The 54,113-nt window shown below is 69.6% G+C and carries 62 protein-coding genes (1 of these 62 running past the window's edge); 24 read left to right on the top strand and 38 right to left on the bottom strand.

The annotated features are described in order from the left end of the window. The 6 genes from IQ210_RS45875 to IQ210_RS45850 all read right to left on the bottom strand — a co-directional run. A protein-coding gene (locus IQ210_RS45875) for a DoxX family protein (protein ID WP_194085192.1) crosses the window boundary here: on the bottom strand, positions 1-769 show its start. The gene continues 842 nt to the left of window position 1, outside the view; the window shows 769 of its 1,611 coding nt (coding positions 1-769); its start codon is at positions 767-769; the stop codon falls past the left edge of the window. Between the two features lie 117 nt (positions 770-886). After that, positions 887-1,828 (bottom strand): 23S rRNA (guanosine(2251)-2'-O)-methyltransferase RlmB, encoded by a 942-nt coding sequence (gene rlmB / locus IQ210_RS45870; protein ID WP_126272841.1) that lies wholly within the window; start codon positions 1,826-1,828, stop codon positions 887-889. A 99-nt stretch (positions 1,829-1,927) separates the two neighbouring features. Beyond that, positions 1,928-3,325 carry a cysteine--tRNA ligase gene (gene cysS / locus IQ210_RS45865; RefSeq protein WP_194085191.1) on the bottom strand — a complete coding sequence of 466 codons (1,398 nt, stop codon included), beginning with the start codon at positions 3,323-3,325 and terminating at the stop codon, positions 1,928-1,930. A gap of 64 nt (positions 3,326-3,389) precedes the next feature. Beyond that, positions 3,390-3,884, bottom strand: a complete 495-nt coding sequence (gene ispF, locus IQ210_RS45860; RefSeq protein ID WP_194085190.1) for a 2-C-methyl-D-erythritol 2,4-cyclodiphosphate synthase — start codon at positions 3,882-3,884, stop codon at positions 3,390-3,392. After that, positions 3,874-4,638: a 2-C-methyl-D-erythritol 4-phosphate cytidylyltransferase gene (gene ispD, locus IQ210_RS45855; RefSeq protein WP_194085189.1), complete on the bottom strand. Its 765-nt coding sequence runs from the start codon at positions 4,636-4,638 to the stop codon at positions 3,874-3,876. The genes ispF and ispD overlap by 11 nt, the downstream gene beginning before the upstream one ends. A 315-nt stretch (positions 4,639-4,953) precedes the next feature. Continuing rightward, positions 4,954-5,436: a CarD family transcriptional regulator gene (locus IQ210_RS45850; RefSeq protein ID WP_003953493.1), complete on the bottom strand. Its 483-nt coding sequence runs from the start codon at positions 5,434-5,436 to the stop codon at positions 4,954-4,956. A gap of 651 nt (positions 5,437-6,087) precedes the next feature. On the opposite strand from IQ210_RS45850, the gene IQ210_RS45845 reads away from it, so the two are divergent. Next, the gene (locus IQ210_RS45845; protein ID WP_194085188.1) at positions 6,088-6,720 is read left to right on the top strand and encodes a copper chaperone PCu(A)C; all 633 of its coding nucleotides are present in this window, start codon (positions 6,088-6,090) and stop codon (positions 6,718-6,720) included. Positions 6,721-6,784: 64 nt separating this feature from the next. Here the strand turns inward: IQ210_RS45845 and IQ210_RS45840 are convergent, their stop codons facing one another. Together IQ210_RS45840 and IQ210_RS45835 are read right to left on the bottom strand one after the other, a co-directional pair. Next, positions 6,785-7,465, bottom strand: a complete 681-nt coding sequence (locus tag IQ210_RS45840; protein WP_015659563.1) for a response regulator transcription factor — start codon at positions 7,463-7,465, stop codon at positions 6,785-6,787. After that, the gene (locus IQ210_RS45835; RefSeq protein ID WP_194085187.1) at positions 7,462-8,715 is read right to left on the bottom strand and encodes a sensor histidine kinase; all 1,254 of its coding nucleotides are present in this window, start codon (positions 8,713-8,715) and stop codon (positions 7,462-7,464) included. Before IQ210_RS45835 ends, IQ210_RS45840 begins: the two co-directional genes overlap by 4 nt. A 246-nt stretch (positions 8,716-8,961) precedes the next feature. On the opposite strand from IQ210_RS45835, the gene phoU reads away from it, so the two are divergent. The 6 genes from phoU (at position 8,962) to IQ210_RS45805 (ending at position 11,524) form a co-directional block, all read left to right on the top strand. Beyond that, a complete protein-coding gene (phoU, locus tag IQ210_RS45830; RefSeq protein WP_097265766.1) occupies positions 8,962-9,651 on the top strand; it encodes a phosphate signaling complex protein PhoU in 690 nt (229 codons plus the stop codon). 138 nt (positions 9,652-9,789) lie between these two features. Next, on the top strand, positions 9,790-9,945 hold the full coding sequence (locus tag IQ210_RS45825; protein ID WP_194085186.1) for a hypothetical protein: 156 nt from the start codon (positions 9,790-9,792) through the stop codon (positions 9,943-9,945). Between the two features lie 201 nt (positions 9,946-10,146). Then, entirely contained in the window at positions 10,147-10,395 is a 249-nt protein-coding gene (locus IQ210_RS45820) for an SCO4226 family nickel-binding protein (RefSeq protein WP_194085185.1), read from the top strand. 22 nt (positions 10,396-10,417) lie between these two features. Further along, positions 10,418-10,627, top strand: a complete 210-nt coding sequence (locus IQ210_RS45815; protein ID WP_194085184.1) for a hypothetical protein — start codon at positions 10,418-10,420, stop codon at positions 10,625-10,627. Positions 10,628-10,633: 6 nt separating this feature from the next. Then, positions 10,634-11,086: a hypothetical protein gene (locus IQ210_RS45810; RefSeq protein ID WP_194085183.1), complete on the top strand. Its 453-nt coding sequence runs from the start codon at positions 10,634-10,636 to the stop codon at positions 11,084-11,086. A gap of 150 nt (positions 11,087-11,236) precedes the next feature. After that, on the top strand, positions 11,237-11,524 hold the full coding sequence (locus IQ210_RS45805; protein ID WP_194085182.1) for a DUF6355 family natural product biosynthesis protein: 288 nt from the start codon (positions 11,237-11,239) through the stop codon (positions 11,522-11,524). A 1,157-nt stretch (positions 11,525-12,681) separates the two neighbouring features. On the opposite strand, the gene IQ210_RS45800 is transcribed toward IQ210_RS45805, so the two are convergent. Then, entirely contained in the window at positions 12,682-13,233 is a 552-nt protein-coding gene (locus IQ210_RS45800) for a GNAT family N-acetyltransferase (RefSeq protein WP_194085181.1), read from the bottom strand. Then, complete coding sequence (locus tag IQ210_RS45795; RefSeq protein WP_194085180.1) at positions 13,230-14,003, bottom strand: GntR family transcriptional regulator; 774 nt, start codon at positions 14,001-14,003, stop codon at positions 13,230-13,232. The genes IQ210_RS45800 and IQ210_RS45795 overlap by 4 nt, the downstream gene beginning before the upstream one ends. Positions 14,004-14,261: 258 nt before the next feature. Between IQ210_RS45795 and IQ210_RS45790 the strand changes: the two genes are divergently transcribed. The 5 genes from IQ210_RS45790 to IQ210_RS45770 all read left to right on the top strand — a co-directional run bounded on the left by IQ210_RS45790 (position 14,262) and on the right by IQ210_RS45770 (position 19,750). After that, positions 14,262-15,170, top strand: coding sequence for a sigma factor-like helix-turn-helix DNA-binding protein (locus IQ210_RS45790; protein WP_194085179.1), 909 nt, complete (start codon positions 14,262-14,264; stop codon positions 15,168-15,170). Then, positions 15,167-15,700: an HNH endonuclease gene (locus IQ210_RS45785; protein ID WP_194085178.1), complete on the top strand. Its 534-nt coding sequence runs from the start codon at positions 15,167-15,169 to the stop codon at positions 15,698-15,700. The genes IQ210_RS45790 and IQ210_RS45785 overlap by 4 nt, the downstream gene beginning before the upstream one ends. Next, entirely contained in the window at positions 15,697-17,319 is a 1,623-nt protein-coding gene (locus IQ210_RS45780; protein ID WP_194085177.1) for an ATP-binding protein, read from the top strand. The genes IQ210_RS45785 and IQ210_RS45780 overlap by 4 nt, the downstream gene beginning before the upstream one ends. A gap of 250 nt (positions 17,320-17,569) precedes the next feature. Further along, entirely contained in the window at positions 17,570-17,809 is a 240-nt protein-coding gene (locus IQ210_RS45775) for a helix-turn-helix transcriptional regulator (protein WP_194085176.1), read from the top strand. A 705-nt stretch (positions 17,810-18,514) separates the two neighbouring features. Beyond that, the gene (locus IQ210_RS45770) at positions 18,515-19,750 is read left to right on the top strand and encodes a tyrosine-type recombinase/integrase (RefSeq protein ID WP_194085175.1); all 1,236 of its coding nucleotides are present in this window, start codon (positions 18,515-18,517) and stop codon (positions 19,748-19,750) included. Between the two features lie 78 nt (positions 19,751-19,828). On the opposite strand, the gene IQ210_RS45765 is transcribed toward IQ210_RS45770, so the two are convergent. Continuing rightward, entirely contained in the window at positions 19,829-20,590 is a 762-nt protein-coding gene (locus IQ210_RS45765) for a phosphoglyceromutase (protein ID WP_190075328.1), read from the bottom strand. A 152-nt stretch (positions 20,591-20,742) separates the two neighbouring features. On the opposite strand from IQ210_RS45765, the gene IQ210_RS45760 reads away from it, so the two are divergent. Then, entirely contained in the window at positions 20,743-22,002 is a 1,260-nt protein-coding gene (locus IQ210_RS45760) for an MDR family MFS transporter (RefSeq protein WP_194085174.1), read from the top strand. Positions 22,003-22,092: 90 nt separating this feature from the next. Here the strand turns inward: IQ210_RS45760 and IQ210_RS45755 are convergent, their stop codons facing one another. Both IQ210_RS45755 and IQ210_RS45750 read right to left on the bottom strand, forming a co-directional pair. Further along, a complete protein-coding gene (locus IQ210_RS45755; RefSeq protein WP_228049621.1) occupies positions 22,093-22,317 on the bottom strand; it encodes a hypothetical protein in 225 nt (74 codons plus the stop codon). 307 nt (positions 22,318-22,624) lie between these two features. After that, positions 22,625-23,050, bottom strand: a complete 426-nt coding sequence (locus IQ210_RS45750; RefSeq protein ID WP_097265774.1) for a DUF2000 domain-containing protein — start codon at positions 23,048-23,050, stop codon at positions 22,625-22,627. Positions 23,051-23,099: 49 nt separating this feature from the next. Here IQ210_RS45750 and IQ210_RS45745 point away from each other — a divergent pair, with 49 nt between their 5' ends. Further along, a complete protein-coding gene (locus IQ210_RS45745) occupies positions 23,100-23,894 on the top strand; it encodes an AraC family transcriptional regulator (protein ID WP_194085172.1) in 795 nt (264 codons plus the stop codon). Between the two features lie 161 nt (positions 23,895-24,055). Next, positions 24,056-24,706, top strand: a complete 651-nt coding sequence (locus IQ210_RS45740; RefSeq protein WP_194085171.1) for an SAM-dependent methyltransferase — start codon at positions 24,056-24,058, stop codon at positions 24,704-24,706. Between the two features lie 16 nt (positions 24,707-24,722). Here the strand turns inward: IQ210_RS45740 and IQ210_RS45735 are convergent, their stop codons facing one another. Continuing rightward, the gene (locus IQ210_RS45735; RefSeq protein ID WP_194085170.1) at positions 24,723-25,223 is read right to left on the bottom strand and encodes a type III secretion system chaperone family protein; all 501 of its coding nucleotides are present in this window, start codon (positions 25,221-25,223) and stop codon (positions 24,723-24,725) included. Beyond that, complete coding sequence (gene mshA / locus IQ210_RS45730; RefSeq protein WP_194085169.1) at positions 25,216-26,553, bottom strand: D-inositol-3-phosphate glycosyltransferase; 1,338 nt, start codon at positions 26,551-26,553, stop codon at positions 25,216-25,218. The genes IQ210_RS45735 and mshA overlap by 8 nt, the downstream gene beginning before the upstream one ends. 362 nt (positions 26,554-26,915) lie before the next feature. On the opposite strand from mshA, the gene IQ210_RS47730 reads away from it, so the two are divergent. From IQ210_RS47730 to IQ210_RS45720, 3 genes are all read left to right on the top strand, one after another. After that, positions 26,916-27,713 carry a class I SAM-dependent methyltransferase gene (locus IQ210_RS47730; RefSeq protein ID WP_228049619.1) on the top strand — a complete coding sequence of 266 codons (798 nt, stop codon included), beginning with the start codon at positions 26,916-26,918 and terminating at the stop codon, positions 27,711-27,713. A 189-nt stretch (positions 27,714-27,902) separates the two neighbouring features. Further along, positions 27,903-28,982 carry a C40 family peptidase gene (locus IQ210_RS45725; RefSeq protein ID WP_194085168.1) on the top strand — a complete coding sequence of 360 codons (1,080 nt, stop codon included), beginning with the start codon at positions 27,903-27,905 and terminating at the stop codon, positions 28,980-28,982. Positions 28,983-29,242: 260 nt separating this feature from the next. Further along, the gene (locus IQ210_RS45720) at positions 29,243-30,559 is read left to right on the top strand and encodes a PP2C family protein-serine/threonine phosphatase (RefSeq protein ID WP_194085167.1); all 1,317 of its coding nucleotides are present in this window, start codon (positions 29,243-29,245) and stop codon (positions 30,557-30,559) included. A 123-nt stretch (positions 30,560-30,682) separates the two neighbouring features. Here the strand turns inward: IQ210_RS45720 and IQ210_RS45715 are convergent, their stop codons facing one another. The 5 genes from IQ210_RS45715 to IQ210_RS45695 form a co-directional block, all read right to left on the bottom strand. After that, on the bottom strand, positions 30,683-31,015 hold the full coding sequence (locus tag IQ210_RS45715; protein WP_228049618.1) for a DUF2516 family protein: 333 nt from the start codon (positions 31,013-31,015) through the stop codon (positions 30,683-30,685). Between the two features lie 110 nt (positions 31,016-31,125). Further along, positions 31,126-31,767, bottom strand: a complete 642-nt coding sequence (locus IQ210_RS45710) for a hypothetical protein (RefSeq protein ID WP_194085166.1) — start codon at positions 31,765-31,767, stop codon at positions 31,126-31,128. An 83-nt stretch (positions 31,768-31,850) separates the two neighbouring features. Beyond that, a complete protein-coding gene (locus IQ210_RS45705; RefSeq protein WP_194085165.1) occupies positions 31,851-32,408 on the bottom strand; it encodes a helix-turn-helix domain-containing protein in 558 nt (185 codons plus the stop codon). Between the two features lie 80 nt (positions 32,409-32,488). Continuing rightward, a complete protein-coding gene (locus IQ210_RS45700; RefSeq protein WP_322658545.1) occupies positions 32,489-32,983 on the bottom strand; it encodes a nucleotidyltransferase domain-containing protein in 495 nt (164 codons plus the stop codon). Between the two features lie 13 nt (positions 32,984-32,996). Further along, complete coding sequence (locus IQ210_RS45695; protein WP_194085164.1) at positions 32,997-33,725, bottom strand: class I SAM-dependent methyltransferase; 729 nt, start codon at positions 33,723-33,725, stop codon at positions 32,997-32,999. A gap of 209 nt (positions 33,726-33,934) precedes the next feature. Between IQ210_RS45695 and IQ210_RS45690 the strand changes: the two genes are divergently transcribed. Beyond that, positions 33,935-34,777 (top strand): nitroreductase/quinone reductase family protein, encoded by an 843-nt coding sequence (locus IQ210_RS45690; RefSeq protein WP_194085163.1) that lies wholly within the window; start codon positions 33,935-33,937, stop codon positions 34,775-34,777. A 1-nt stretch (position 34,778) separates the two neighbouring features. Here IQ210_RS45690 and IQ210_RS45685 read toward each other — a convergent pair whose 3' ends face one another. The 6 genes from IQ210_RS45685 to IQ210_RS45660 form a co-directional block, all read right to left on the bottom strand. Continuing rightward, entirely contained in the window at positions 34,779-36,824 is a 2,046-nt protein-coding gene (locus IQ210_RS45685) for a HelD family protein (protein WP_194085162.1), read from the bottom strand. Between the two features lie 58 nt (positions 36,825-36,882). Further along, the gene (locus tag IQ210_RS45680) at positions 36,883-37,491 is read right to left on the bottom strand and encodes a TetR/AcrR family transcriptional regulator (RefSeq protein WP_194085161.1); all 609 of its coding nucleotides are present in this window, start codon (positions 37,489-37,491) and stop codon (positions 36,883-36,885) included. Continuing rightward, complete coding sequence (locus IQ210_RS45675; protein WP_194085160.1) at positions 37,488-39,677, bottom strand: phosphotransferase family protein; 2,190 nt, start codon at positions 39,675-39,677, stop codon at positions 37,488-37,490. The genes IQ210_RS45680 and IQ210_RS45675 overlap by 4 nt, the downstream gene beginning before the upstream one ends. Before the next feature lie 241 nt (positions 39,678-39,918). Beyond that, positions 39,919-40,791: a GntR family transcriptional regulator gene (locus IQ210_RS45670; RefSeq protein ID WP_194085159.1), complete on the bottom strand. Its 873-nt coding sequence runs from the start codon at positions 40,789-40,791 to the stop codon at positions 39,919-39,921. A gap of 202 nt (positions 40,792-40,993) precedes the next feature. Next, positions 40,994-41,719 (bottom strand): HAD family hydrolase, encoded by a 726-nt coding sequence (locus tag IQ210_RS45665; RefSeq protein ID WP_322658539.1) that lies wholly within the window; start codon positions 41,717-41,719, stop codon positions 40,994-40,996. A gap of 29 nt (positions 41,720-41,748) precedes the next feature. Next, positions 41,749-42,627 carry a GntR family transcriptional regulator gene (locus tag IQ210_RS45660; protein WP_194085157.1) on the bottom strand — a complete coding sequence of 293 codons (879 nt, stop codon included), beginning with the start codon at positions 42,625-42,627 and terminating at the stop codon, positions 41,749-41,751. Positions 42,628-42,841: 214 nt separating this feature from the next. Between IQ210_RS45660 and IQ210_RS45655 the strand changes: the two genes are divergently transcribed. Continuing rightward, positions 42,842-43,030 (top strand): hypothetical protein, encoded by a 189-nt coding sequence (locus tag IQ210_RS45655; RefSeq protein ID WP_194085156.1) that lies wholly within the window; start codon positions 42,842-42,844, stop codon positions 43,028-43,030. Positions 43,031-43,065: 35 nt separating this feature from the next. Here IQ210_RS45655 and IQ210_RS45650 read toward each other — a convergent pair whose 3' ends face one another. Continuing rightward, a complete protein-coding gene (locus IQ210_RS45650; RefSeq protein ID WP_194085203.1) occupies positions 43,066-43,932 on the bottom strand; it encodes a winged helix-turn-helix domain-containing protein in 867 nt (288 codons plus the stop codon). A gap of 230 nt (positions 43,933-44,162) precedes the next feature. Here IQ210_RS45650 and IQ210_RS45645 point away from each other — a divergent pair, with 230 nt between their 5' ends. Further along, the gene (locus tag IQ210_RS45645) at positions 44,163-44,345 is read left to right on the top strand and encodes a hypothetical protein (RefSeq protein ID WP_194085202.1); all 183 of its coding nucleotides are present in this window, start codon (positions 44,163-44,165) and stop codon (positions 44,343-44,345) included. A 192-nt stretch (positions 44,346-44,537) separates the two neighbouring features. Here the strand turns inward: IQ210_RS45645 and IQ210_RS45640 are convergent, their stop codons facing one another. Together IQ210_RS45640 and IQ210_RS45635 are read right to left on the bottom strand one after the other, a co-directional pair. Further along, the gene (locus IQ210_RS45640; protein ID WP_194085155.1) at positions 44,538-45,794 is read right to left on the bottom strand and encodes a GNAT family N-acetyltransferase; all 1,257 of its coding nucleotides are present in this window, start codon (positions 45,792-45,794) and stop codon (positions 44,538-44,540) included. 76 nt (positions 45,795-45,870) lie between these two features. Beyond that, positions 45,871-46,473: an RsiG family protein gene (locus IQ210_RS45635; RefSeq protein WP_194085154.1), complete on the bottom strand. Its 603-nt coding sequence runs from the start codon at positions 46,471-46,473 to the stop codon at positions 45,871-45,873. A gap of 158 nt (positions 46,474-46,631) precedes the next feature. On the opposite strand from IQ210_RS45635, the gene dtd reads away from it, so the two are divergent. Both dtd and IQ210_RS45625 read left to right on the top strand, forming a co-directional pair. Then, positions 46,632-47,057 carry a D-aminoacyl-tRNA deacylase gene (dtd, locus tag IQ210_RS45630; protein ID WP_194085153.1) on the top strand — a complete coding sequence of 142 codons (426 nt, stop codon included), beginning with the start codon at positions 46,632-46,634 and terminating at the stop codon, positions 47,055-47,057. Positions 47,058-47,544: 487 nt separating this feature from the next. Continuing rightward, the gene (locus IQ210_RS45625) at positions 47,545-47,766 is read left to right on the top strand and encodes a hypothetical protein (protein WP_194085152.1); all 222 of its coding nucleotides are present in this window, start codon (positions 47,545-47,547) and stop codon (positions 47,764-47,766) included. Positions 47,767-47,776: 10 nt separating this feature from the next. Here the strand turns inward: IQ210_RS45625 and ygfZ are convergent, their stop codons facing one another. The 6 genes from ygfZ to IQ210_RS45595 all read right to left on the bottom strand — a co-directional run bounded on the left by ygfZ (position 47,777) and on the right by IQ210_RS45595 (position 52,466). Continuing rightward, positions 47,777-48,742: a CAF17-like 4Fe-4S cluster assembly/insertion protein YgfZ gene (ygfZ, locus tag IQ210_RS45620; protein ID WP_194085151.1), complete on the bottom strand. Its 966-nt coding sequence runs from the start codon at positions 48,740-48,742 to the stop codon at positions 47,777-47,779. Between the two features lie 10 nt (positions 48,743-48,752). Continuing rightward, positions 48,753-49,190 carry a Fur family transcriptional regulator gene (locus IQ210_RS45615; RefSeq protein ID WP_194085150.1) on the bottom strand — a complete coding sequence of 146 codons (438 nt, stop codon included), beginning with the start codon at positions 49,188-49,190 and terminating at the stop codon, positions 48,753-48,755. Between the two features lie 32 nt (positions 49,191-49,222). Next, positions 49,223-49,798 (bottom strand): FABP family protein, encoded by a 576-nt coding sequence (locus IQ210_RS45610; RefSeq protein ID WP_059195780.1) that lies wholly within the window; start codon positions 49,796-49,798, stop codon positions 49,223-49,225. Positions 49,799-50,038: 240 nt separating this feature from the next. Next, a complete protein-coding gene (locus IQ210_RS45605) occupies positions 50,039-50,917 on the bottom strand; it encodes a hypothetical protein (RefSeq protein WP_228049616.1) in 879 nt (292 codons plus the stop codon). Beyond that, the gene (locus IQ210_RS45600) at positions 50,914-51,759 is read right to left on the bottom strand and encodes a hypothetical protein (protein ID WP_322658533.1); all 846 of its coding nucleotides are present in this window, start codon (positions 51,757-51,759) and stop codon (positions 50,914-50,916) included. Before IQ210_RS45600 ends, IQ210_RS45605 begins: the two co-directional genes overlap by 4 nt. Next, on the bottom strand, positions 51,756-52,466 hold the full coding sequence (locus tag IQ210_RS45595) for a hypothetical protein (protein WP_194085149.1): 711 nt from the start codon (positions 52,464-52,466) through the stop codon (positions 51,756-51,758). The genes IQ210_RS45600 and IQ210_RS45595 overlap by 4 nt, the downstream gene beginning before the upstream one ends. Positions 52,467-52,644: 178 nt before the next feature. Here IQ210_RS45595 and IQ210_RS45590 point away from each other — a divergent pair, with 178 nt between their 5' ends. Beyond that, positions 52,645-53,007 (top strand): DsrE family protein, encoded by a 363-nt coding sequence (locus IQ210_RS45590; RefSeq protein ID WP_194085148.1) that lies wholly within the window; start codon positions 52,645-52,647, stop codon positions 53,005-53,007. Positions 53,008-53,011: 4 nt separating this feature from the next. Here the strand turns inward: IQ210_RS45590 and IQ210_RS45585 are convergent, their stop codons facing one another. The 3 genes from IQ210_RS45585 to IQ210_RS45575 form a co-directional block, all read right to left on the bottom strand. After that, positions 53,012-53,389, bottom strand: a complete 378-nt coding sequence (locus tag IQ210_RS45585; RefSeq protein ID WP_194085147.1) for a VOC family protein — start codon at positions 53,387-53,389, stop codon at positions 53,012-53,014. A gap of 10 nt (positions 53,390-53,399) precedes the next feature. Further along, the gene (locus tag IQ210_RS45580) at positions 53,400-53,660 is read right to left on the bottom strand and encodes a DUF3099 domain-containing protein (protein ID WP_059195775.1); all 261 of its coding nucleotides are present in this window, start codon (positions 53,658-53,660) and stop codon (positions 53,400-53,402) included. Between the two features lie 73 nt (positions 53,661-53,733). Continuing rightward, on the bottom strand, positions 53,734-54,021 hold the full coding sequence (locus IQ210_RS45575) for a DUF1416 domain-containing protein (RefSeq protein WP_007382995.1): 288 nt from the start codon (positions 54,019-54,021) through the stop codon (positions 53,734-53,736). Positions 54,022-54,113: the final 92 nt, after the last annotated feature.

Below are 54,113 nucleotides of genomic sequence, written 5' to 3'. Positions count from 1 at the left end.
CGCGCTTGCCGCCGTCGAAGTAGACGGGGTCGCACAGCTTGCCCATGCCGGCGTAGATGGAGATGAAGCCGAGGAAGATGCGCAGCGGCAGGAGGACGACGCCGAGGTTCATCCGGCGGCCCGGGTAGTAGGCGTGCCGGGCGGGGTCGTCGCCGTGGCGCCTGCCGGGGGTGCCGGTCTCCTCGTCGACCGCTTCGGCGAACTGCTCGTCCGCGTAGGCGAGTTCCTCGTCGTAGGCGCTGCCCACGGTGCGCATGCCGGGCAGCAGCGGCTCGTGGGTCCGCTGGGCGCCGACGACGGGCGTCTCGACGGTCTGGGTCAACGCGTCGTCGTAGCCGGGGTCGTAGCCGCCGTCGACGTCGATGCGGGGGATGACCTGGGTGGCTCCGGCGTCGGCGGCCGGCTCCTCGACGGGGCGGACGCCGCCTCGCACGGCCTGGAGCAGGCGGTGGGCGCCGGTGTCGTCGGGGGCGGACTTGCCGCTCCAGACGACCGGTCGGCGGCGCGCCGCACCGACGGCGGGCATCCGGGCGGTGTCCTCGGTGGCGCTCAAGTGCCGGGCGATCCGCGGGGATTGGGCCGCGCGTCTCGTCGTCGCGCCCAACTGCACGCGGAAGCTGGCGTGATTGACGATGATCTGCGCCGGATCGCTCGGCACCTTCACCATGCTCAGCGCGGGAGCGTCGTCGAGTCCGGAGGCGAATCCGGAGTTGAAGCCCGACGAGCGGTCCCCCGTGGGTGTGCGGGGTGTTCTGGTGTCCACACTCATCTAACCGAGTGACGTGTGTTTAGGACACTGCTTTGACTGCCCGGATCTGTCCGGACCCCGTCAAGCTTGTGCAGAACACCCCGATTACCCCGTACGGGTGAGGATGGGTACGGGTGTTCAGCCCCGCCGACGCGCCGCCTCGTACAGCACGATCCCCGCCGCCACACCGGCGTTGAGCGACTCGGCGCCGCCCGGCATCGGGATGCGGACGCGGAAGTCGCAGGTCTCGCCGACGAGTCGGGACAGGCCCTTGCCCTCGCTGCCGACCACGATGACGACCGGGCCGTCGAGCGCGTCCAGTTCGCCTACCTCGTGCTCGCCGTCGGCGGCGAGGCCGACGACGACGATGCCGGCCTTCTTGTAGCCCTCCAGCGCGCGCGTGAGGTTGGTGGCGCGGGCGACCGGCGTCCGGGCGGCCGTACCGGCGGACGTCTTCCAGGCACCGGCGGTCATGCCGGCCGCGCGCCGCTCGGGCACGACGACCCCGTGACCGCCGAAGGCGGAGACGGAGCGGACGACGGCGCCGAGGTTGCGCGGGTCGGTGACGCCGTCCAGCGCGACGATCAGCGGGTCCTCACCGTCGTCGTAGGCGGCGCTGGCGAGGTCCTCGGGGTGCGCGTACTCGTACGGCGGGACCTGGAGCACGAGCCCCTGGTGGTTGAGGCCGTTGGTCATGCGGTCGAGCTCGGGGCGGGGGGCCTCCATGAGGTTGATCCCGCCGCGCTCGGCCGCGAGCTGGAGCGCCTCGCGCACCCGCTCGTCGTTGTCGATGAACTGCTGGACGTAGAGCGTCGTCGCGGGCACGCCCTCGCGCAGCGCCTCGACGACGGGGTTACGGCCGACGACCATCTCGGACGTGCCCTTGCCGCCCCGGCCGCGCGGCACGGGCCGACGCGCCGCCTGCTTCGCCTTGGCGGTCGCGATGCGGTTCTTCTTGTGCTTCTTGCGCATCTCGGCGGGCGGGGTCGGCCCCTTGCCCTCAAGACCCTTGCGCCGCTGGCCGCCACTGCCGACCTGCGCGCCCTTCTTGCCGGACATGCGGCGGTTGTTGGCTGCCATGACCTACCTGTCCTACGTCGTCGAAATGTTCGTACGTCTATGAAGTGTGCCGCCCGGAGAGCCGGACGGCACAATCGATCTTCGTGACCGGAAGGGACCTCAGCGGGGGCCGAGGCTCCAGCGCGGTCCCTGCGGGCTGTCCTCGATGGCCAGTCCGGACTGGTTGAGCTGGTCGCGGATGGCGTCCGCGGTGGCCCAGTCCTTGCGTCCGCGGGCGGCCTCGCGCTGGTCGAGGACGAGGCGTACGAGACTGTCGACCACGCCGTGCAGATCCTCGCCGCGGTCGGTCTCGCCGGCCCAGTGCGGGTCGAGCGGGTCCAGGCCGAGGACGCCGAGCATGGCGCGGACCTCGGCGAGGCGGGCCACGGCGGCTTCCTTGTCGTCGGCGGCCAGGGCGGAGTTGCCCTGGCGGACCGTGGTGTGGACGATGGCGAGCGCCTGCGGGACGCCCAGGTCGTCGTCCATGGCCTCGGCGAACGCCGGCGGCACCTCGGCGGACGGCTCGACATGGCCGGCCTTCTCGACGACGCGCTGCACGAAGCCCTCGATGCGGGCGAACGCCGACTCGGCCTCGCGCAGCGACTCCTCGCTGTACTCGATCATCGAGCGGTAGTGCGGGGTGCCGAGGTAGTAGCGCAGCACGATCGGGCGCCAGGCCTTGACCATCTCGCTGACCAGCACGCTGTTGCCCAGCGACTTGGACATCTTGTCGCCCGCCATGGTGACCCAGGCGTTGTGGACCCAGTACTGGGCGAAGTCGTCGCCGAAGGCCTTGGCCTGGGCGATCTCGTTCTCGTGGTGCGGGAAGATCAGGTCGAGGCCGCCGCCGTGGATGTCGAAGGCGGTGCCGAGGTATTTGTGCGCCATGGCCGAGCACTCCAGGTGCCAGCCGGGACGCCCGCGGCCCCACGGCGTGCCCCAGGTGGGCTCGCCGGGCTTGGCGGACTTCCACATCGCGAAGTCGCGCGGGTCCCGCTTGCCGGTCTCGCCGTCGCTCGCGGGCTGGAGCAGGTTGTCCAGCTCCTGCCGCGAGAGCTCGAGGTAGCCCGGGAACGAGCGCACGTCGAAGTAGACGTTGCCGTCCGCCTCGTAGGCGTGACCGCGCTCGATGAGGCCCTGCATCATCTCGACCATCTCGGTCACATGGCCGGTGGCCCGCGGCTCGTAGGTGGGCGGGAGGCAGCCGAGGGCGGAGTAGCCCTCGTTGAAGGCGCGTTCGTTCTCGTACCCGATCGACCACCAGGGGCGGCCCTGTTCGGCCGCCTTGGTGATGATCTTGTCGTCGATGTCCGTGACGTTCCTGATGAACGTCACGTCATAGCCGCGGTACTCGAACCACCGGCGCATGATGTCGAAGTTGAGCCCCGACCGGATGTGCCCGATGTGCGGTGCGGCCTGCACGGTGGCACCACAGAGGTAGATCGAGACGCAGCCCGGCGTGAGCGGGGTGAAGTCACGGATCTGCCGGGCGCTGGTGTCGTACAGGCGAATAGTCACGAGACCAGGGTAGTAGGCGATGCCTAGTGCATCGGACGGATGTGGATAACAGTCATCCTCGGGTTCATCCTCGGGTTCGTACGACCAGTGCGGTCGCCACCGCCATCAGTCCTTCGCCCCTGCCGGGGAAGCCGAGTCCGTCCGTGGTCGCGCCCGACACCGACACCGGTGCCCCGGCCGCCTCGGACAGGATCTTCTGCGCCTCGCCCCGCCGCTTGCCGATCTTCGGACGCGGTCCTACGACCTGTACGGCGATGTTCCCGATCCGGAAACCGGCGTCCCGCACGATCCGCGCGGCCTCCGTCAACAAGGTGGTCCCGGAGGCACCCGACCACTCGGGCCGACCGGTGCCGAAGTGCTGGCCGAGGTCGCCGAGGCCCGCCGCGGAGAACAGCGCGTTGCAGGCGGCGTGCGCGACGACATCAGCGTCGGAGTGACCGGCGAGGCCGGGCCCCTCGCCCTCCCACTTCAGCCCGGCGCACCACAGCTCGCGGCCCTCTTCGAAGGCGTGGATATCGGTACCGATGCCGACCTGCGGCAACACAAACTCAGAAGCCATCGTTGAGCCTCCTGCGGGCCAGGACCGCCTCGGCGAGGACGAGGTCGAGGGGGCGGGTCACCTTGAAGGCCTCCTCATGGCCGGGCACGACCACGACGGTCAGACCGAGCTGCTCGACCATGCTGGCGTCGTCGGTGACGTTGTCGATGATCGTCTCGTGGGCGCGGACCAGGGTGGCCCGGTCGAAGCCCTGCGGGGTCTGCACGGCACGCAGTCGGGCCCGCTCGGGGGTGGCGACGACCGGCTCCGGGTCGCCCGCGGCCGAGGCGGGCTCGACCTCCTTGACGGTGTCGGCGAGAGGCAGCGCGGGCACGACGGCCGGCGCGCCGTCCCGTACGGCCTCGATGACGGCGTCGACGGTGTCCACCGGGACCAGCGGGCGGGCGGCGTCATGGACGAGGACGATGTCGTAGTCCGGCGGCAGGGCGTCCAGGCCGAGCTTCACGGAGTCCTGGCGTTCGGCGCCGCCGGGGACGACCAGGAAGTCGGTGCGCTCGGGCAGCGCGTGCGCGTCGAGGAGGCTCTTGACCTCGGCGGCGCCGTCGGGCGGGGCCACGACGACGACCAGGGAGACCGCGCGGGAGGCGGCCATCGCGCGGACCGCGTGGATCAGCATCGGGGTGCCGTTCAGCGCGCGGAGTGCTTTGGGGGCGCCCGGACCGAGGCGTACGCCCCGGCCGGCGGCCGGGATCACGACCGCCGTGCGGGCTTCGGCACGGGCTGTCGCGGGCGAAGGGCGCGAATCGTCAGACATCGGTTCCTGTCAGGTTTGTGTGCTCGGCCAACGTGGGTACGACAGACAGCGTGCCGGGCGCGACGCCTTGACCGGACCCTTCCGTGACGCGCCGGTCGAGCCAGCTGCCCGGGCCCGGCACGCCAAGTATCGGGGGCGCCGGGTAGCGGGGGCCCCATTCCAGTGGTCGCACCGTACGGTCGCGTGCGAACGTACGGCGTACAACGTACGGCGAACGGTGTCCGGGCATGGACATGCCGCAGCGCCCGGCGACAGAAATGTGTCATCGGGCACCGCGGCATTTTCAGAGTGCTGACCTGGCGGCAGCGGGCGTCGTCAGGACGCGAGAACCTCGTCGAGCAGGGCCTCGGCCTTGTCCTCGTTCGTGTTCTCCGCGAGGGCGAGCTCGCTCACCAGGATCTGGCGGGCCTTGGCGAGCATGCGCTTCTCACCGGCGGAGAGTCCACGCTCGCGCTCACGACGCCACAGGTCACGCACTACTTCCGCGACCTTGATGACATCGCCGGAGGCGAGCTTCTCCAGATTTGCCTTGTAGCGACGGGACCAGTTCGTGGGCTCCTCGGCGTACGGCGCGCGCAGCACCTCGAAGACCCGGTCCAGCCCGTCCTGACCGACCACATCACGCACGCCGACGAACTCCGCATTGTCCGCTGGCACACGTACCGTCAGGTCACCCTGGGCGACCTTCAGCACCAAGTAGGTCTTGTCCACGCCTTTGATCTGGCGAGTTTCGATGGCCTCGATCAGCGCGGCCCCGTGATGGGGATAGACCACGGTGTCGCCAACCTTGAACGTCATGTGACAGGTACCCCTTCCGTGGCTATCCAGGGTAACACGGAAACTGCGCGTTCTGAATGGCGTTTTCGCAGGTCAGGGCATATCTCGGGGCTTGACAACAGCAACAGGAACGTGCTGCGGAGGCCGAGCGGAAGAAGGTATTCGCAGGTCGGAGCGGCTCTCCGGGGGAGGTGAAACGCGTACGTTACACGCATCCGGAGGGCTTCCAGGAAGGACGAACGTCCCCATATGTCTGGTTCCACGTGTGCGACTTCCGCTACTCCGTTCGGTACCCGGAGTCGCTTCCGCGCCGAATCCGGAATTGATCACACGCAATCACGCGCAATCACGAGCGCCCACCGGATCACCCGGTGATCAATTCCGTGGGCGATCACGGAATCCTTCACTGAAGATTTGCGAGCGGTGGCGCGGAGCTCTTATGTGAATGCCGGACGAGAACGGTGCCAAAGTGACTCGGGAGTCACTTGTGAAGGCAGTGACTCGGCGTCCTCCTTCTCGCGCCGGCTACCCCCTGCTGAGGGAAGCCGAGAGCTCAAGGGGAGGGTCGGGTGCGGTGACGCGGGAACGGCTCGGTAACCTAAGGCCGCTGACAGACACTTAGGGCGGCTTTATGCAGTGCCCGCCCGTTCGAGTCAAGGAGTTGCCGCCGCCGTGAGCAGCAGCCTTCGACGCGGCGCCCTCGCCGCCGCCGCCATCGCGTTCTCGATCGCCTCGCTCGCCGCGTGCGGCGCCGGCAACAACGCCCAGACGCTGGAGATCAAGCCGGACAACGCGGCCACCACCGTCGGCGACATCAAGGTGCAGAACGCCGTCGTCATCACCCAGCCCGACCTGGAGTCCACCGGCCCGGCCGTGATCTCCGCGACCCTGTTCAACAGCGGCACCAGCGCGCAGACGCTGGACGCGATCACCGTGGACGGGGCCGGCGCCGCCGAGCTGTCCGCCGCCAAGGGCAAGGGGAAGCTGACCATCCCGGCCGGCGGCTCCCTCGTCCTCGGTGGCAAGGACAACGCCACCGCGGTCCTGTCCAGCGGCCGTGAGTCCCTGAAGGACGGCGACGCGCAGAAGGTCACCTTCTCCTTCAGCAAGACCGGTGACGTGAGCCTCCAGGCCTTCGTCGTCCCGGCCAAGACCTACTTCGAGAAGTGGGGCCCGACCGAGAAGCCGTCGACCCCCGCGGAGACCTCCCCGTCCCCGACGGAGTCCGCCACGGGCTCGGCGACCCCGTCCGGCGAGGCGTCCGCATCGGCCTCGGCCTCGGCGAGCGAGAGCGCGGCCGAGTAAACAGTCGTACGAGAAAGGGCGGGACCTCTCCGGAGGCCCCGCCCTTCGTTCGTCGTACGACGGTTTACGGCTCGAACTTGTATCCGAGCCCCCGGACCGTCACCAGGTACCGCGGCGCCCCGGGGTCGGGCTCGATCTTTGCGCGCAGGCGCTTGACGTGGACGTCGAGGGTCTTGGTGTCGCCCACGTAGTCGGCGCCCCAGACGCGGTCGATGAGCTGCATGCGGGTCAGGACCCGGCCCGCGTTGCGCAGGAGCATCTCGAGGAGGTCGAACTCCTTGAGAGGGAGATCGACCTTCGAGCCGGAGACCGTGACCACGTGACGGTCCACGTCCATGCGGACCGGGCCCGCCTCCAGGGCGGCCGGGGTGACCTCCTCGGGCTCGCCGCGGCGGCGCAGTACGGCGCGGATACGGGCGACCAGCTCGCGTGAGGAGAACGGCTTGGTGACATAGTCGTCGGCTCCTATCTCCAGGCCGACAACCTTGTCGATCTCGCTGTCCTTGGCGGTCACCATGATGACCGGGACGTTGGAACGGCCGCGCAGCTGGCGGCAGACCTCGGTGCCCGGCAGACCGGGCAGCATCAGGTCGAGGAGGACGAGGTCGGCGCCGTTGCGCTCGAACTCGTCGAGTCCGTCGGGGCCCGTGGTCGCCACTGCGACCTCGAAGCCCTCCTTGCGGAGCATGTACGACAGGGCGTCGGAGAAGGACTCCTCGTCCTCGACGACAAGCACTCGGGTCACGGAAGGACCTCCGGGGCGGGAAGCGGTTCGTACGGGGATGAGTCGGTGGGCCCGCCGGTCTCGTCGTCGAGGCCGGACTGGTGTGGTGCGCGGTCGCGGGCGGCCCCCGCCTCCGGCAGTCGCAGGGTGAAGGTGGAGCCCTGACCCTCGGAGCTCCACACCGTGACCTCCCCGCCGTGCGAGGCGGCCACGTGTTTGACGATCGCGAGACCCAGGCCGGTGCCGCCCGTCTGGCGGGAGCGGGCCGGGTCGACGCGGTAGAAGCGCTCGAAGATGCGCTCCTTGTCCTTGTCGGAGATGCCGATGCCCTGGTCGGTCACGGCGATCTCGATGAGTTCTCCGCCGGGCGCGGTCACCCGGCGGGCGGCTATGCCGACGCGGGTGCGGGCCGGGGAGTAGTTCACGGCGTTCTCGACGAGGTTGCCGAGGGCGGCGGCGAGCTGGCCGCGGTTGCCCCAGATCCTCAGGTCGGCCGTACCGCCGGAGGCCATCGTGATCTGCTTGGTGCCGGCCTGGTGGCGGCAGCGGTCGATGGCCTCGGCGACGAGTTCGTCCACGCGGACGGGCTCGGCGTCCTCGAGGGGGTCGTCGTTCTGGACCCTCGACAGATCGATGAGCTCCTGCACCAGGTTGGTGAGCCGGGTCGCCTCTATCTGCATCCGCCCGGCGAAGCGGGTCACCGCCTCCGGGTCGTCGGACGCGTCCATGACGGCCTCGGAGAGCAGGGACAGCGCGCCGACCGGCGTCTTGAGCTCATGGCTGACGTTCGCGACGAAGTCGCGCCGTACCGCCTCGATGCGCCGGGCCTCGGTGAGGTCCTCCACGAGAAGCAGCACCAGACGCGATCCCAGGGGCGCGACGCGGGCCGAGACGGCGAGGGCCTCCCCGCGCCCGGTGCCACGCCTGGGGAGGTCCAGTTCGACCTGTCGTATCTCCCCGTCCCGTCTGGTGTCCCGGGCCATCAGGAGCATCGGCTCCACGGCCAGCTTCCCGCCCCGGACCAGGCCGAGCGCGTACGCGGCCGAGCTGGCCTTGACGACGGAGTCGGCCTCGTCGAGGACGACCGCGGAGGAACGGAGCACGGACAGGACGGTGTCCACGCCCGGCGGAAGCACCGGGTCGGTGTGCAGGGAGGTACGTGTGGGGCGTTTCTGCTCCCGCTCGCTGAAGCGGAACGCCAGCATGGCGATCACGCCGGTGAGCACTCCGGCGATCGCTGCCGCTGCGGCGACCGCCGCGTTCACGTCCATGCATCCAGGTTAGGCACGGGATCGGTCCTGGCCACAGCCATCGGGGTGCGAGCTCGAACACTCGTCGCCCAGAGTTCACCTTGGAGCCAGGGATGGTTCATTTGGGGTGGCGGAAAACGACGCGTACAGGGCCGAACGTGGGAGCGTGGGGTTCACAGCGCCGGTCGTCCGGAGCCTTCCCGGGCTTCCCGGAGGCTGGTTCTGGCCCCCGGAACCCCCGAGGCAGACGTAAGAGAGGGACCCCTGATGCGGGACGCGTACCACGAGGAACTGGACTCGATCGGCGACGGTCTGGTGGAGATGGCCCGGCTGGTGGGGTCGGCGATCGGGCGCGCCACGACGGCCATCCTCGACTCCGACCTGAAGCTGGCCGAGAGCGTGATCGAGGCCGACCAGAAGGTGGACGACCTTCAGCACGACCTGGAGGCACGGGCCATAGCCCTGCTGGCGAGGCAGCAGCCGGTGGCGACGGATCTGCGGATCGTCGTCACGTCGCTGCGGATGTCGGCGGACCTGGAGCGCTCGGGCGACCTGGCGCAGCACGTCGCGAAGCTCGCCCGCCTGCGCTTCCCCGAGCGCGCGATCCCCCACGACCTGCACGCGACCATCCTGGAGATGGGCCAGCTCGCGCAGCGCCTGATGGCGAAGGCGGCGGAGGTCATCATCACCAAGGACGTCGACCTGGCGCTCCAGCTGGAGCAGGACGACGACGAGATGGACCTGCTGCACCGCACGCTCTTCCAGCACCTGCTGGACGACAAGTGGAAGCACGGCATCGAGACGGCCGTCGACGTGACCCTGCTGGGCCGCTACTACGAGCGGTTCGCCGACCACGCGGTGTCGGTGGCGAAGCGGGTGGTGTACCTGGTGACGGGTGAGCACGCGGACGAGCTGACGGCGGACATCCAGCCGGTGACGGGGGTGGAGGGGGCCTGACGTCAGGCGCGCGGGTGCCTGTTCGGGGCGTGCGCAAGCCTCTGTGCGCCGTTGATGCGACCTGCGGGGCGGGCATGCAATGGGCACAGGGTCTGATCCGAGGGCCGAGAGTTCAGACCCCTGCCTCGAGGAGGACCCATGGCCGAAACCCCGAGCAAGACACCCGACCCCACCCAGGAACGCGAGACCGAGCAGCCCGCCGAGATCAGGAACCTGATGCTGATCGGCGCGTGCGGCTGCGGCTCGGGCTGCGGGTGCGGGTGCCAGTCGGGCAATCCCTGCCAGTGCGGCTGACTGACGTAGGGCGACTGTCTCCCGTACGACGGGATCTCGTACGACGGGATCTCGTACGACGGGATCTCGTACGACGGGATCTCGTACGACGTGAAGGGCCCCGGTGCGTGTGTGCGCCGGGGCCCTCGCTGTGCGGTCGCACGGGCGGGATGCCGGGCGCAGCATGGAGGGGAGGACGGAACGGGAAGGAGGTGTCGGACCATGACCCGGTTCATGGACGTACACCACGGCATGGAAGGCATCACCGCCGACCAGCTGCGCGAGGCCCACCAGGCCGACCTCGCCATAGAGAAGGACGAGAACGTCCACTTCGAACAAGCCTGGGCGGACCCGGAGTCCGGCACGGTCTACTGCCTCTCGGAGGCCCCCTCGGCCGAAGCGGTCCAACGCATCCACGAACGCGCGGGCCACAAGGCGGACGAGATCCACGCGGTGCCACTGACTGTCTGAGGCCGCCCCTACGATGCGGGCCATGGGCACCGCTGATTCCTTCATACGCGCCTGCTGGCTGTCGTGGCTCGCGGTTCAAACGGCCGACCGGGCGGAGGTGGTGACGGCCCTCGGTCTGACGGACGTACGGGAGACGAGCTGGGCCGAGGGCGTGGCCCTCATCGACGAGTTGGCGCACGACGAGGAGGAGCCGTTCTCCACCGTCGTCGTCGCGCCGCCGCTGCAGGGCTGAACGTTGGTGACCGGACAGTACTTCGCGTTGCCCTACCCCGAGCAGATGTCCCAAGTCACCGAACTGTGCAGGGATCTGAGCGCGCGTTTCGGCAAGGCCCAGCTCTTCTTCCACAGCGAGCAGAACACTGGGGAGTCGTGGCTGATCGCGGAACGCGGGCGGGTCCTCAGGCGCTGGATCACGGAATATCCGGAACTCGCCCTGGGCGAACCCTTCGGAGTGGAACGCCGACTCCTCGATGCCTACGGGATCACGGGCCGGCCCGAGGATCTCGACCCCGACAGCGATCTGGCCCGCGACTGGTCGGCGACCTGGGGTGACTGCTGGGCCACGACGGTCGCAGCGGAATCAAGCATCGACCCCACGGCCACGGCCCCGGACACGGGCGCGCCGCTGAGCATGCTGGTGGCTCGGGCTCCTGCGTGGGCGGCTCACGTGGAAGCGGCGAAGATCAACTGATCGGCGCAGCAGGGAATCGATTTGCCGGGTGAACGGGGGCGTCGGGGATCAGGAACCGCTGCTCGAAGCTGCGAGCGTGAGGGCATCGCCAACGGATCGGCGGGCCACGGCCGTTCGGCTGCCGATTCCTCTACCGTTCTGGAGTTCTCCTTGCGTGTTCGTCGTTTCGTGACCAGCGCCCTCGGTTCCGCCGCCCTCGTCCTCACCTCCGTCGGTGCGGTCACCGCCGGCGCCGGTCCGGCCGCGGCCGATCCCTGCGGCTTCTACGAGACCGGCTCCGACGCCTACTACAACCACTGCACCTCGGACGGCTCCCGCATCGTCATCGAGATCGACGACTGGGGGCCGAACAGCGAACGGTGTGTGGGCCCGGGCGTGACCTGGATCGGGGCCGCTTCCGGCATCGACGGCGCGTGGTACGCCGGCCGCACCTGCTGAGCCGAAGGAACATCGCGGGACCATGAAAATGCCCCCCATCCGCGCCGTCCGCGCAGATGAGGGGCATGATCAGTTGGCTTACTTCTTCTTGCCCTGGGTTTCGACCGCCCGGTTTTTGGGGCTGGTCAGCGGGGTCCTCACCTCAACTGACCTGCGGTCGGGCGGTCGTTGGTGGTCGTTGTCGGTCGTTGGTGGTTGACCTCGGAGGTTCCACAGAGGTTCCAGGATTCGGCCCGGCTCGGGGCCTCGGAGAGCCTCTAGCGCTAGCGGCAGGGGCCGCTAACGTTAGCGACCCCGCTAGCGACCAAAATCGCTGGTGACCAGTACGTTAGCGGTTAGCGAGCCATCTGGGCAGACCCCGGAATCCGGCCGTACGACACCTCCGAGAGGGGCACGGCCGGATCGCTAGCGGGCCCGGCCGGACCACGCGGGCCGTCGGGCCTCTGTCGGGAAGAGCAAGAATGAGCGGCCAACGGCCGCACGACCCTTGGCAGCTCGCTGCGCTCGCGCGGGGGCCCACGGTCGGGGTTGGCACCGCCCCCCCTTGGAAGGCCGTCCTGTACGCCTTCCAAGGGGCAGGCGGCAGGCTTGGGTGAGTGCCGCCGGGCCGCTCCCGTCCTGCGTGGCTCACCACGGCATTTCAGGAGGGGGCAGGCGGCCGTTCGTACCGCGATCCTGCCCCCGCCTGAAATGCCGTCCTTACTCTCTTACTAGAGAGTTGAGGGAGGATAGCGTCCGCAGCGTCCGCCGGGCATCGCTCACCCTCTCTGACCTGCACTGTTACTGCGGACGCTAAACAAAATGTTTAGCGTCCGCTAGCGTCCGCAGCGTCCGGGCACGCTGCGTTACCAAGAGCGTGTTTTCGCAGGTCAGGGCGGCTCTTAGTGGGGGGTGGGTTGCGGACGCTGCGGACGCTGAACGCCTGTGCGAGCAAGAGGAGCACCACGGGCGCGGCGTGCTCCTCTTGCTTGCACGGGATGCGGAACGTTCCGGAACGACGAAGAGACCACCCGGCTCGGCAGCGCGCGGTGGTCTCTTCGGTTGCGGCGCCACGATTCCGCCGAAAGCGCGCGACGCTCGGGAGCTCCGACGACCGTCGTCGCGCGCGAGCGCAGCGAGCCGCCAAGGGTCGCGCGGCCAAGGGCCGCACCTCTTACTCACACTGGGGGAGGCGCTTCGTCCACGAACCCATGGTCGGCAGGGCGAGCCGCGCGCTGAGCAAGCCATCCCGAGACGCGCGGCCCGCCGTTCACGGCTACGCCTTCACGGACCGTTCGCACATACTCAAAGCCCTGATCGAGGTAGTAGCGCTGTAGCGCCTCGTTCGTCGTCCAGGCATCGAGCCTGAGCCACTTCGCGGACGCCCTGAACGCCCGGTCGCCTGCCCAATCGAGCAGGCGACCACCGAGATTCTGCCCGGCATGGGTGCGAGCGACCGTGAGCTTGTTGATGAAGAATGACGGCTCGCTCAATTCCTGCTCAGTCCACAGCCCCTCTTCCGGGTCCGGAGTGAGGGTGATCGTGCCCACGGTCGCGTCACCATCGCGCAGCATGAACACGGTGCCGGACTCGATCGTCGCCAAGAGGTGGTCCGCCGGATAGGGGCGGCTCCACTGGTCAGAGCCCAACTTGCTGAGCCAACCAGCCGCCTCCTGCCGGAAGGCAAGCAGCTTGGGCAAGTCCTCCGGCACGGCAAGAGTGATCTTCACTGAGGCTCGCTCTCACTTCTGGCGGACAGGTCGCCAATCTCGTAGTTCATCCGGTTCAGGTCGCCCCTGAAGGTCGTGATCGTGCATCGGATGGGCCGTTCCTCCGAGTAGCCCGTCCGTGTCCACAGCAACACCGGTACCCCTGCGCCGATCTCCAGCAAACGGGCTTCATCCGGCGTTGGCATACGTGTCGCAATCTCGTCGTGGTAACCGACTTGTTCGATCCCCAATCCCGCCATGTAGCGCGTCGTGCCCTCCGCGATGTCGCCGGGTTCAGTGAGCCTCGGAGCCTTCGAGATGAGCCACTCCGGATAGTGCGTCGCCTGAGTCGACCACGGCACGTCATCCACGAACCGGTGGCAGAAGCGCAGCACTGAGGTAGACCCCGCTTCCACCTTCAGCCGCTCAGCGATGTATTCCGGCGTGGGTGTCATCTCAACCCGGAAGGTCTGACTCGGCCGGCGCCCCGCGTTCGTCACGTCGGTCGTGTACGAGTCGCCGTTCTGCGGGAAGGTCAGGTTCTCGAAGCGCGAGGCGTTCAGCTCGAACACCTCGTACTTCCGCACCTCGTATCCGAGCCCCTGACTGGACGAGATCAGCCCTTCACTGGCCAGCAGTTTCAGCCCAGCCCGAACGGTGTTCCGCGACGCCTCGAACCGCTCCTGTAGCTCGCTCTCTGAGGGCAGACGCGCCCCTGGCGGGTACGCGCCGCCGACGATGTCGCGGCGCAGGACATCGGCCACCTGGTGGTACTTCGGCTGCTTGCTCATGACTCCATCATGACGCACTCGGTCAACTTGTTGGTACATGCCGTCTCCAACCCCTTGACGTCTCACGCTCCGTCGGTGCAGCATCACTACATCAGCTTGTACCAACAAGTTGAGCAGGTGGACCAACACGCCTAGGTGTGCCCACCTGCGCCGACAGAAAAGCCCCGGCAGCAAGGCGTACCGGGGCTCCGAAACAGGGAGCGGCTCCCTACCGCCAAGCAGATAGCCGCTCCCCGACCCGAAAGGGGCATCTCCATCATGCCTGGAACTGCCACTAAGCGGAGCGGCAAGCAGACGGACTCTCGGGGCAACGGGCCGGGTGGGCGGAAGCTGGAGCGGGGCGAGATCGTCCCCCTCACGACGAAGCAGTCGGAGCGGCTGGCCGACCTGTACGCGGAGTTCGGCGAGGGCCGTCTGAAGGCGTACGCGGTCCGCAAGCTGTTGAACCGTGGTGTCCGGCGTAGCCGCGCTACCGACCTGGCTGAGGACATCGTCCAGGACGTGTGGGTGCACGTCGCCAGGGAGACCACCAAGCCGCTGATGGCCGCCGACTCGCTGAGCGAGGACGAGCGCCGGATCTTCCTGTTCGGCCGGGTCAAGGACGAGATCCAGCAGTACTTCCGGCGCCAGTCCTCCGGGGAGGCCCCGGTGGACTGGACCGACCCGCAGACCTGCAACTGGCTGTGCCCGGCGCTGCCCGGTGGCTGCGCGCGCACGACGCTGCCCGCCTACCTCGACGCCATGGTGTCCAAGCTGCCGGAGCGCGAGCGGATGGCCCTGCTGCTGCGGCTGGAGGGCATGAACATGCGGCTCGTGGCCGAACACGTCGGGGTCAGCTACCCGACCGCCAACCGGCTCGTGGAAACCGCGCTGCTGCTGATCCAGATCGACAACCCCGAGCTGTCGGCAGAGCCCGTGCCGCTGGAGTCGCTCCCGAAGTGGGAGCGCGAGGAGCTGGCGCGCGTGAGCGCGGCGCAGCGTGCCGCCCTGCTGCGCATGGATGAGGTCTCCCGCCGGGCCCTGCTGCTGCACGTGGGCCAGGGGCTGAACATCACCGAAGTGGCCCGGCGGCTGGACGTTCCGCGCTACCAGGTGCTTCCGGTGCTGGGTGCCTGCGCGACCGCGCTGCGGGCCCTGACCGCCGACGACATGGAGCAGGCGGCATGAGGCACGGTCACCCGCTCAACTCCGCACGGCGGCGCGTGCGCAAGGAACAGCTCGCGCGCCGCCACGGGCAGCACTGCGCCTACTGCCGCCGCCCCTTCGCCGACCTCAGTGAGGCCACCCTCGACCACATCGCGCCCAAGTCGCTGTGGCGCTCATGGTCGGTCACCTCCCTGTTGCTGGCCTGCGCCGACTGCAACCAGGCCAAGGCCAACCGACTCCCGCTCTCCCTCGCGCTGATCCTGCTCGCGTGGGCCGACCCGACTCAGCCGACCGTCCGCCCGATCGACTGGCCCCTGTTGGCCCGACTCGCCCACACCAACCAGTCGGCCTACGAGGCCGTGTGGACGCCCAACCCGATCGTCCAACGGTCTACCCCTGACCTGCGTGACGAGTCGCGTCACACCCGACGTCACGCCCGACCGACGTGCCATCCGGCCGTGCGGCGGCCGTCGATCCGACCCGACTGCCTGCGTGCGCCCCGACCGGTGCGAGCGTGCACGGGCCCGACTCCCGAGGCGGTGTTCGCGTGACGACCACCCGATCCGACCGACCCGTCAACGGCCACGCCCACCCCGGCAAGAGTCGGGCGACGGTCGACCCGACCCGATCGACCACGCGTCGACCCGACCACGGCGACGACGGGGGCAAGAAGCCTCCCGCCGCCGCCCGGATCGTGACCATGGCACGCGAGCAGTACCGGTTCGTGATGTCCCCCGACGGCCGCCCCTACGCGGTCGCCCTGGACGGTCCGAACATCGCGCTGCCGCTGCGGAACAAGGGCGGGCTACGTCAGCGTCTGGCCCGCCAGTTCGCGGACGCCTACCCCGGCGAGGTGGCCTCACAGTCCGCGCTCGCGGACGCCATGACCGTGCTGGAAGGCATCGCCGACTCCGGCGACCCCGAACCGGTGCACTTGCGGGTGGGGCGCGAGCCCGCCGGCGCGGTCGTGGTCGACCTCGGCAGCGCCGACGGCCGCGCGGTCGTGGTCACCGCAACCGGCTGGAACGTCGTCGGCCGCGCTCCGGTGCTCTTCCGCCGCTCCGGGGCCATGGCGCCCATGCCCGAACCGGTCCTGGACGGTGACGGGTTGGCCAAGCTGCATGCGCTGTTGAACATGGACACGGCCGCGTTCCGGCAACTCGTGGCGTGGCTCGTCGCCGCCTGGATCCCGGACATCCCGCACCCGGCGCTGGTGTGCAAGGGCGAGCAGGGCACGGGCAAGTCCAAGGCTGCGCAGATGTTCATCAACCTCATCGACCCGTCCCCGGCCGCCAAGCGCAGTCAGCCGCGCGACGAAAAGGCGTGGTCGCGCCAGGCGTTCAGCTCATGGGCGCTGTGCCTGGACAACGTCTCCACGATTCCGCCGTGGCTGTCGGACACCCTGTGCAAGGCGGTGACCGGTGACGGCGTGGTTGACCGCGCCCTCTACACCGATGACGACGTCGTGGTGCTCACCTTCCGGCGGGTGCTGGCGATGACCACGATCGACGCCGGAGCTCTCGCCGGAGACCTGGCCGAACGCGTGCTCATGCTCGACTTGCAGCTCATCGACTCCGAACGGCGCCGCTCCGAAGAGGAGTTGGACGCCACCTTCGAGGCGGTACGGCCTGCCGTGCTCGGGGCCCTGTTCGACGTGCTGGCCTGCGTGCTCGCGGTGCTGCCCGGCGTGCGGCTGGAGTCCATGCCGCGCATGGCCGACTTCGCCCGCGTGCTGGCGGCCGTCGACCAGACGCAGGGCTGGAACACCCTTGGGGACTACCTGGCCACGTCGGCGAACGTCGCCACGGACGCGTTGGAGGGCGACCCGTTCGCCATGGCCATCGCCGCCCTGGTCGACAAGGTGGGCACGTGGCAGGGCACGGCCGGGCAGTTGCTCGAAGCACTGCCCACGCCGCCTGTCCGGCCGAAGAACTGGCCCGTGGACCCCACCCGCGCGGGCGGCAGGGTCAAGCGGCTCGCCCCGCTGCTGCGGTCCATCGGGATCGCGGTGGACGACACGCAGCGTAGCCGCGACCGGACCCGGCACAAGCTCCTCACCCTCTCCCGCGCACCCGACTGGGACGAGTCAGCGTCCGCACCCGAACAGGGCCCTCTCTGGCCGGAGGTGGCCCCCACGGGGCACGGCAGAACCCCGCCTGACCAGCCATGACGTAGCCGGAACACCCGCCGGGCCGGGCCGCACACCAGCGGCCCGGACACGTCAAGACTGCGGACGCTACAGCCGTCCAGCGCCCGCAGCGTCCGCACTAGCGTCCGCACCCCTCACCCCCACTGGCCTGCACAGATACGACCGTGCGGACGCTGGGACGCTGCGGACGCTGAGATACACCAACTCTCTAGGACGGCGACCAGCACCACTCCCACGCACCCCGCCACGGACACGAGGAGTCACCACAGTCATGGCCACCGAAGAGCACACCGATCCGCGCGACACCCTGCGGGACGGACTTCCGGACCGCTACCTCACCCCCGAAGACCTCACCGTGATGTTCAGCCTTCCGAGCGTGGAAACCGTCTACGCGTGGCGCCGGAAGCGCATCGGTCCGCCCTGCTTCCGCATCGGCAAACACCTCCGCTTCGACCCTGCGGCCGTCCGCGAATGGGTGGCCCAGCAGACCGCCCTCACGGACGCGGCCTGAGCCTCGCTTGCGCAAGCGACCGCTACCGCTTGCGCAAGCAACCCTGCTAGCGACCCGAACCCGCCCTGATCAGCAGCGAAGCAGCAAGCAACCCATCCACCGACACCCCCGAAACCGGGCCCGACAGAGCGGGGAGGCGCCACCCTCCGGGCCGGGGAGGCGGGGAGAACTCCCCAACCGCCTCCCCGGCCCACATCCCCCGCACTGATCAGCGCAAACAGCACTTCGGGGAAGCGGGGAGGCGCCACCAGAACCCTCCTGAAAACCGCCTCTGAGAGCCCCTCGGAGCCCCTGTCTCCGCCTCCCCGTCGGGCCCGACGGACGCGGAGTGCGGCAGGGAGGGACGGCCCGTCGTCCCAGGGAGGCAGGGAGAACTCCCTGACTGCCTCCCTGGCCCGTCTCCCTCCACCTGATCAGCGCATATGGCCTCTCAGGGAGGCAGGGAGGCACACCCCCAGCACCCCCGAAAACCCCCTCATGAAGGCATCCGAGACCCCCTGTCTCCGCCTCCCTGAGACCCACCGAAGCCCTGCTACCGGTAGCACCCCCACTCGCTACCGGTAGCAACCCCGCTAGCAACCCAAAACCCCAGTGATCAGGCCCGTAGCAAGTAGCGGGCCCGGCCCAAGACACCCCAAAACCGGCCGGAGAGCCGCCCCTTGGCCCACCTCCTGCCCCTGCTACCAACCGAAGGAGACAGCCCTCATGGCTGGCCACATCTTCGACCGCTGGATCAAGACCACCACCGACGCCGACGGCAAGACCGTCCGCGTCAAGACCGACCGTTACGGCACGGGCATGCGCTACCAAGCCCGCTACGTCACACCCGATGGCAAGCGAAAGAACAAGTCCTTCCCCGACGGGCAGAAGCGCATCGCCGAACAGTGGCTGAGCGCCATACAGGCCGACGTGGCCCGCGGCGACTTCATCGACCCGAACGCGTCTCGTACGACGTTCCAGGAGTTCGCGGAAAAGTGGCTCACGAGCCAGAGCGGCGACCCCAACACCCGCGCGTCGATGGAGTCTCAGCTCAAGCTGCACGCCTTCCCCCGCATCGGGTCGCGCCAGCTCGGTTCGTTCCAGCCGAGCCACATTCGCGAGTTCGTGACGCAGCTCGAAGCATCGGGCATGTCGGGCTCGTACGCCCGCGTCATCTTCTCCAACGTCCGCGCCGTGCTCTCCGCTGCCGTAGAGGACGGATGCCTACGCCGGAACCCCTGCAACTCGCGCACGGTGACCCCGCCGGCGCTGGGTGCGCGCCGCGTCGTTCCCTGGGAGCCGAGCCGCGTCTTCGACGTGCGCGCCGCCATGGTCGAGCGCTTCCGGCCCATGGTCGACGTGGGCGCCGGATGCGGCCTGCGTCAAGGGGAGATCCTCGGGCTGTCCGTCGATGACATCGACTTCGACAACGGCACCGTGCACGTGGTGCAGCAACTCAAGCTGAGCCTGAGCAAGGCCGTGTTCGCGCCCCCGAAGGGCGGAAAGCTCCGTGACGTGCCTCTGCCCGACCCCGTGGCAGAGGCCCTACAGGAGCACATGAAGCGGTTCCCGCCTGTGGAGATCAAGCTCCCGTGGATGCGAGCGAACGGCCAGCCGGTGACGCGGCGGCTCATCTTCACGGGCCCCAACGGAGGGCACGTCTGGCGTACGTCGCTGAACGAAGACCACTGGAAGCCCGCTCTCGCCAAGGCGGGCGTCATCCCGAAGGCCAAGAGCCGTGAGCACGCCGCTGCCCGCGAGCACGGCATGCACGCGCTCCGGCACTTCTACGCGTCCGTCCTCCTCGACGCCGGAGAGAGCATCAAGGCTCTTGCCGAGTACCTCGGACACTCCGATCCGGGGCTGACGCTGAAGGTGTACGCGCACCTCATGCCGAGCAGCCGCGACCGGGCCCGGAAGGCTCTCGGTAAGGCGCTCAGGCCCCAAGATCACATGGGCTGAGGTTCCAGAGAGGTTCCGGATCATGAAAATGCCTCCCATCCGCGCCGTATGCGCAGGTGGGAGGCATGATCACAAATCCTACTTCTTCTTGCCCTGGTTCTTGACCGCCTCGATCGCCGCCGCTGCCGCCTCCGGGTCGAGGTAGCGGCCGCCCGGGGTGACCGGGTTGAAGTCGGCGTCGAGCTCGTAGTAGAGCGGGATGCCCGTCGGGATGTTCAGGCCCGCGATGTCGGCGTCGGAGATGCCGTCCAGGTGCTTGACCAGGGCGCGGAGGCTGTTGCCGTGGGCGGCGACCAGGACCGTGCGGCCGGCCAGGAGGTCCGGGACGATGCCGTCGTACCAGTACGGGAGCATGCGGACGACGACGTCCTTCAGGCACTCCGTGCGGGGGCGCAGCTCCGGCGGGATCGTCGCGTAGCGCGGGTCGTCCGACTGGGAGAACTCCGTGCCGTCCTCGAGCGGGGGCGGCGGGGTGTCGTACGAGCGGCGCCAGAGCATGAACTGCTCCTCGCCGAACTCCGCGAGGGTCTGCGCCTTGTCCTTGCCCTGGAGGGCGCCGTAGTGGCGCTCGTTCAGGCGCCAGCTGCGGTGGACCGGGATCCAGTGGCGGTCGGCGGACTCCAGGGCGAGCTGCGCGGTGCGGATCGCGCGCTTCTGGAGGGACGTGTGGACCACGTCGGGGAGGAGATCGGCGTCCTTCAGGAGCTCGCCACCGCGGACTGCCTCCTTCTCGCCCTTCTCGTTCAGGTTCACGTCCACCCAGCCGGTGAACAGGTTCTTCGCGTTCCACTCGCTCTCGCCGTGGCGGAGGAGGATCAGCTTGTACGGTGCGTCGGCCATGCGTATGAGCGTAATCCAAGCGCCGCGACGCCCGCGCGGACGCTCGATGGGCGGACTGTTGACGGGATCTGTTAATTGAGTGGCCGCGCGAGGAACCCTCCACGTAAGTTCTGATCGCCGCTTTCGACACTTACCGCGCCGGGGGATCCGCCATGCCACTCGTCACCATGAGACGCGCTCTCCGGGAGACCGTCTCCGGGCTCCCCCGCGAGTTCTGGTGGCTGTGGACCAGCACCCTCGTCAACCGCCTCGGCGCCTTCGTCGCCACCTTCATGGCGCTGTACCTGACGCTGGACCGGGGGTACAGCGCGGCCTACGCCGGACTCGTCGCCTCGCTCCACGGGCTCGGCGGCGTCGTCTCCTCCATCGGGGCCGGTGTCATGACGGACCGGCTGGGGCGGCGGCCCACCCTCCTCGTCGCCCAGGGCTCCACCGCCGCCTCCGTCGCCCTGCTCGGGTTCATGCACGACCCCGTCGCCATCGCCGCCGTCGCCTTCCTCGTCGGCCTGACCTCCAACGCCTCGCGGCCGGCCGTGCAGGCGATGATGGCCGACATCGTGCGGCCCGAGGACCGGGTGCGGGCCTTCTCGCTCAACTACTGGGCCATCAACCTCGGCTTCGCCGTCTCCTCCATGGGCGCCGGGTTCATCGCCGAGTTCAGCTACCTCGCCGGCTTCCTCATCGAGGCCGCCATGACCGCCGTGTGCGCGATCGTCGTCTTCCTGAAGCTGCCCGAGTCACGGCCCGAGCGCACGCCGAGCGAGGAGAAGGCGGACACGGAGGTCGGCCTCGGGACCGTGCTGCGCGACGGGCGGTACATGGGTGTCGTCGGCCTGTCCTTCCTCGTCGCCCTCGTCTTCCAGCAGGGCGCGGTCGGACTTCCGGTGGCGATGGGCGAGGCCGGGTTCACGCCCGCCGACTACGGCATGGCCATCGCCGTCAACGGGGTGCTGATCGTCGCGCTCCAGATCCCCGTCACCCGGTTCATCCAGCACCGCGACCCACGCCGGCTGCTCGTCGTCTCGTCCCTGCTCGCCGGGTACGGCTTCGGACTGACCGCCTTCGCCGGGTCCATCGGCGTCTTCGCCCTGACGGTCTGCGTGTGGACGCTCGCCGAGATCGTCAACGCCCCGACCCAGACGAGCCTGGTCGTCCGCCTCTCCCCCGTCCACGGCCGTGGCCGCTACCAGGGCATGTACACCCTGTCCTGGGCCGTCGCCTCCCTCATCGCCCCGCTGATGTCCGGCCTCGTCATCGACCACTACGGCGCCGAGTGGCTGTGGGGGCTGTGCGCGGTCGTCGGGACGGTGGCCGGGGTCGGGTACGCGGCCCTGATGCGGCGGCTGCCGACCGAGGAGCCGGCCCCCGCGGAACCGCCCTCCCTCGCGAAGCCCGAGGTCAGCGCCGCCTGAGAAGCGACAGTCACAGCGAAACGACGAGGAGCCCCCTGCCCGGATGGCAGGGGGCTCGTCGTCACACGAGCAGAGGCCGGAGGCCCGAGATCAGAGGCTCGCCGTCACGCCGACCTCGTGCGGAAGCGCGCCGAGCGCGCCGCCGAGGGAGCCCAGGGCCGTGGCCTTGACCGAGTCGAGCTGGGCCAGCACGTCGGCGCTGCTGAGCGTCGTGTCACCGGCGGTGACGGTGATCTGGGGGGCCAGGCCACCGGAGACGGTGTCGAGGTCGGCGTCGGTGAGCTCGGCGGTCTGAACCTGGGGAGCGGAGTTCATGAGGAAACAGCCCTTCGCATGGGTGCACATGGGGGGACCGCCCCGCGGGGGACAGCGGGCGGGGCGCGGTGCGCAGGATCAAACCACGGAGCGCGCCCGGCATCCAGTGCGTCCGCGCTCGTCGCAGGGCAGTTGAGCGCATCGGTGACCCAACCATGAGGGCCCGTCCACGAATTGGGGGCAGGTTCTCTACACCGGGCGCCCCACAGGCGGCCGACAGGCGCCGCGCTTGCGGGCGCGAACGGGACAACTCCGCATCAACAGCGCCCGCCCACGGCACGGTTGCGGACGGGCTGTGCAGATTCCGTCACGGATGCATCCGGGCGCCTTTCATGACCTTGTCCACGGCGTTGCGGGGGCCGTACACCGCGATCCCCACGAGGTCGAGGTCGGCCGTCCGTACGGCCCGTACCGCCGCCCGGTTGTCGCGGTCGTTGCCGGTGGCGAACAGGTCGCTCGTGAACACCGCGCGCGGGAGCGCACGGGACAGCACGCGCGCGTGGGCCGCCTTCAGCGTCTCCTTGGTGCCCTCGAAGACCAGCACCGGCTGCCGGAACATCGGCAGACACCGCACCCCGTCCGCGTCCTCGTACGGCTCCCCCACCACCTCGGGGACCTCGGTCCCGAGGCCGCTGACGAGGAACGCGGTGACGTTCAGCCGCTGCCAGGACTCCAGGTCCTCGCGCAGCAGGACGGCGATCTTGGTGTCGAATCGGATCGGTTCAGTGCTCATGCAGAAAGGCTGCGGGCGGTCGTACGGTTTCGTCTTGTACGTTCTTTGCATGGCCGCCCGGCAGGAAGTCACCGCCTGGCGCCCGGCCGTCCCGGGTGTCGTGGAGGTCTTCCACGCGCACTTCACGGGGTACGCCTACCCGATGCACGTCCACGAGGCGTGGACGCTGCTGATCGTGGACGACGGGGCCGTACGGTACGACCTCGACCGGCACGAGCACGGCACCCCGCACGACACCGTGTCGCTGCTGCCGCCGCACGTCCCGCACAACGGCTCCCCCGCCACGCCGGGCGGCTTCCGCAAACGGGTCGTCTATCTCGACACCTCGCTGCTCGGCGCGGACCTCGTCGGGTCCGCCGTCGACACCCCCGACCTGCGGGACCCGGTGCTGCGGCGGCGCGTCGGGCAGCTGCACCACACCCTCGACCATCCCGGCGACGAGCTGGAGGCGGCCAGCAGGCTGACGTTCATCGGGGAGCGGCTCACCGCCCATCTACGGCCGCGCCTGGTCACGGACGTCCCGCGCGCCGACCCCGGACTCGCCCGCAGGCTGCGGGAGTTGCTGGACGCGCGGATCGTCGAGGGGGTCGCCCTGGAGGAGGCCGCCGCGCTGCTGCACGCCCATCCCGCCCATCTCGTACGGGCGTTCAGCACCGCCTACGGCATCGCCCCGCACCAGTACCTCAACTCCCGCCGCATCGACCGCGCCCGCCGACTGCTCCTGGAGGGACAGCGCCCCGGCGAGGTCGCCACGGCCACCGGCTTCTTCGACCAGTCCCATCTGACCCGGCACTTCCGGAAGCTGGTGGGGGTCACGCCGGGGCGGTACGCCAAGTCCGCGTGATTCGGGGGGCGTACGCCATGGTCCGCGTGGTTCCGGAGGCGTACGCCATGGTCGCGTGATTGCGGGGGGCGTACGTCATGGTCGCGTGATTCCGGGGGGCGTACGCCAAGTCCGGGTAATTCAAGGGTGGTTCGGTTCCGTTGCGATCTATCGTCCGGCGTATGGACTGGCACGAGTGGCACGACCGGTACGCCTGCCCCGACTCCCACCTCGCCCGGCGCCTGGTCGTCGTCCAGGACCGCATCCGCGACGCCCTCGCCGGTGCCCCGCCCGGTCCGCTCACCGCCGTCAGTCTCTGTGCCGGGCAGGGGCACGACCTGATCGGTGTGCTCGCCGGGCACCCCCGGCGGGACGACGTACGGGCCCGCCTCGTCGAGTTGGACGAGCGGAACGTGGCGGCTGCCCGGGCCGCGGCCTCGGCCGCCGGGCTGGCGGGTGTCGAGGTCGTCGCCGGGGACGCCTCGCTGAGCGACCACTACGCCGGTCTCGTCCCCGCCGACCTCGTCCTGATCTGCGGCATCCTCGGCAACGTCACCGACGGCGACGCCGAGCGGCTCCTCGACCACTGCACCCGGCTGTGCCGTACCGGCGGCACGGTCGTGTGGACCCGCAACCGGCGGCTCGGCCCGGTCGACCTCGTGCCGCAGGTGTGCGCCTGGCTGGAGGAGCGCGGGTTCGAGCGGGTGTGGGTGTCCGACCCGGCGCTGGACTTCGGGGTGGGGGCCCATCGGTTCGGTGGGGCTCCGCGGCCCCTGGTGCCCGGGGAGCGGATGTTCGACTTCGTCGGGTACGACGCCCTGCGGGGGCGGTGACGCCGACCGCCCGGGGTCAGGTGGTCGGGCGTTGGGTGAGGTGCGTGAACGCGTCCAGGTTGCGGGTGGACTCGCCCCGGGAGACGCGCCACTCGTACTCCTTGCGGATCGCGGTCGCGAAGCCCAGTTCCAGGAGGGTGTTGAAGCTGTCGTCCGCCGCTTCCAGGGTCTGGCCGAGGAGACGGTCGATCTCGTCCGGGGTGACCGCGGCGAGCGGGAGCTTCGCGGTGACATAGATGTCGCCGAGCTGGTCGACGGCGTAACTCACGCCGTACAGCTTGAGGTTGCGCTCCAGGAGCCAGCGGTGGACGCCGGACTCGTTCTCGTCGGGGTGGCGGATGACGAACGCGTTCAGGGAGAGGGAGTGCCGGCCGACGAGGAGGGAGACCGTCGTCTTCAGCTTGCGGGTGCCGGGGAGCTGGACGACGTAGGTGCCGGGGGCGGGGCTCTCCCAGTCGAGTTCGTTGTCCTTGAGGACGGCCTCGATGACCTGCGCCGCTTTCTCCGTGTCAGCCATGGTGGGAGCGTACGTGACGGCGGTGGGCCTGGGTCGCTGCCGTGTAGACGTCGGCCGTCGCCGCCGCCGCGGTGTCCCAGCCGAAGGACTGCGCGTGCCGGGCCGCCGCGGCGCCCGCGCGGGCGGTGAGCTGCGGGTCGTCGGCGAAACGCGCGAGCACGCGCGCGTAGTCGGCGGGGTTGTGGCCGCGGATCAGGAAGCCGGTCTCGCCGTCGCGGACCGCTACCGGCAGGCCGCCGACCGCTGCCGCCAGGACCGGAGTGCCCGCTGCCTGTGCCTCTATCGCCACCAGGCCGAAGGACTCGCTGTACGACGGCATCACCAGCAGCGACGCCGCTCGGAACCAGTCCGCGAGCTGATCCTGGCCCACGGGCGGGCGGAAGCGTACGACGTCCGCGATGCCGAGCCTCGACGCCAGCTTCTGCAGGCCCTCCGGCTTGGCCAGACCGCTGCCGCTCGGGCCGCCGACCACGGGGACGACCATGCGGGAGCGGAGCTCCGGGCGTTCGTCGAGGAGGGCGGCGACGGCGCGGAGGAGGATGTCCGGGGCCTTCAGGGGCTGGATGCGGCCCGCGAAGAGGGGGATGAGGGCGTCCTGGGGGAGGTCGAGGCGGGCGCGGGCCGCGGCGCGGCCGTCGGCGGGACAGAAGCGGTCCAGGTTCACGCCGGGGTGGACGACGGCGACCTTGCTGGGGTCGGCGTCGTAGTGGTGGACGAGTTCGTCGCGTTCCTCGGTGGTGTTCGCGATGAGACGGTCCGCCGCCTGGACGATCTGGGTCTCGCCGATCACGCGCGCGGCGGGCTCGGGGGTGTCGCCGTCGGCGAGGTTGGCGTTCTTGACCTTCGCCATGGTGTGCATGGCGTGCACCAAGGGGACGCCCCAGCGCTGGGCGGCGAGCCAGCCGACGTGGCCGGAGAGCCAGTAGTGGGTGTGGACGAGGTCGTAGTGGCCGGGGCGGTGGCCGGCCCATGCCTGCATCACGCCGTGCGTGAAGGCGCACAGCTGGGCGGGGAGGTCTTCCTTGGCGAGGCCCTCGTAGGGGCCTGCGTCGACGTGGCGGACCAGGACGCCGGGGGACAGCTCGACGGTGGGCGGGAGGGAGGCCGTGGTCGCGCGCGTGAAGATCTCGACCTCGATGTTGATCGCGGCGAGGCGCTGCGCGAGCTCGACGATGTAGACGTTCATGCCGCCTGCGTCGCCGGTGCCGGGCTGGTGGAGGGGGGAGGTGTGCACGGAGAGCATCGCTACGCGGCGGGGGCGGCGGTGCAGCCTCAGCCTCGGGGGCGTGGCCGGGGAACGACGCCCGAGCCTGCTGACGTACTGGCTCACGTGGCGTTTCCTCCTTGCAGCGGGCATGCCGGACGGAGGGTGTGGGGCGCCCTCCACCGGGGTGCAACGTCGGAGGGGCTGGTTCCCATTCCGGGGACGGGGGTTTTTGCCTGGGCATTACTAGGGGTCGCTCAACTGTTCGGGCTTGCGTTGCGTTGTGGCCGGGTCGGCTCGGGTTGAGTGGGGGTCGGGGCCGCGCCGGGGGGTGTCCGTCCTCGGAACGGCGCGGAATCGGGCGTTCAGATAAGGCGCCCGTGTTGACGCGCCAACCGCTGCGGGCGGACACCCCCCGACACGTCCCCTTCCCGCCGTGCCCGGGTGCCGCGCCGTGGGGGTGCCCGCTGCCGCATAACCTCGTACGTATGACTTCTCGCGCCAGTACCCGTCCTGTGGGCACTGTCACGCGCGGGACCACCAATCCCAATCGGTTGCGGCGTATGGATCGCTGGATTGCGGCAGTCCATGGTGCTGAGTTGCGGCGGGCCGTTGATCCGGTGGCTGTGGATCTTGGGTACGGGGCCGCTCCCTGGACCGCCGTCGAGTTGCTCGCTCGGCTGCGTACCGTCGCGCCGCTTGTGCGTGTGGTCGGGGTGGAGATCGAGCCTGCTCGGGTTGCCGCTGCCAAGCCGTATGAGCGGGAGGGGCTCGTTTTTCGGCACGGGGGGTTCGAGATTCCTGGTGCCGAGCGGCCTGTGTTGGTGCGGGCGGCGAATGTGTTGCGGCAGTACGACGAGGGTGAGGTGGCTGACGTATGGGCGCGGATCTGTGGTCGGCTCGCGCCCGGGGGGCTGCTTGTCGAGGGGACCTGTGACGAGGTCGGGCGGCGGCATGTGTGGGTCGCGCTCGGGGTGGAGGGGGCCAGGACGGTTACGTTCGCTACTCGGCTGGGGTCGTTGGGGCGGCCGTCCGATCTTGCCGAGCGGCTGCCGAAGGCGCTGATTCACCGGAATGTTCCCGGAGAGCCTGTGCATGCCTTTCTGCGGGACTTCGACCGGGCCTGGGCCGCTGCCGCGCCCTATGCGTCGTACGGGGCTCGGCAGCGGTGGATGCGGGCCGTGCGGGAGTTGCGGGCCGACTGGCCTGTGGTGGATGGGCCTGCGCGGTGGCGGCAGGGTGAAGTGACCGTGGCGTGGGAGGCGTTGGCGCCTCGGGGGCGCTGAGCTGCGGGGAACGATCTCTGTGAGTCGTTCGTCACAAAGGCGGGGAGATCGTCGTCGGGGGCGGGAATGGGGGGAAGCAGTAGCGAAGTACCGCTGAAGCACTGCCTCTGTCGCTTTTCGGTGGCACGTGGCACGATCCCCCAAGCGTCCGTAAGTTACTGACGGTAAATCAGGTTTGGGGGCAGGGGTATGGGTGCGGGCAAGCGGGGGCTGTTGACGGCGGCCGTGACCGTGGTCTGTGCGGTCACCGTGCTGGCGGCTCCGGGTACGGCGTTCGCGGCACCGACTCCGACACCGACCCCGACTCCCAGCGCTTCGCCTTCCGCCGCGCCCGACAAGGACCTTGAGGCCGTACGCGAGAAGCTGGACGCCCTGTATCACGACGCCGCCGTGGCCACGGACCAGTACAACGCCGCCGAGGAGGCCGCCGACCAGCAGTCGGCCGCGATCGTGGCGTTGGCGAAGAAGATCGTCAAGGGGCAGGAGCGGCTCGCCGACCTGAAGAAGCGGGCGGGCGCGGCGGCCGCCGCCCAGTACCGCAGCGGCGGACTGCCCGACGAGGCGCAGCTGATGCTCAGCGACGACCCGGAGGACTTTCTCAACGGGGCCGGGCGGGTGCTCCAGGGGCAGCGCGCCACCAAGGGGCTGCTGGAGGAAATGACCCGCACCCAGGAGGACTTGGAGCAGTACGCCGACGACGCCTCCGCGCAGTGGGAGAAGCTGGAGGCCAACCGGAAGGCCAAGGCCGCCGCCAAGAAGAAGGTCAAGAAGCAGATCGCCGCCGCCGAGGAACTCGAGTCCAAACTCGAGAAGAAGGAGAAGGAGCGGCTGGCGCGGCTGGAGCAGCAGGCCGCCTACAAGGCGCAGAGCACCTGGCTCGACTCCGGGATACTCGACGAGATCAACGGCAAGGCCTCCGCGCAGGGCAAGAAGGCCGTGGAGTACGCCACCTCGCAGATCGGCAAGCCGTACGAGTGGGGTGCCGAAGGGCCGGGGTCCTACGACTGCTCGGGGCTCACCTCGCAAGCCTGGGCCAGCGCCGGGCAGCCCATTCCGCGGACCTCGCAGGAGCAGTGGAAGCAACTGAAGAAAATCGACATCAAGGACATGCGGCCCGGCGACCTCATCATCTACAACTCCGATGCCAGCCATGTCGCGATGTACATCGGCGACGGCGCGATCGTGCACGCCCCGCGCCCGGGGCGGACGGTGACGATCGCGGGGGCCGGGTCGATGCCGATCCTGGCGGTGGTACGGCCGGACGCCTGAGGCCGCGTGGCGGCGGTCACGTGACGCAGGGCACCTCGGGCGTCGTACAAACCCGGTACGGACGTGACGTTCGTCATTCCCGCACCTCGGGCGGGGTGTCCAACTGCGGTAGGGAACGCGGCATATGACAGCGGCCGCCTGCCGAGCAGCGTGCCGTGCACCATTCCGTTGCGGCGCCGACTACCGCTATGGTCCCCGTCGGTGGGTCGAGGTCCCTCGTACCCGCCATGCCCTCGGGGGGAGGGAAGGAACCCAAGACGATGCCCGTACCCGTACCGCGGCAGAGAGCGATCCCGGCCGTGGAAGGTGGTCAGGCGCAGGCCGCGACAGCAGTCGGCGGCCCGGTCGGCGGCCCTCCGAAGGACGAGGCCCCGCGTAAGGACGGCACGGTCGAGAAGCACAACGGCACCCATCTGACGCTGCTGGTGATCGAGGACGATCCCGGCGGCTCCACGATCGTGCCCGAGCTCCTGGACGCCGCCGGCAACCCCATCCGCGTCCGCACGGCCCGCAACCTCACCGAGGCCGAGCGCCTGCTCACCGACGACGTCCACTGCATCCTGCTCGACCTGGCGCTGCCCGCGCCGGTGCGCGGCGGGGACGACGACGAGCTCGCCGTGCTCAAGCACGTGCTGGAACTCGCCCCGCGGCACGCCGTGCTCGCCCTGACCGCCTCCGGCGACGCCGAGCGCGGCGCCGAGGCCGTGCGCGTGGGCGCCCAGGACTATCTCTTCCGGGACGAACTGGACAGCCGGCTGCTGAGCCGCGCGATCCGGTACGCCGTGGAGCGGAAACGTTCCGACACCGCCGAGCGGCGGCTCGCGGAGGGCCGCGTACGGGCGCAGGAGAACCGGCGTCTGGAGCGCGGGCTGCTGCCCACGCCGCTGCTGGAGGGCTCGGCGCTCCGGTTCGCCGCGCGCTATCGGCCGGGGCGTTCGCGCGCGCTGCTCGGCGGTGACTTCTACGACGTCGTACGGACCTCCGACGGCACCGTGCACGCCATGATCGGCGACGTCTGCGGGCACGGGCCCGACGAGGCGGCGCTGGGTGTGGAGCTGCGGATCGCCTGGCGGGCGCTGACGCTGGCCGGGCTGTGCGGGGACGAGCTGCTGGGGACGCTCCAGCAGGTCCTGGAGCACGAGCGGGCCGACGACGAGATCTTCGCGACGCTGTGCACGGTCGACATCGCGCCGGACGGGCGCCGGGCCGGGCTGTGCCTCGCCGGGCATCCGGCGCCGCTGGTGGCCCGCCCCGGACGGCCGGCGCAGCTGCTGCCGTACGACAACAACGGGCCCGCCCTCGGGCTGCTGCCCGGGGCTCGGTGGCCTCGGATGCAGGTGGAGCTGGGGCGGGAGTGGAGCCTGATGCTCTACACCGACGGGCTCATCGAGGGGCGCGTCGGGGCGGGGCGGGAGCGGCTCGGGCAGGACGGCATGGTGGAGATGGTGCGGCGGCAGTTGGGTGAGGGGTTGCGGGGGGAGGCGTTGTTGCGGGCTGCCGTTAATGAGGTGCGGGAGCTCAACGGGGGCGAGTTGGCTGATGACGTGGCGGTTGTGCTGCTGGATCGGGCTGCGTGATTCGGGGTTCCGCCATTGTGGGTCCGGTTGTTTGCCGGGTGCGCGTCCGTCGTGGCTGGTCGTGCCCACGCGGCGGAGCCGCAAATCGATACAGCCCCGCGCCCCTAAAGACAAAGGCCCTTTTTACCTACCGCCGTTCCAAGGGCCGTACGGGCCGTCGCTGCTTGAGCCGCCGCCCCTGCGGCCCCGGCCCCCGGACACCTGGCGCAGGGCCGGGCGGACGTCGACGAAGAAGACGATCGATGCGACCAGGCCCGCGAGCTGGAGGAACAGCATCGGGACCAGGAGGTTCACGGCCACCGCGATGCCGAGGATGATCAGCCAGAAGCCCTTGCCCTGCTTGTCGGCCGCGCGGTACGCGTCCTCGCGGAAGAGGGCGGCCATCACGAAGGCCACCACCGCGAAGGCCAGCATCGCGAGGTAGAGCAGCCACATCAATCCCGCGAAACCCTGCATCAGCACAACGTCCACCACCTGACTCGGCTCGTCATTACGCGGTCACCGTACCCGTACAACGGGCCGGGCACCCCCGAGGTGCCCGGCCCACTGTTCCAGCTGTCCGTCGATTACTTCGCGGGCGGCGTCGTCTTCTTGGCGGTGGTCTTCTTCGCCGGGGCCTTCTTCGCGGCGGTCTTCTTCGCGGGGGCCGGAGCGGCAGCGGCGGCCGGCTTCGGCTCCTCCTTGACCTCCACGGGCTCGGCCTTCGGCTCGACGGCCACGGCCAGCTCCTCGATCTCCTCGGCGGCCTCGCCACGCCAGGTCTTCACGGCCTGCTCACCGTGCTCGGCGACCTTCTCGTAGGTCTCACGCGCCTTCACGGCGTACTCGGCGGCGACGCCGACGCCGCGCAGGGCGAAGTCCTGGGCGCTCTCGCCGAACTTCTTCAGGTCGGCGTCGAGCGTGCTTCCGAGCTTCTTGATGTCGCCGTCGAGGGTCGCGATGAACTCGCCGACCTTGGCCTGGAGGCTCTCCTGGGCCTCCTTGGCGCGGGCACCGGCCTCCTTGGCGCGGGCGGCGGCCTTCTCCTGCACGGCCTTGGGGTCGGTGCCGCGGACGGCCTCGATCCGGGCCGGGGCCTCGGCGCGCAGCTGCTCGACGAGGCCGGGCACCTTCTTGGCCTCCTGGTAGGCCAAGTCGCCGGCGCCGGCGAGGAAGTAGAGCGGGGTCGGGTCGGTGACGGCCTTGCGGATGTCGTCGGTGATGGCCATGGTGATGGTCCTCCCGGGTCGCTTTCAGGTGAGGGTTTTGGGTCCCGCGGTCAGTCGGCTCTGACGTCTGTGGTGCATGGGCGTCAGCCGGCCGTCTGCTGCGGGTCGGCGTCACTGCCGTCGGCCGTGCGGGGGGCCGTGGTCTCGGGCGCCGTGCTCTTCTTGCGAGTACGGCGCTTGGTGGTGCTGTTCTGAGTGCTCGGGGCGCTCTGCGCGTCCTTGGCCGGGACATCGGCCGTGGGCGGCGCCGGCTCCGCGGAGCCGTCCTGCTTCCGCTCCCCGGCGTCGGTCCCGAATCCGTTCTCCTTGCGGAAGGACTCGTAGATCTGGAGCAGTACCTGCTTCTGCTGCTCGTTCAGCGTCGGGTCGGCGAGGATGACCGCACGCGTCTCCACCTCGTCCCGGTCCCGGTCCGCGTCGAGGATGCCGGCTCGGACGTACAGCGTCTCGGCGGAGATCCGCAGTGCCTTGGCGACCTGCTGGAGCACCTCCGCGCTCGGCTTGCGCAGCCCGCGCTCGATCTGGCTCAGATACGGATTGGACACCCCGGCGGCGTCGGCGAGCTGCCTGAGCGAGAGCTGGGCGTTTCGCCGCTGCTCGCGCAGGTACTCACCGAGATTGCCGACGTTGAGCGATGCCATGCCTCCACTGTGCCGCACGTTCGCTAACTATTGCAAGCACCCGCTTGCAAAAGTGCGCCACGCCACGTACGTCGAGCCTGTCAGAAATGGGTGCCGATGCCGAACACCCGCCGCAGTTGCCGCATGTCGTGCCGGTCGCGGTCCGTGGGCTCGTACCCCTGATGGAAGAAGACCTGCTGCTCGGCGGAGAGACAGGGGACGGCCGCCCCGTCGACCGTGCCCGTCACGAAGCAGGAGGCGGGGTAGGCGAAGGGGCGGTCCGGGTCGGGGGAGGCCTGGACGGCCGAGCCGTCGGCGGCGAAGACAAGGGGGTGGAGGTCGATCTCGCGGCCGTCCGTGGCCGTGAGGACGAACCGGATCGGCCGGTCGTTCAGGGTCTCCACGAAGCCTGCCCCGGCCAGCGCCGCCAGCACCGCGGCCTCCTGGTCCTGCCGGTGCATCAGGTCCAGGTCGCGATGGTCCCGGGTCTGCTCGCCGACCAGGGCGTCGATCCCCCACCCGCCTCCGACCCACACATCCGCCCCCGCCCGCCGCAGCAGATCCAGCAGGGACACCACGTCTCCGGCTCCGATCACCGCTCACCCCCCGTCACAGCGGACGTCGCGCCACGAAGACGAACTCCCGGCCCGGGCGGTCAGGGGCGTCGCGGATGGCGTCCAGGAGATACCCCTCTGCCGCCAAGTCCTCTACCACCTCCTCCCGTTCCCGGAATCGCAGCGTCGACTCCGACGTCAGTACCTCCCCGTCCGCGGTGAACACGTACGTCCACCGGAACGTCACCAACGGGCCGGTCACGTCGAGGAGTTCGACCCAGCTCTCGACCGCCCCGGTGCCGGGTACGTCCGTCACGGCGTACGACGCCTCCCGGTTCCACTCCTCCCACGCGCGCCGGGCCGGGTCCCTGGTCTCGAAGACCAGGCGGCCGCCGCGGCGCAGTGCCGCATACGCCCCGCGCAGAGTCTCGCGCCAGGCCCTCGGCTCTACGACGGCCTGGGCGACGTTCGCCGTCATAGTGACCAGGTCCACGGCGAGCGGCGGCAGGTCCGTCGCGTCACCGCAGATCCAACGGACGCGGTCGGCGCCGGGCTTGGACCGGGCCACGTCCACCGACGCGCCGGCGGGATCGACCGCGGCCACCTCGATGCCGCGGTCCGCCAGCCGGAGGGCGAGGACGCCGGTGCCGCAGCCGATGTCCAGGACCCGGCGTGCCCCGAACTCCGCCGCGATGCGGACGTAGGCGTCGAGGTCGCCGCGGTCGGGGCCCAGGGGGTCATAGAGCGCGGCCAGTCGCGGATGCTCGAAGCACTCGTCAGGCATGTGGCCAACGTACCCACCGGAAAAACCGGTGGCGGCGTCCCCGGTGCCGCGACTACCGTCCCTCCCATGACTGCCGGGTTTGCGGCCACGCGCCGCGCGACAGTTGGGTACCCGGCCTCCGCGTGAGGCCTGTGCGGGCCAGAAGCCCGCCGTTTCTCCTCGCCTTCGGTTCCTCCTCCACGAGATCGACGACGAAGAGAAAGACAAGAATGCCCAACGACTTCAATCAACAGGTCATCGACGAGTTCCGTGCCAACAACGGCCGCGTCGGCGGCTGGTTCGAGGGTGGCCGGCTGCTCCTGCTGACCACGACCGGTGCCCGCACCGGCACCCGTCACACCACTCCCCTCGGCTATCTCCCCGACGGCGGCGACCGCGTCCTGGTCATCGCCTCGGCCGGCGGCTCGCCCCGGCATCCGGACTGGTACCGCAACGTCCTCGCGCATCCCCAAGTGACGGTGGAGAGCGGTGCGTTCACCTACGAGGCGCAGGCCGTCGTGCTGGAGGGCGAGGAACGTGACCGGTCGTTCGCGCGGGCCGTGGAGGCCGACCGGGGCTGGGCGGAGTACCAGGAGAAGGCCGGGGACCGGGTGCTCCCCGTGGTCGCCCTGTACGAGATCGCCGCACCCGGCCCGCCGAACATCCGGGCCGGCTCCATGGGCGAGGCGATCAGGCTCGTCCACGACAACTTCCGCCACGAACTCGCCCGTATCCGCGACGAGTTGAGGAAGAGCGACGCCGGTGCCCCGCTCGGCGCCCAGCTCCGCGTCAACTGCCTCACCTTCTGCCTGGGCCTGCACAACCATCACACCGGCGAGGACACGGCCCTGTTCCCGTTCGTCGCCGACCGGCATCCCGCCGCCGCCCCCGCGCTGGCCCGCCTGCGCGAGGAGCACGAGCGGATCGCCGAACTCGTGCTGGAGATGCGGCAGGTGGTGTGGACGGTCGGCGAACCCGGCACGGCCTTGGCCGAGTTCGAGCGGCTGGCCACGGAGCTGGAGGCTCATCTGACGTACGAGGAGGAGCAGTTGATCCCTCTGCTGGGAGGCTGACTCAGAACGGCAACGGCCGCCCGTGCACCACCTCCAGCCCCGACACCGCCCGCGTGAGCACCACGTACAGCCGGTGCAGCCCCCGTTCCTCCGCCTCCGCGATCGCCGCGGGCTCGACGGCGACGACATGGTCGTACTCGAGCCCCTTGACCAGCGAGGCCGGGACGAGGGTCACGCGGGCGGTCAGGTCGTCCGGCTCGGCCACCGGGACACCGGCCGCGTCGAGGGCGGCCCGCACCCGGGGAAGGTCCGCGTCGGCCGCGATCACCCCGACCGACCCCTCCCGCCCGAGCGCGTCGCGCACAGCGTCCACGACCGCGCCGAGCAGATCGTCCCCCGCCTCCCGCACCCTCAACTCCCCGTCCCCGCGCAGGGATCGGGCCTCCGGTACGTCGACGTCCAGGCGTCGCAGCAGCCGGTTGGCGAGCCCCACGACGGCCTCCGGCACCCGGAACCCGGTGGTCAGCGGCACGACCGCCGCGTCCGGCCGCCCGAGGTGGGCGAGCAGTCCGCCCCACGTCCGGGCCGCCCACGGCGTGGTCCCCTGCGCCAGATCCCCCAGCACGGTCAGCGAACCGAACGAGGCCCGCCGCGCGATCGCCCGGCACTCCATCGGGGAGAGGTCCTGTGCCTCGTCGACGACGACATGGCCGTAGCCCTCGGGATGCTCGATCAGCCCGCCGACCTCGTCGAGCAGCACGAGGTCGGCGGCCGACCAGCGCGCCGACTTCCACGACCGCGGCGGCCTGTCCCACAGCAGCGCCTTCTGCTCGTCCGCGTCGAGCAGACCATCGCCCGCGGCCTCCAACGCCCCTGCGTCCGCGAGCAGTTCGGCCACGACCTCCTCGGCCCGCACCCGCGGCCACACGACATCGACGTACGGCCGGACCGCCGTCCCCATCCTCCGCACCCACGCGTACGGCGGCGGCCCCGCCCGCCGCTCGGCGAGTGCCTGGATGTAGGCGACGACCCGCGTCCCTACCCGCTCGCGCCCGACGGCGTACGGCGGCTCCTCGCGCCGTACGCCGTCCACGATCCGCGCGAACTCCTGACTCGGCACCCGCCACCGGTAAGCCCCCTCGGGAATCGCAATCTCCTCGGCCTTCTCCGCGGACACGCGCGCGTACAGCGCCCGCCGCAGCACCTCGGCCATGCGCACGTCGTGCTTGAGCACGGCGGTGAGTGGCTCGTCGCGACCGGTGACCGGATGCCGGCCGATCTCCTCCGACAGCGTGGACTGCCGTACGCCGGTCTCGCCGAGGGCGGGCAGGACCTGCGAGATGTAGGAGAGGAAGGTGCGGTTGGGGCCGAGGATCAGCATGCCGCCGCGCTGGATGCGCTGGGGGTGGGTGTAGAGGAGATAGGCGGCCCGGTGCAGGCCCACGGCGGTCTTGCCGGTGCCCGGAGCGCCCTGCACGCAGACTGAAACGCCAAGATCCCCCCGTACGAGATCGTCCTGCTCGGGCTGGATGGTCGCGGCGATGTCGCGCATGGGGCCGACGCGGGGGCGTTCGATCTCGCGGACGAGGATGTCGCTGGCGCGTACCCCTGAGCGGCCGGCGCGGTCCTCGCCGCGGCTCAGGTGCTCGTCCTCGAGGCTGGTGAGGTCGTCCGAGGCTCCCCTGCTCCCCGGCGCCCACCCGAACCGTCTCCGCACGGCGACGCCCTGCGGGTCGTGGGCGCTCGCCTGGTAGAAGGCGCGGGAGACGGGGGCGCGCCAGTCGACGACGAGGGGTGGGGCGGCGGGGTGCTCACTGATCCTGAGCCGGCCGACGTGGTAGCTCTGCCCCGCGTGCTCGCCGCCGTCGAAGTCCAGACGCCCGAAGAACAACGGCCCCTCGGGCAGCTCCCGCATCTCCTTGGCCTTGCTGCGCAGCTGATAGCCGAGGACTTCGGCGTCGGCCCCGGAGGCGGAGACGTCTTCACCGACGACGACCTGCTCCTGGGCGCCGTCGACCATGGCGGCGAGGGCGGCGCGGCAGGTGTCGTGGTGGGTGCGTTCGAGGTGGAGGGCGTGGGTGAGGGGGGTGGGGTCGGGTGCCGTCATGAAACCGAGCGTACCGGCATAATGTAACCGAGTTAAATTTTTTACCGAGCCTCAGGCGTCACGAGTACTGCGGCAGGGCTGCCTCCAGCAGATCGAAGGCCCGCTCGGCATCACGGAGGGCTACGGCCCGCACCTCGACGACGGGCTCGCCGGCCCCGATCCGCCGCCAGTTCTCCTGAGCGAGGATGCGCCGCACGGCGACGATCTGCCCGGCGGCCAGCCGCGCGTCCAGGTCACCACCGAGGGCTACGGCGAGGGCCTCCTCGGAACGTTCGAGGTGGATGTGCAGACGGGCGACGAGAGCGGGCGTTCCGTAGAGGAGGTCGTAGAAGGCGCGGACAGCGGGATGATCATTGACCCCGGTGATGGGATCCCCCTGTTCGACCCCGTCCAGGAAGTTCCGCCGCAGCGACCCGAGCGGCGCCCCTTGCCCCTCCCGAACCACCCGCGCGGCCTCGTCCTCGTGGTCGGCGATGCGGTGGAAGACGAGGTCTTCCTTCGCGGGGAAGTAGCGGAAGAGGGTGGGCTTGGAGATGTCGGCTGCGGCGGCGATCTCGGCCACTGAGACTGCGCCGTAGCCCCTTTCGAGGAAGAGGCGGATCGCGATCTCGGAGACGGTCTCGTACATCCGCTGTTTTTTGCGGGCGCGCAGGCCGGGGGTGGTCATGGGGTGAGGGTACGGGGGCCTCGCTTGACGAGCGTGCGGGCGAGGTAGGGGTTGTGCATCCAGCGCAGGGGCAGCCCGAGGGACGCTGTCGCCGCCTTCAAGGTCATCGAGTAGGAGTCGACGGCCCGGCGGACGTTGGGGGCGTCCAAGCTGGCACCAGTAACCAGGCGGTCGAGGTCGATGTACGCCGAGCGCACAATCTCGATCCAGCGGTAGACGCCCCAGTCGCGCCGCCAGCCCTCGGTGTATTCGGGGGCCAGTTGGAGAGCCCAACGGGTGAACATCCGCTCGCGGATCTCCGGTCGGGTGGGAGTGAGGTGCATGTGCCGGACCAGGTCGTAGAGCGGGTCGCCTACGACGGCCATCTCCCAGTCGATGATGGTCAGTGCCTTCTTGTCCTGGCGGCGCACCAGATTCCAGGGGTTGAGGTCGCCGTGCAGCAGGGCCGGCTTGCGGTCACCCACCTGGTGACGGGCGAGGATCTGGCGCAGGCGATAGGCGTCCGGCAGTCCCAGGAGCCGGGCGAGCTGCTGGGAATCCTTCGGCAAGTCAGCAACCAGGAGCACCAGTTGCTCGCTCAGCGCCTTGTAGAAGGACCCCTTCCCCGCAGCCGGGTCCAGTTCTTCGTAGCCCACCTTGGTCAGGGCGCACAGCTGGTCGACGAGCGCGTTCGCCTCGTGCGGCAGCAGCCCCTGAACGGGGTGGTTCGGCGGCTGGTCCGGGCTGGTCGGGCCCTCATAGGTGTGAATGGCGAAGGGTTCCCCCTGATAGCTCGTGCCCAGCGCCAGAAACCTCGGGACCGCCACCTGGGCACCCGACCGCTCGATGGTGCGCAGTACGGCGTGCTCGCTGAGGAACCCGCGCTCACGCCGGTCGACGTTCGGCACCTTGCGCCGCACCACCACGGGGAACCCCACCCCGGACACATGCACGATCGTGTTCAGGTGTCCGGTGCCCTTGAGCACCCGGCTGGCTGGCGCCGCGCCCTCCGCGCGCAATGCCTCGTCCACGGCCGTGTGAGGAAAGTCAGGGTGTTCGGGGAATCGGGGGTCCCACGACCACTTGTCGATCTTGGCGATCGGGCCGCGACCGCCGTTCCTCGCAGCCAGCCATCGGAACAGGATCCGCTCGATCTCCTGCTCGTCGGGAACACTGCCGAGTCCGAGCGGTCCGGCGGCCGCTGCCAGCGCGCGGGCCACCTGCCCCTTGGCCGCGTCCAGGGTCTTCTGATCGGGAGTGTCCTGCAGCGACTGCGCCGCCCGCATCACATCCGGGTAGACCGATTGCGCCCGCTCGAAGTCCACGTAGTGCGGCAGGTCTTTCGTCAGGCCCTTCACCGCCGCCGGACGGACCCGGCGCATGGCGGCCGCCCAGGCGTCGATGACCTCGCCCCACTGATACGCCGGGTACTGCATGCGCACCAGATGGGTGGCGAGGTCGTGCAGGGGATCGCCGTACGTCGCCAGTTCCCAGTCGACGCAGATGAGGGGCGGCTCACCGGCGTACGACATGATCAGGTTGTCGCGGTGCAGATCGGCGTGGAGCAGACTGAATGGCCGACGGGACATGGCCGGCACCCGCTCCGACAGCCGGAGCATGGCGTTCTCCGGGATGCCCAGGGCCGCGAACAGGCCACCGAAAGCAGACCAATTGGGCTGCCGGATCTGCCGGTCGGCCATCAGCGTCAGTGACCGCAGGAATGCTTGGCTGTCCGTGTGGTTGCCGGGCCAGCCGGACGGCAGATCCGGCAACGCACTTCTGCGTACCTGGGTCATCTGGGCCAGCAGGTCGGCCAGCGCGCGAATGAGCAAGGTGTCGACAGGCTTGCCGTTGCTGCACACTTTGGAGAGCGGCACACCCTCCACATAGCTGTGGATCGCAAAAGTGTCGCCCTTGTAGAGGCACTGCGGGACGTGGGGCAGCACTCCCTGGATGGCGTCGAGGATCTCCGCCTCATCCGCCCAGGTCCGGATGACCACCGGGAGCGCCTCCACCCGCCGGACCCGTACGGTCACAGGCGTCCCGACGTCGCGCCCGGTCAACCGGGCGGCATGCCCTGTCAAGGGCAGTACGAAGTTCTTGTTGTGATGCCCGCTGGTCGCCTGCCCCTTCTGCTCGGCCAGACTGACGAACGCCTCGACCGCGCGTTCCCGTGGAGGGGTGTCTAGAAGAGGCGGTGCGCCCACAGGCCACACTCCGGATCGTTCGCGCGACAGACGACAGGCACGGCAACACTAATTGCCGGTTTTAACAGGCACGACCGGAGCCTGACTGGAGTAGCCATAACGAGTGGTTTTGCCACCTATCGTTCGGCAGGCCGTGCGAGATTGGCTCTTTGCCACGTCCATACGCGCGGAACAGAGCGATTGCTCAGCGGTGCGGGAATGTTAGCGCACCGAACCATGCGCCCCGGTCACCGTTCGGCCGCTATTCGGAGAGCCGGTTCCACACCGAGTCGAACCACACCCGCATGTTGTCCACGAAGATCGATCCCTGCGAGTCCGGGTCCTCATCCCTCACATGGCGAGTCAGCGTCGCACTGAGCCCGAGGACGTCCAGTGCAGTGACCACCTCTCCACTGGGCAGCGGAATCTGACGCTCAATCACGTTGTACATACCATGGAGCAGCTCGACGCCATTGACGACGTAGAGCTTGAACGCCGGGGGGAGTGAAGTGTGCCTGATGTCGAAACTGACGGACGGCACCAGTTGCTCGGTCTGCAGGTCATTGAGCAACCCGCGCAGCGAATCCGTGTGCCGGCGGCTGATGGCCCGCAGCCGTTCCTGCAGACGCAGATCTTCCTTGTCGCCCTTCACACGCGGATACGGCAGCGCCAGCTCGGTGTCCGGCAGCAGCAGCCGCAGAGCGATGTGCTCAGGGGAGATCTCGCCGGCATGGATGCGTTCTACCTGAAGGAGCAGATGCGCGCTCAGCGACTCGGCCGACAAGGTGTAGACGTCCAGCGTGACTTGAGGCTTCTCGAATGCCGGTCCCAATACGTCACTCAGTGTCACTCCGTGGCGCCCTCGGGTCTCCTTGGCCACCGAAGGCCGGGAGCTCAGCACCTTGATCACCCGGGACCCGCTGCCCTGCCGGGACGCGATCCAACCCTCGTCGGCCAGCTCTCGCAGCGCACGCTGAATGGTGTCCCGCGAGACGACGAACTCCTGGGTGAGCTCCCTTTGCGGTGGCAGGTAGGACCCCACCACGTACGTCCCGTCGATCATCCGGGCGCGCAGCGCATCGGCGACTCGCTGGAACTCCTTGCCGCCGCTCTCACCGTTCTCCCGTGCGCCCACGCCTCGACCGTACCGCCTGCCGTCCACCGGCAAACCAATCTCCAGTCAATTGCACGACTTGACTGGACAGTTGGTTAAGGGATCACCGCAACCGGGCAAACCACCTTCAAGTCAATCAGCCCAATTGGCAGGCGAGTTGAGGCATTGACTGCAGAAGTGGAAGGGAGGTGGGCTGGGATGCCCCTGTTACGCTCCGGCCGACTCAGACCCGCCCCAACAACACATCCCGCACCACATCCAGCGAGTTGACCACCACCAAGGCCCCCGCCTCCCGCAACAACCGCTCCTTACGCCCGTTACGCGCGTAGCCCAGGAACGGGACGCCGGCGCTCCGCGCGGCCAGGTAGTCCGACGGGGTGTCGCCGATCATCAAAGCGGCCGAAGGGGCCGCGCCCATCGCGTTCAGGGCGTGGTTGAGGCAGTGCGGGTGGGGTTTGAGGTGGTGGAGGTTCTGGGTGCGGCCGTAAATGTGGGGGTGGAAGCACGCGGTCAGACCCCGTCCGGCCAAGTACTTGCGCACCACCCGCGGGGAGTTGTTCGTCGCTATCGCCAGGCGTGAGCCCACCGCGGACCACGTCCGGATCAGCGGGTCGGCGTACATCGTCGGCATCGCCGACGTCGCGGCGTGCAGTTCTTCCTGGGTGAGACGTTCCTCCAACTCCGCCACCAGATCGCTGCCGGGGTGGCGGAGGTCGACGGCACGCAGGACCACGTGGGGGTCGAGGGACTTGCGCTCCTCCTCGGTCACCAGGCCGTGCAGGCCGCGGCTCTCCAGCCACTCGACCAGTTCCGCGGCCACCCGCTCCGCCGAGTGCCCCGCGAACAGGCGGCAGATCGGGCCGTCGAAGTCCCACAGCACGACTCGGGCGTGCCTGATCAGCTCCCGGAGGTCCAGTGCTTCAGGATCGTTCTCTGTCTCTGCTGTCACCGAATCAGTCTGCGCCGTATCAGAAGTCACTAGGAGAGTGTCAGGTCCGTCGTGATGGTTTCCCAGAGGGCGTCGAACCACTTCTGGGATTCCTCCACGAACGCCGCGTCCCGCTGGCTGGCCGCCTTGACGAAGGAGAACAGGACGGACTGGGAGCCCAGGGCGTCGTACATCTCCAGGGTCTGGCTCTCGTACTCCTCCTCGCGCTTTTCGAGCATGTAGTAGCCGAGCAGCACTTCCTCGCCGTTGAGCAGGTACATCTTCACCGGCGGGGTGAAGGGCAGCGCGCGGAAGGTGATGCGGACGTCGATGCCGTGGGTGGAGCGGACGGCGTTGAGGTTGTACTTCAGGACGTGGGCCTGGGCGTTGCGCATCTCCAGCCAGCGCTGGTGGACCGGGTCCTCCTCGCCGTCGCGGTCGACCAGCACCGGGAAGGCGAGGTTGATGTCCCGGGACGGCAGCAGGACGCGGAACTCGATGGTCTCGGGGCGGATTCTGCCCTCGTGGATGCGGCGCAGGGACTCGCCGAGCGCCAGCATCAGGGTCTCGGAGGTGTGGCTGACCACGTCCACGCGCACGTGCGGCGCCGCGAACGCCTCCGTCAGGCGCGGGGCCAGCCCGACCATCGTCGGCTGCGGGGCACCGCGCACCGGGGCCGGCTCCGCGATCCGCGGTGGGCTGCCCTTGCTCACGTTGCTGAGGAGGCCGTCCTCCTGGAGTGCGCGCAGGGCCTGGCGGACGGTGCCGCGTTCGACGTTGAACTCCTCGGCCAGTTCGGCCTGGGTGGGCAGGCGGTCGCCCGCCTTGAGGTCGCCGGAGCGGATTCGGTCCCGGAGGATGTCGGCGATCTCCTGGGGCGAGAGCTTTCTGCTGCCGTTCACTGCCACGTTCTCCTGGGTCACGACCAAACGCTACAACTCGCGCCCATCTTTGGGGAGTTGCTTGGGAGTTGTTTCAGAGTAGGTACCAAGTGGGGACAACTACAGCAGAGATGGTTGCCAACTTCTCCAAGTTGGCGGAAGTTTTGCTTCCTTGTTCGCCTTCTTGTTCGCCACCATCCCGCACAGCCCCCCACATCCGCTCGCCCCGGATGCCCGCCTCACGCCCTAAGGGGGAACCACCGTGCCTGCCATCTATCTCCTCTCCGCCATCTTCGTCGTCGGCGTCGAGCAGACCGTCCAATGGAAGTACGGCGCTGCCGGCATCCTCGGACTCCTGCTCCTCAGCGTCGGCCTCAAGGCCAAGAACCCGGCTCTCAGCTCCATCGGCGCCGTGGTGCTCGCGCTCCTCGTCTCGGGGCAGGCCCTATGAAGAGGAACAGCCCGGATCCACCTCTGTGGGAGACCTCAGCTCGAGAGCGTCAGCTCCGAACTGATCGTCTCCCACAGTGCGTTGAACCACAGGTGGGACTGCTCGACGAAGGTGGTGTCCCGCAGCCCGGCCCCCTGCTCGAAGGCGAACAGCATCGACTGGGTGCCCTCCGCGTCGTACATCACCAGGTGCTCGTGGTCGATCTCCTCCTCGCGCTTGGTGAGCGTGTAGTAGGCGAAGAGTGCTTCCGTGTTGTTGAGCAGGTACAGCTTCACCGGCGGGGTGAAGGGCAGGGCGCGGAAGGTGACCTTGACGTCGATGCCGTGGGTGGCGCGCAGGGCGTGGAGGTTGTGCTGGAGCACCTGACCCTGGGCGTTGCGCTGGGACAGCCAGCGGCGCTGCACCCTGCCGTCCGTGGAGGGGTCCACGGGGATCGGGAAGGCGAGGTCGATGTCCCGGCTCGGCAGCAGGATGCGGACGTCGACCTTGGCCGGTTTCAGCCGTCCGGCGTGGATCTGGCGCAGCGGTTCGGCGAGGGCGAGGTTGAAGGAGACCGACGTCAGGCACAGGGCGTCGATCTCCACGTGCGGTGCGGCGAAGGCGGCGGCGACGCGCGGCGCGAGGGCGACCATCGTCGGCAGCGGCGGGGCTCCGGGGCCGGTCAGCGCGCTGCCGAGGTCCGGGGCGACCGTCGCGGGGCTGCCCTTGGAGACATTGGTGAGCAGTCGCTCCGACTGCAGGATGCGCAGGGCCTGCCGTACGGCGCCACGCTCCACCCCGAACTCGTACGCCAGCCTGGCCTGGGTGGGCATGCGCTGACCCGGCCGCAGCTCACCGGACCGGATACGGGAACGCAGCTCGTCCGCCACCTCACGAGGAGACTTCTGTGACCGCTGCGCCATCTCCAGCCCATCGACAGAGGCGGGTTTCGGGTCCACGACCAAACACTACAACTTCCCGCCATCTTTGGGCAGTTCGCGGAAAGGTGGTTATGAGCCGCATCCAAGCGGAGATAAGTACAGTGAAGTTGGTCGCCAACTTTCAGAACATGGTCAAGCTTCAAGGGGGTTGGCGCCAGCAGGCCGTGCACGACACCGAGCACGACACCATGCTTCGTCCAGGGGGGATCGTCATGCCGTTCGCCATCGCCGTCGCCGCCCTCGCCATCGGATTCGAGCAGCTCGTCCAGTGGAAGTGGGGGCCGATGGGCATCATCGCCTTCCTCCTGCTCACGGTCGGCGTCAAGGCCAAGAACACCATGGTCGGCGGCCTCGGAGCGGCGATCCTCGTGATGCTGCTCGCCCAGTCCGGCTGACCGGACCGCCCACGTCCGAGGTCAGTCCGGCCGATCGGGCTCCCTTCCGGAGGGGAGCCGGGAGCCTGATCGGTCAGCAGAAGACAGCACAGTCACAACTCAACACCGACAACTGAACACGGATGGATCGCACAGCCACAACTGAACAGTCACAGCTACGGATTCGTCCTCGTCGTCCAGCGGAAGGAGCACTCAGAACATGTCCGGGCACCACGGTCGCCTGGACGTACGCAGCAGGGCGTCGGCCACCTTGGCGGCGCCCGCTCGTTCTTCCCGGACCCGGCCGAGCGCCGCGAGCCGTACGGCGGACTCGTCGCCCAGCCACAGCGCCGCCAAGTCGGCGACGTCCAGGGTGAGTTCGGGGCTGGCGCCGGTCGGCGTGCAGGAAGCGCCGTCCGCCGCCGCCTCCAGCCGGTAACGCCCACCGGCCGGCCCGGCCGCGTCGGCCACCTCCAGGACGAGGGCGCCCTCCCCGTCGTACGCACGCGCCTCCAGAGCCCGTACGACGTCCAGCAGCCGCACCCACAACCAGTCCGCCTGTGCTGTGGTGGCCTTCGCCGCCCGCGGGTTGGGGAGGTGGAGCGGGAGCAGGTCGTCGGGGGCGCGCCAGCCGGTCTTCACCTGGGTGACCCAGTCGATGGAGCAGAGGTAGTGCCACAGGGCGCGTTCGGCGGCGGGGGTCGTCGCGATCAGCCACTTCACCTGGGCCGTGTCGTGCGGCTGCTTGTCGTGCCAGCTGTCGTCGCAGACGTACGACACCAGGCCCTCGGGCTCGCCGGACGGGGAGCGGTACAGGGCGTAGAAGGGCTCGGTCCACGGGGTGCGGTCCAGGTGGACGACGCCCGTGTTGACCTGCCACCAGCGGTCGTCGCGGCTGACCGCGCCGGGCTGGGCGCGGCGGAGGCGGTCGTGCAGGTCGGGGCCGAGCTTGCGGACGTCCTCGCCGTCGACGAGGTCGACACGGCCGCCGTCGTCCGGGGCGGACCAGCGGGGGTCGAGGCCGGCGCGGGGGACGTCGACCGTCCACTCGGTCATCGATGTGGCGGGGCCGAAGCCGTAGCGGCCGTAGATCTGGTACTCGGCGGCGATGAGGGTGGCGGCGACGTCTCCGCGCTCCCTCGCGGCGGCGAGGTCCTGGGTCATCATGCGGGTCAGGAGGCCGCGGCGGCGGTGGGTGGCGGTGACGGCGACGTTCGAGATGGCGTCGACGGGGACCTGGTTGCCGCCGGGGACGGTGAGCTGCTGGTCGAAGGAGCGGTACGTCGCCACGCAGCGGCCCGCGTCGAAGGCGCCCTGGGTGCGGTGGGCGAGGAGGTAGCCGGTGCGGGAGTCGATCTCCTCCTGGGTGGGGCTGGGGCTGCGCAGGAAGCCGGTGTGCAGGGCGCGGATCCAGTCGGGGATGTCGGCGGCGGTGATGGGGCGGACGTCGATGGCGGGGCGGGTGGTCATGGGGTCACGGTAGGACGGTGGTGGGTGCAGGCCCCAACGTTTTTCGCCCCCGCCGCCCCTGACCGGGAGGTCCCCCTCACATCAGCAGGTCGTCGACCTGGGCCTCGCCCTCCCGGTACCGGCGTGCGATCTCCCCGCTGCACTCGTCCGTCGTGTGCTGGAGGCGTTGGCGGCGGCGGGAGACCTGCTGTTCGTAGCGGACGAGGCGGCCCATCGCGGCGTTCAGCTCGGCGTCCGTGCGGGCCGCGAGGTCGGAGAGTTCGACCTCGGCGAGCATGTCGGCGGCCAGGCGGCGGTACTCCTCGTTGTGCGGGGTGCCCAGGGTGACGTGGCGGGCGGAGGAGCGCTGGCGGGCCGGGGCGTCCGTGAGGATCTCCGAGAGGCGTTCCACCACCGAGCCCTCGCCCGCCGGGGAGCGCCGCGCCAGCTCCGCGCGCAGGATGTCGATACGGCCCTGGAGCAGCCGCCGTACATAACTGAGGTCCGCCTCGTCGCGCTGGGCGTCCCGGCGCACCGTGCGCAGCTCGGGCAGGCTCAGGACGGCCAGGTCGGGCTCGGGCGGGTCCGCGGGCAGGCCGGGCGCGGACGGCGGTGCCGGTGCGGGTGCCTCCGTCCGCTGCGTGGGCGGCCGGAAGGCGGACCCGGGCGGCTGTGGCTGCTCGGTACTCGGTGTGCTCATGTGCCTCTACCGTCCCCTCGACCGGCGTGTGTGAGCATCGTGCCACCCCAAGTGGCCGCTATGTGACCGAGTGCCCCCGAACGGCCCAGATGGGGGGTTAAGGATCATTCAGAAGCCCCCGGTCCGGCGCCCTTTCCGCGCACGGCATCATGGGGGCCATGCGTGCAGTGGTACAGCGGGTCGACGGCGCGAGCGTCGTGGTCGACGGCGAGACGGTCGGGGAGATCAGCGGCGAAGGGCTCTGTGTCCTCGTCGGGGTGACGCACGAGGACACCAAGGAGAAGGCGGCCCAACTCGCCCGCAAACTCTGGTCGATCCGCATGCTGCACGACGAGCGCTCGTGCAGCGACATCGACGCCCCCCTGCTGGTCATCAGCCAGTTCACCCTGTACGGCGACGCCCGCAAAGGCCGCCGCCCCACCTGGAACGCCGCCGCCCCCGGCGACATCGCCGAGCCCCTGGTCGAGGAGGTCGTCACCCAACTCCGCACCCTCGGCGCCACGGTGGCCACGGGCCGCTTCGGCGCCCAGATGCGGGTGTCCCTGACGAACGACGGCCCAGTCACGGTCCTGTTGGAGATCTGAGCCGCCAACCAGTCCAGCACCGGCTGACTGCCGCTGCCGGGTTGAAGGGGTTGAAGGGAAGGTGTCTGTTCGTTGTTTACGAGCAGGTGCCAAGTGGGCACAACTTGGGAGAGTTGGCAGTCCAATTGGTCTGTGTGACCGCTCAGCCATCCGAACGCCCTTCTCCCTGTCAGCCCAGGTGAGCCCGGTTCTCGGGGCAGCGGACACCGACTCGCGGGGCTCGTGACAGCGGGCCCCCTCGACAGCGGCGGACCCCGCCGGGGCGAAGACCCCGGCGGGGTCCCCGTCGTACTTTCCCTACCGCAGACGCAGGAGCAGCGCCCCCTGCGCCTTCCTGCCCCAAATCCCGTATATCCGGGGTGTGTTGGCCTCCCCGGCCGCTGGGAATCTCTCGGAGCACGGAACATCACGGAATATGCGGCTGTCACCGCGTCGTCCGTGGTCCCCCATCACCTGGGCTGACGTGATCGACGAAGGGAGAAGCGGCATGGAACACCACCCGCCCACAGGACAGGACCCGGGCGGCCCCGGCATCGCACGGATTCCGATGTCGAACGCGATCACGGCGGTGATCATCGCGGTCGCGGCACTGGCCGCCGGCATCACCGTGCTGATGCTGACGCCTGGAGTGCTGGAGGGTCTGGGCAGCGCCGTGACGATCACCGGCGGGGGCTTCACGCTCGCTGCGAAGATCGCCGTACCGCGCTGACCCACACCGGTTACGGCTCGACCACGACCTCCTGGGCCGCCGCCGTCTCCCCCGCCACCAGCGGTGCGTCCAGGGGCACGTTTCGCTTCACCAGGGCCAGCGCCACCGGACCCAGCTCGTGGTGTCGTACGGACGTCGTGACGAAACCGATCTTGCGGCCGTCCGGGCCGTCGGCGGCCACGCGGATGTCCGTGCCGGCCGGCGGGAGGTGGACCTCGCTGCCGTCCAGGTGCAGGAAGACCAGGCGGCGCGGGGGCTTGCCCAGGTTCTGGACGCGGGCCACCGTCTCCTGGCCGCGGTAGCAGCCCTTCTGAAGGTGGACCGCGGTGCCGATCCAGCCCAGCTCGTGCGGGATGGTGCGGTGGTCGGTCTCGAAGCCGAGGCGGGGGCGGTGCTGCTCGACGCGCAGGGCCTCGTAGGCGAGGAGGCCCACTGCGGGGCCCGTCTTCGCCGCGTACGACTCCAGGTCCTCGCGCGGGAGGAACAGGTCGCGGCCGTACGCCGTCTCGCGGACCACCACGCCCTCCGGGACCTCGGCGATCGAGCCCGCCGGGAGGTGGACGACCGCGATGTCCGCGGTGCGGTCCGTGACCTCGACGCGGTAGAAGAACTTCATCGACTCCAGGTAGGCCAGCAGCGCCTCCTGGGTGCCGGGCTCGATGTGGGCCCAGACCGTGGTGCCGTCGTCGACCAGGTACAGGGCGTGCTCGATGTGGCCGTTCGCGGAGAGGATCAGCGCCTCGGTGGCCTCGCCCGCCGGCAGCTCGCTGACGTGCTGCGTGAGCAGCAGATGCAGCCAGCTCAGCCGGTCGTCGCCGGTGACGGCGATGACCCCGCGGTGCGAGAGGTCGACGAATCCGGTGCCCTCGGCGAGGGCGCGCTGCTCGCGGAACAGGTCGCCGTAGTGGGCGGCGACACCTTCGTCCACGCCTTCGCCGGGGACGGCGCCGGGCAGGGACAGCAGAGGGCTCTTCATATGCACAAGCCTACGACTCGGTAGTTGAAGCCTTGAGGGAACAGTCCTTGCAGCGGCCGAAGATCGCGAAGTGCTTCATGTCCGTCTCGAAACCGAAGGTCGAGCGCAGCTTCGCGGTGAACTCCGCCGCCACCTTGATGTCCGCCTCGATGACGTTCTGGCAGTCGCGGCAGACCAGGTGGATGTGGTGATGGCGGTCGGCGAGGTGGTACGTCGGCGCGCCGTGCCCGAGGTGGGCGTGGCTGACCAGGCCCAGCTCCTCCAGGAGCTCGAGCGTGCGGTACACGGTGGAAATGTTGACCCCCGACGCCGTCTTCTTCACTTCCGTGAGGATGTCGTCGGGGGTCGCGTGCTCCAGGGTGTCCACGGCTTCGAGGACAAGCTGGCGCTGCGGCGTCAGTCGGTAACCGCGCTGCCTGAGGTCGCTCTTCCAGTCGGTGCTCACCACACCGGAAAGTCTATGACCACTCGGCGGAAGGCCTACTTGAAGAACGCGATTCCGTCGTCCGGCATATCGTCCGGCAGGGCCTTCGCCCAGCGCTCGACGTCCTCCGGGGTGACGACCTTCTTCAGATGCGCCGACATGTAGGGGCGCAGCTCGACCTCGGGGGTCTGCTTCTCGCCGACCCACATCAGGTCGCTGTTGACATAGCCGTACAGGCGCTTGCCGCCGCTGTACGGGCCGGAGGCCGCCGTCCGCGCGACCGCGTCCGTGACCAGGTCGATCTGCGGCTTCTGCTTGGCCAGCTCGCCGTACCAGATCTCGACGACACCGTCGTCGCGGACCATCGTGACCTCGACCTTGCGGTCGGCGTCGACGCGCCAGAAGCCGTGCTCGGACTCCAGCGGACGGACCTTGTTCCCGTCGTTGTCCAGGACCCAGGTGTGGGACTGGTACTCCAGGAAGTCACGGCCGTCGTGGCTGAAGGTGACCTCCTGCCCGAAGTTGCACTTCTCGGAGCCGGGGAAGTCGTGCACACCCGCGCCTGCCCAGTTGCCGAGCAGGAAGACGAGGGGGACGAGGTCCTTGTGGAGGTCGGACGGGATCTCGATCATGAGCTTCTACAGTTCCTAGCTTCGGGTCAGCGCTGGCCCTGGTACAGCTTCTTCACCGTCAGCCCGGCGAAGGCGAGGACGCCGACGCAGACCAGGACGAGCAGGGCTTCGAAGAATGCCTCAAGCACGGGGTGCTCCTTGCTGAGCGGTTATGGGCGGTACTAGAGCCGGGCCCCAGCTTAGTCGGCCGGGGCCCGCCCTTCTCTGCGAGGTACGCCTCAGCGCCTGTGGACCCGGGCGTCAGCCCAGCAGCTGGCTCTGGAGCACCACCGTCTGCTGGAACGGCACGGCCGCCGCCCCGCCCTTCTTCGACTGCACGACAAGACCGAGGACGTCCCCGGAGACCAGGTACGCCTCCCGCACATGCTCCGCCCCGTACGGCTCGGCCTCGCCGTACGCGTAGTGCCGTACGTTCTCCACCTCGGCCTTCTCCGGGAACTTCTCGTCGATGTGCACCTCGGAGGCGCCCTTCAGGGCGAACTGCGGGGCGTCGTAACCGGTGAAGCTGTTCTCCTGGAGGGAGTCGACGACCCGCGCCGTCTCGAACTGGAGCAGGTAGATCCGGGTGTGCGTGCCGTCCGCCGCGGTCCAGCCACGGGCGGCGACGTGCCGCAGCCCCTGGTCGGTCAGGAGCTGGCCGATGGCGTCCCGGTCGTCCTTGTCCTCGTACACCGCGAGGAAGTCCTTCTTCGCCAGCCAGCCGTCCTCGCCGTCCAGCGCCTTGTCGGTCTTGGCGCCCTCGGGCGCGGGCAGGAGCAGCTCGCGCAGGTCGGCGTAGTGGGAGTTGGCCGCGTTCGCCTTGTCGAAGGGCGCGGGACTGCCCGAGGGCAGCGGCGGCTTGACGATCGCCGGGTACTCCCAGCGCCCGTCCGACTCGGTCGCGAGTCCCGGTACGTCCGTCCGCTCCATCCGCGTGATCCCGTACGCCGTCCCGGCCCCGGCCGCGGCGAACACCACGACGGCGGCGGTCCAGCGCAGGACGGCACGCAGGACACGGCGGTCCTTCTTGACGGGCGAGGCGTCTTCGGTGACCGGCGTTCCGGTCTCCGTGATCTCGGTGATCTCGGTGACCTCGGTGACCTCGGTGATCTCCCCGATCGGCTGCTGCTCGGTGGTCATACGGCCTTCCCCGGGTCGTCGATGCGGTCGAGCTGGGCGGCGAGGAACGTGGAGATCCCCTCCTTGTCCATGGGGGCGACGCCGGACGCCTCGACGTCGACGAGGACGTCCCCCACGTAGGCGGAGCAGTACATCCAGTCGATCTTCTCGTCCTTGTCCTTGGGCGACAGGAAGCACTTGGCGTTCTTGTGGCCCTTGATCTTCGGGCCCTTGCGGAAGATGTCGAGGGCCTCGAAGAACTCGATCTGGGACGTCGAGCTGTTGCGAACGGCGGCCTGGCTCTCCATCTGCGTCAGGGTGACGCTGACGGCGGACACCTTGTCGTCGTAGACCGCGTAGCCGTCGGCGTTGAGGTAGCTGCGCATGGCGACGCCCTTGATGCGCTGCTTGTCGATCCGCTTCTCCAGCTGCCGCCGGTCGGCGGGCGGGAGCCCCTTGAGCGATTCCTTGCGCAGGGCGGTGGCCTGCCGGCCGCTGAGCTCGGCGTCGGCACCGAACTCGTCGATGTCGGGGCCCTGGGCGAACCCGTCCGCCTCGTACGGCATCAGCATCCCGCGCAGCCCCTTCGCCTCCGCGGCGTCCTTTTCCGCGGCGGCCTTCGGGAACTGCCAGCTCGGCTTCCCGGGGTCCCGGTCGGCGTCCTGGACGGTCACGACGGTGTAGCCGGTGCCACCGACGACGGCGCCGAGGAGGAGGACGGAGCCGGTGAGGGTGGCGATACGGCGACGGGGGAAGCGCTTCTTCTTCACGGGCTCGGGACTTTCCAGAAGCTCGGGATTCTGGGCGGTCTCGGCGGTCTCGGGGTTCTCGGGGTTCTCAGGGTTCTCGGGGTTCTCGCTCACAGCCGCCCCATCTGCCGCTTGGCCAGGTCCATGATCTTCTTCTTGGTAATGGGCTTGGAATCGAAGACCCAGACGGTCACGGCGATGTCACCGCGCGTGGCCAGCGCCTCGGCCGTGTACAGCGGCAGATAGCCGGGCTTCCGGTCGGGCGAGTGATGCACGTACACCCAGCCGTCGCCGGTCCCGGGGATCGGCCAGCTGTCGGTGTCGGACTCGTCGCCGGCGTAGCTCTGCTCGTTGCTGGTGGACTGCTCGGCCGTCAGGCCCCGCACCTGGCGGAACTGCACGAGCTGGACGACGACGCTGGAGTTCCCGCTCTCCCGCCAGCCGATGACGGCGGCGCGACGGAACTCGTCGGTGGCGAGGTTGCCGAAGGCGGTCGCCGGCTTGTCGAAGTTGTCCGCGTACTCGGCCAGGTCCATCCAGCCGTTGGTCATGTAATCGGCGGCTCGCGCCCCCTTGGGCTTCTTCAGCAGCAGCTTGCGCAGATCACCGTCGATCTTGACGTGCCGGTCCTGCGCGGCGGACAGCGGCTCGACCTCGCCCTTGGCCTGCTTGACGACCGGCTGCGACAGCGGCGGCAGCGCGGTGGGCTCGCGGTTCGCCTGTACGACGAACCCGGTGCAGGTGCCGGCGACGACACCGAGCACGGCGGCCACGGCGACGAGCAGCGTGGTACGGCCGCGCCGCCGCGCCGGACGGGCCACTTCCGGCGTTTCTGGCGCTTGTGACGCTTCCGGCACCTCGTCAGGTACCGGGTTTTCCTGAACTTCGGGTACTTCCAAGACGTCCCCCCACAGAACGTGAAGTGCACATTCCATATGTGCGCACAGGAGACTCATGGCCTGCGACCTGGGTTGTAGCCGCGTTGATTACGATTCAGCCATGGCGAAGAAGCTCGTGATCAAGGTGACGGCGGGGGCCGATGCTCCCGAACGCTGCTCGCAGGCGTTCACGGTGGCGGCGGTGGCCGTGGCCAGTGGTGTCGAGGTCTCCCTGTGGCTGACCGGCGAGTCCGCGTGGTTCGCGCTGCCGGGCCGGGCCGCCGAGTTCGAGCTGCCGCACGCGGCCCCCCTCCCCGACCTGATCGAGTCGGTCCTGGCCGGCGGCACCCTGACCCTGTGCACCCAGTGCGCGGCCCGCCGGGACATCACGGAGAAGGACGTCATCGAGGGCGTACGGATCGCGGGCGCGCAGGTGTTCGTACAGGAAGCCCTCGCAGACGAGACACAGGCGCTCGTCTACTAGACCTCTAGACCTCCGGCGTCCACAGGCAGAACGGATGCCCCGCCGGGTCGAAGAGCACCCGTACGTCGTCCTGGGCCTGGTACTCGGCGAGCCGCGCCCCCTCGGCCACCGCCCGCGCGGTCTCGGCCGCCAGGTCGTCGACCTCGATGTCGAGGTGCAGCATCATCTGCTGCTCGCCGGGCTCGCGGTCGGGCCAGCGGGGCGGCACGTACGCGGGCTCGGTCTGGAAGGCGAGCCCCACGCCTCCGCCGGGCGGCCCGATGAGCACCCAGTCGGCCTCGTCCTCACGGACCACGAATCCGAGCAGGCGCTGATAGAAGTCGGCGAGCTGATGGGCGTCCGGTGCGTCGAGTACGACGGTCGACAACCTCGTGGGCGACATGGGCCCCTTCCTACTGCCGCCGCTTCTTCCCGTCCAGCTCGTCCCACCACTCGTCGGACTTGGGATCGCCGGAGGGGTCGTCCCACCACCGGTCGTCGGGCCCGCGCCGGTTGGCGACCATCGCGGCGACCGGCGGGATCAGCATGGCGACCACGCACATCCCCACGGCGACCGGGATCGACCACAGCCGCACGACGCCCCACGCCAGGACGAAGAGCCCGACACAGGTGCCCATCATGGCGAAATAGACGTGCCGTCGACGCGCCAGCATGTGTCCAGGGTAGGCCTGGACATGGCGAAGGGCCGTACCCGAAGAGGTACGGCCCTTCGTGCGACACAGTCCGTCAGACGGCGATCGCGACCTCGGCGAGGCCGCCCTGCTGGGCGACGACGGTACGGTCGGCGGTTCCGCCCGGCACCAGCGCGCGGACGGTCCAGGTGCCCTCGGCCGCGTAGAAGCGGAACTGGCCCGTCGCGGAGGTGGGGACCTCGGCGGTGAACTCGCCGGTCGAGTCCAGGAGGCGGACGTAGCCCACCACAGGCTCGCCGTCACGCGTCACCTGGCCCTGGATGGTGGTCTCACCGGGCTTGATCGTCGAGGCGTCGGGGCCGCCGGCCTTCGCTCCACACATGTCTTTCTCCAGATTCAGAAGGTCTGACCGGAAGGAAGGCCGGTCGGGGTGGGACTGGGGTTGCTTACTTGTTGGCGCCGAGCTCGATCGGA

The organism is Streptomyces justiciae (assembly GCF_015163075.1).
Taxonomy (GTDB): domain Bacteria; phylum Actinomycetota; class Actinomycetes; order Streptomycetales; family Streptomycetaceae; genus Streptomyces; species Streptomyces justiciae.
The sequence above is the reverse complement of the archived record's forward strand: the minus strand, read 5'-3'. Positions and strand labels throughout refer to the sequence as shown.

Coding starts and splice junctions, on each gene's coding strand:
- IQ210_RS45775 (WP_194085176.1), top strand. CDS start 17,570: ATGGCCACCGAAGAGCACACCGATCCGCGCGACACCCTGCGGGACGGA.
- IQ210_RS45610 (WP_059195780.1), bottom strand. CDS start 49,798: ATGATCGAGATCCCGTCCGACCTCCACAAGGACCTCGTCCCCCTCGTC.
- IQ210_RS45575 (WP_007382995.1), bottom strand. CDS start 54,021: ATGTGTGGAGCGAAGGCCGGCGGCCCCGACGCCTCGACGATCAAGCCC.
- IQ210_RS45605 (WP_228049616.1), bottom strand. CDS start 50,917: ATGACCACCGAGCAGCAGCCGATCGGGGAGATCACCGAGGTCACCGAG.
- IQ210_RS45835 (WP_194085187.1), bottom strand. CDS start 8,715: ATGGACGTGAACGCGGCGGTCGCCGCAGCGGCAGCGATCGCCGGAGTG.
- IQ210_RS45590 (WP_194085148.1), top strand. CDS start 52,645: ATGGCGAAGAAGCTCGTGATCAAGGTGACGGCGGGGGCCGATGCTCCC.
- IQ210_RS45635 (WP_194085154.1), bottom strand. CDS start 46,473: ATGAGCACACCGAGTACCGAGCAGCCACAGCCGCCCGGGTCCGCCTTC.
- IQ210_RS45760 (WP_194085174.1), top strand. CDS start 20,743: ATGCCACTCGTCACCATGAGACGCGCTCTCCGGGAGACCGTCTCCGGG.
- IQ210_RS45585 (WP_194085147.1), bottom strand. CDS start 53,389: ATGTCGCCCACGAGGTTGTCGACCGTCGTACTCGACGCACCGGACGCC.
- IQ210_RS45765 (WP_190075328.1), bottom strand. CDS start 20,590: ATGGCCGACGCACCGTACAAGCTGATCCTCCTCCGCCACGGCGAGAGC.
- IQ210_RS45785 (WP_194085178.1), top strand. CDS start 15,167: ATGAGGCACGGTCACCCGCTCAACTCCGCACGGCGGCGCGTGCGCAAG.
- IQ210_RS45740 (WP_194085171.1), top strand. CDS start 24,056: ATGGACTGGCACGAGTGGCACGACCGGTACGCCTGCCCCGACTCCCAC.
- IQ210_RS45795 (WP_194085180.1), bottom strand. CDS start 14,003: ATGAGCAAGCAGCCGAAGTACCACCAGGTGGCCGATGTCCTGCGCCGC.
- dtd (WP_194085153.1), top strand. CDS start 46,632: ATGCGTGCAGTGGTACAGCGGGTCGACGGCGCGAGCGTCGTGGTCGAC.
- IQ210_RS45815 (WP_194085184.1), top strand. CDS start 10,418: ATGGGCACCGCTGATTCCTTCATACGCGCCTGCTGGCTGTCGTGGCTC.
- IQ210_RS45640 (WP_194085155.1), bottom strand. CDS start 45,794: ATGACCACCCGCCCCGCCATCGACGTCCGCCCCATCACCGCCGCCGAC.
- IQ210_RS45705 (WP_194085165.1), bottom strand. CDS start 32,408: ATGGCATCGCTCAACGTCGGCAATCTCGGTGAGTACCTGCGCGAGCAG.
- IQ210_RS45650 (WP_194085203.1), bottom strand. CDS start 43,932: ATGGCGCAGCGGTCACAGAAGTCTCCTCGTGAGGTGGCGGACGAGCTG.
- IQ210_RS45685 (WP_194085162.1), bottom strand. CDS start 36,824: ATGACGGCACCCGACCCCACCCCCCTCACCCACGCCCTCCACCTCGAA.
- IQ210_RS45850 (WP_003953493.1), bottom strand. CDS start 5,436: ATGACGTTCAAGGTTGGCGACACCGTGGTCTATCCCCATCACGGGGCC.
- IQ210_RS45825 (WP_194085186.1), top strand. CDS start 9,790: ATGGCCGAAACCCCGAGCAAGACACCCGACCCCACCCAGGAACGCGAG.
- IQ210_RS45820 (WP_194085185.1), top strand. CDS start 10,147: ATGACCCGGTTCATGGACGTACACCACGGCATGGAAGGCATCACCGCC.
- IQ210_RS45690 (WP_194085163.1), top strand. CDS start 33,935: ATGCCCAACGACTTCAATCAACAGGTCATCGACGAGTTCCGTGCCAAC.
- IQ210_RS45745 (WP_194085172.1), top strand. CDS start 23,100: ATGGCCGCCCGGCAGGAAGTCACCGCCTGGCGCCCGGCCGTCCCGGGT.
- IQ210_RS45770 (WP_194085175.1), top strand. CDS start 18,515: ATGGCTGGCCACATCTTCGACCGCTGGATCAAGACCACCACCGACGCC.
- IQ210_RS45715 (WP_228049618.1), bottom strand. CDS start 31,015: ATGCAGGGTTTCGCGGGATTGATGTGGCTGCTCTACCTCGCGATGCTG.
- IQ210_RS45755 (WP_228049621.1), bottom strand. CDS start 22,317: ATGAACTCCGCTCCCCAGGTTCAGACCGCCGAGCTCACCGACGCCGAC.
- IQ210_RS45725 (WP_194085168.1), top strand. CDS start 27,903: ATGGGTGCGGGCAAGCGGGGGCTGTTGACGGCGGCCGTGACCGTGGTC.
- ygfZ (WP_194085151.1), bottom strand. CDS start 48,742: ATGAAGAGCCCTCTGCTGTCCCTGCCCGGCGCCGTCCCCGGCGAAGGC.
- phoU (WP_097265766.1), top strand. CDS start 8,962: ATGCGGGACGCGTACCACGAGGAACTGGACTCGATCGGCGACGGTCTG.
- IQ210_RS45750 (WP_097265774.1), bottom strand. CDS start 23,050: ATGAGCACTGAACCGATCCGATTCGACACCAAGATCGCCGTCCTGCTG.
- IQ210_RS45710 (WP_194085166.1), bottom strand. CDS start 31,767: ATGGCCATCACCGACGACATCCGCAAGGCCGTCACCGACCCGACCCCG.
- IQ210_RS45790 (WP_194085179.1), top strand. CDS start 14,262: ATGCCTGGAACTGCCACTAAGCGGAGCGGCAAGCAGACGGACTCTCGG.
- IQ210_RS45720 (WP_194085167.1), top strand. CDS start 29,243: ATGCCCGTACCCGTACCGCGGCAGAGAGCGATCCCGGCCGTGGAAGGT.
- IQ210_RS45680 (WP_194085161.1), bottom strand. CDS start 37,491: ATGACCACCCCCGGCCTGCGCGCCCGCAAAAAACAGCGGATGTACGAG.
- IQ210_RS45625 (WP_194085152.1), top strand. CDS start 47,545: ATGGAACACCACCCGCCCACAGGACAGGACCCGGGCGGCCCCGGCATC.
- rlmB (WP_126272841.1), bottom strand. CDS start 1,828: ATGGCAGCCAACAACCGCCGCATGTCCGGCAAGAAGGGCGCGCAGGTC.
- ispF (WP_194085190.1), bottom strand. CDS start 3,884: ATGGCTTCTGAGTTTGTGTTGCCGCAGGTCGGCATCGGTACCGATATC.
- IQ210_RS45695 (WP_194085164.1), bottom strand. CDS start 33,725: ATGCCTGACGAGTGCTTCGAGCATCCGCGACTGGCCGCGCTCTATGAC.
- IQ210_RS45645 (WP_194085202.1), top strand. CDS start 44,163: ATGCCGTTCGCCATCGCCGTCGCCGCCCTCGCCATCGGATTCGAGCAG.
- IQ210_RS45735 (WP_194085170.1), bottom strand. CDS start 25,223: ATGGCTGACACGGAGAAAGCGGCGCAGGTCATCGAGGCCGTCCTCAAG.
- ispD (WP_194085189.1), bottom strand. CDS start 4,638: ATGTCTGACGATTCGCGCCCTTCGCCCGCGACAGCCCGTGCCGAAGCC.
- IQ210_RS47730 (WP_228049619.1), top strand. CDS start 26,916: ATGACTTCTCGCGCCAGTACCCGTCCTGTGGGCACTGTCACGCGCGGG.
- IQ210_RS45580 (WP_059195775.1), bottom strand. CDS start 53,660: ATGCTGGCGCGTCGACGGCACGTCTATTTCGCCATGATGGGCACCTGT.